Origin of the sequence: Prauserella muralis (assembly GCF_003202285.1) — a bacterium.
Lineage (GTDB): Bacteria > Actinomycetota > Actinomycetes > Mycobacteriales > Pseudonocardiaceae > Prauserella_B > Prauserella_B muralis.
This window is the reverse complement of sequence record NZ_MASW01000007.1, coordinates 1-56,566: the sequence shown is the minus strand read 5'-3', so window position 1 is coordinate 56,566 and position 56,566 is coordinate 1. Positions and strand designations below refer to the sequence as shown.

The window sequence follows — 56,566 nt, the reverse complement described above, 5'->3', positions numbered from 1 at the left end:
CCCGCGCCGAGATCGCTGAGCTGCACCGCAGGCTGCGGACCACGACCGTGTACGTCACCCACGACCAGGTCGAGGCCATGACCATGGCCACGCGCATTGCCCTGCTGAACGAGGGCAGGCTCGAACAGCTCGGCACACCGTCCGAGGTGTACGACGCGCCCGCGTCGGTGTTCGCCGCGACATTCCTCGGCTCGCCCGCGATGAACGTCGTCGACGCGACGGTGCGCTCGGTGGACGGCGTGCTCCGCGCCGAGGCCGAAGGACTCCTCCTGTCACTCGGCATCGAGGCGGACATCCCGGACCGGCCGGTCCGGCTCGGCGTCCGGCCCGAGCATCTCACCCTCACCCCGGCCGGAAAGCAGGGAATTCGGGCCGTCGTCACGGCCGTCGAGAACCTCGGCAGCGAGGAGGTCGCCCAATGCCGGGCCGGGCACACCGCCGTCTCCGTGCGCGGACCGCGTCCTCTCGGGGTCACGTCCGGAGAGGCCGTCACCCTGGCCGCCCGGCCCGACCGGCTGCACCTGTTCGACCAGAACAGCGGCCGCAGGCTCGCCTGGCAGGCCGCATCCGTTCCCGAACCCGTCTGATCGTCCCCGCACAGAAATAGGAATCCCCCATGAAAAGGACCCTGCTCGCGGCCTGCGCCGCGACGCTGCTGCTGGCCACCTCGGCCTGCGGACTGGGCAGCGAGAGCACCGGCTCGGAAGGGCCGGTGAGCCGCGTTCCCGAGCTGAAGCCGGACCAGAAGGTGTCGATCGTCTTCGAGAGCTACAACTTCGGCCAGGCCGGCGCGTGGACCGACACGTTCAACGAGCTGATCGCCGCGTTCGAGAAACAACACCCGAACATCTCGGTGACGGCACAGAAGCCGCAGGGCAACAGCGCGAACCCGGCCACCGACACCATCTCGAGCCTGCAGAGCCAGCTCACCGCGGGCAGCCCGCCCGACGTCGTGCAGCTGGGCTTCTCGGATCTCGACTTCACCGTCAACCAGCTCAAGGCTCTGCCGCTGGACGACCTGGTCGGCAAGGACGCCGTGCAGGCCAACTTCGACGGTGAGCAGTACCCCTACGCTGAGTCGGCGCGCACCCTCGGCGACTGGAACGGCAAGACCTACGGCGTGCCGTTCGTCTTCTCCACGCCGATGCTCTACTACAACAAGCAGCTGTTCACCCAGGCCGGTCTCGACCCCGAGAACCCGCCGGCCACCTGGGCCGAGGTCCGCGACGCGGCGAAGACCATCCAGCAAAGGACCGGCAAGGGTGGCGCCTATGTGGACTGCCTGACCAAGGCCGCCAAGGACTGGTGCTTCCAGGCGCTCGTGCGCTCCAACGGCGGCAGGGTCCTCTCCGAGGACCGCTCGACACTGACGTTCGCCGAGGAGCCCTCGGTCGAGGTCGTGCGCGTTATGCAGGACATGGTGAAAGCCGGCGCCATGCCCAACCGCACCCAGATGCAGGCCGTCGAGTCCTTCGCCCGCGGCGACCTCGGCATGATCCTGGAGTCCAGCGCCATCCAGGGCACCTTCCTCAAGGGCGCCGGCGACAGGTGGGAGCTCGGCGCCGCGGCGATGCCGAGCTTCGACGGCAAGCAGGCCGTCCCGACCAACTCCGGCGCCGCGCTGTTCGTGTTCTCGAAGGACGCCGCCAAGCAGCGGGCCGCGTGGGAGCTGATCAGGTTCCTCACCAGCGAGCGGGCCTACACCACGATCGCCACCAAGATCGGCTACCTGCCACTGCGCACCGGGCTGGTGGACGATCCGGACGGCCTGAAGCAGTGGGCCGGCGAGAACCCGTACCTCGAGCCAAACCTGAAGCAGCTGGAGCACCTGGAGCCGTGGGTGTCGATGCCCGGCGCGAACTACCTGCAGATCCGCGACGGCATGATGCAGGCCGTGGAGAACGCCGTGTACCAGGGCGCCGATCCCGCCGAGTCGCTGCGCTCCGTGCAGGAGGAGGCCACGGGGCTGATGCAGGGCGGAGGAAAGTGAGCGTGGGCACCGGGCCGGATCTCACCCTGGTGCAGCTGACCGACAGCCACCTGCTGCCCGAGGGAGCGCTGATGCACGACGTCGTCGACACGGCGGCGAACCTCGTCGCGGCGCTGGAGATGATCGAGCGGTCGGGCCTGCCGGTGGCGGCGCTGCTGCTCACCGGCGACCTCGCCGACAACGGCGCTGCCTCCGCCTATCGCAGGCTGCGCGAGGTCGTGGAACCCGCTGCCCAGCGGCTCGGTGCCGAGGTGATCTACGCGTTGGGCAACCACGACGAGCGCGGGGCCTTCCGTACCGAGGTGCTCGGCGCGGAGCCGTCCACAGCGGACTATGACACGGTGACCATGGTGGGCGGCCTGCGCATCGTGTCGCTGGACAGCAGCGAGCCGGGCCAGCACGACGGGCACCTTTCCGCCGACCAGCTCGACTGGCTGGGCGACGTGCTGGCCACACCCGCGCCACGGGGCACCGTGCTGGTGTGCCACCACCCGCCGCTGCCGTCGCCGGTGCCGACGGTGCACCTGCTGCGGCTACGGGAGGCCGAGCGGCTGGCCAGGGTTGTCGAGGGCAGCGACGTCCGGTTCGTGGTCACCGGGCACGCCCACCACGCAGGCTGCGGAGCGCTCGGCGCGATCCCGGTGTGGGTGGGGCCCGCCCTGGCCTACGGCGTCGCGGCGGTGCCGCCGAAGGGCAGGCTGCGAGCGCGCGCGGACGCGGCGTTCAGCCGCATCGACGTCTTCGGGGACCAGGTCGTGGCCACCGCGGTGCCGCTGTCGCGGGCCGAGGGCGTGTACGACGTGGCGGCCGCCGAGAGGGTGCGGCTGGTGCGGGAGGTCGTCGGCACATGGTGAGCGGCACCTTCGTGGAGGTCGCGGCTCCCGCGCGGAACCGGGAGGCGGGCACGGCGGGCACGGCGCCCGCCTCCCGGGAGTCCGGGTGGAGCCGGATACGCCGGCTCGCGCCGCCGTACCTCTACCTCGTGCCCGCCGTCGTGCTGCTCGTCGTGTGGACCTACCAGCCGCTGGCCCAGACGTTCGTCCTGTCGACGTACTCGTGGAACCTGGTGCCGAGCACGCCGATGGTCGACGTGGGGCTCGGCAACTACGAGCGGCTGCTCGGTACGCCGGAGCTGGGTCGCGCGGTCTGGCGCACGGTGGTCGTGATCCTCGGGATGCTGCCGTTCACGGTCGTGATCCCGGTGGCGGTCGCGCTGCTCACCCGGCGGGTGCGCGGCCGGGCCCAGGGAGTGTACCGGGCACTGGTGTTCGCGCCGATGCTCGTCGCCCCGGTGGCCGGTGCCGCCGTGTGGCAGTGGCTGCTGGACCCGTCCGCCGGTGCCGTCAACCGCGTGCTCGGCACCGACGTGAACTGGCTCAACACGGCGAGCACCGCACAGTGGTCGATCATCGTGATCACCGGCTGGCACGTCGTCGGGTTCGCCGTGCTCGTGGTGACGGCGGGGCTGGCGGGCATCAATCCCGACTACGCGGCGGCGGCACAGGTCGACGGAGCCTCGCGAAGCCAGGTGACCCGCTGGGTCACCCTGCCGCTGCTCTCGCCGACGCTGGCGTTCCTGGCGCTCATGACCGTGCTGCTGTCGGCGCAGTGGACGTTCCCGCTGATCGACACCCTGACCCAGGGCGGGCCGGTCTCCTCGACCACCAACCTCTACTACCTGCTCTGGGAGTACGGATTCCGCAGCCACGACGCGGGCCTGGCCGCCGCGGCGGGAGTGCTGTTCTTCCTTGGCTTCATCGTGGTGGCCGCGTTGCTGACGCGGCTCGCGGCAAGGCTGAGTCATCATGACGACTGAGGTGGTGGGGGAGTCGTCGCGGGCCCGGCGGCTCGGCGGGCACGTCGTGCTCGGCCTGTTGAGCCTGGTGTGCGTGTTCCCCATCTACTGGCTCTACGCGACCTCGCTGCGCGCACCGCAGGACGTGTCGTCGCTGTCGGTGCTGCCGTGGCCGCTGTCCACGGCGAGCTACACGGAGGCGTTCGCGAAGAACGACGTGCTGGGCATGCTGGTCAACACCGGCGTGGTCGCGGTGTTCAGCGCGCTGGGGCAGCTGCTGGTGGCGCTGCTCGCCGCCTACGCCTTCGCGGCATGGCGGTTCCCGTTCCAGCGGCTGCTGTACCTGATGTTCGTCGGCACGTGGCTCGTGCCGTTCCAGGCGACGATGCTGCCGAACTACGTGCTGCTGTCGCGGCTGGGCCTGCTGGAGACGCTCGCGGGCGTGATCGTGCCGACGCTGTGCTCGGCCCTGGGCGTGCTGTTGCTGCGGGAGCACCTCAACAGCTTCCCGAAGGAGCTGCTCGACGCCGCGCGCATGGACGGCCGGACGTCGTGGAGTGCCTTGTGGACCGTCGTCGTCCCGACCCTGCGGCCCGCACTGGCCGCGCTGGGCATCCTGCTGGCGATCAGCGCGTGGAACGAGTACTTCTGGCCCGCGATGGTGCTGCAGCGCAGCAACGCCGTCGTGCAGCTGGGCCTGCGCAGCTTCATGGGCACCGAGGGCAACGACTGGGGCCCGCTGATGGCCACGGCCGGCCTGGCGTGCCTGCCGGTGTTCGCGCTCTACCTCGTCCTGCAGCGGCACATCGTGAACGCGTTCGTGCGGTCGGGACTCAAGTGAGCGTGGCCGGCAGGCAGCCGAGGAAGGCTTCCACAAGCGGGTTCCGCGCGTCGGACCAGGCGACGTAGAGGTCGAGAATGGGGACCGGGTCGTACAGGGCCACCGAGGTGGTGCGGGGGCTGCCGGGCGTGCCGCCGAAGACGCCCCGCGCCGCCGAGGCGAACCCGACGACCGGTTTGATGGCCGCGAGGATGGCCGTGGCGCCGGGATCGTCGACCTCCTCGGCGATGGTGAGCCGGATGCCGCTGCTCTGGGCGGCGGAGAGGATGGTGTCGTACATCGCGGCCGACTGCGCTCGGTTGAACAGCACGCAGGACTCGGCGGCGAGCTCCCCGAACGGTACGCGCCTGCGGCCCGCCCAGCGGTGTTTCTCGCCGACGATGGCGACCAGCGGAACGCGCAGCAGGTGCCTGCTGCGCAGGGACGTGGAGCTGGGCTTGCCGTACACCATCGCCACGTCCAGCTTGCCTTCGGCCAGCGCGGCCAGCTGCGGCCCGGTCCGCAGCTCGAACATCTCGACATCGATGGCGGGATGGCGGCTGTCCAGCGTGGTGAGCACACCGGGCAGGATCCGCTGTCCCGCGGGGAAGTTGTACCCGATTCGCAGGGTGCCCACCTTGCCCGCGGCGGCGGCACGGGCCGCCGCCCCAGCCTGGTCCACCTTGGCGACGATGTCGCGGGCGAGGCCGAGGAACGCCTCACCCGCGGGAGTGAGCCGCACCTCGTGTGAGTTGCGCGCGACCAGTTCGACCCCGACGGAGCGTTCCAGCCTGCGCAGGTGCTGGCTCAGCGACGGCTGGGCAAGGTGCAGGCTCGCCGCGGCGCGGCCGAAGTGCAGCTCGTCGGCGATCGCGAGAAACGAGATCAGATGGCGCAGTTCCACGTCCGAACGGTAGCGGCGGTGTGCGAGCACCCGGTGAACACCGGGCGTCGAAGTGGCGTCGTGAGCGCCCACGAGCGGCCGCGCGTCCGGCTCCGGCGTGGCCGTCCTGGTGTGGCACCATGGCCCGCGATCCGCTGGCCCGGATCATGGACGTCCCGTGAGACTGCCCGAACCAGGGCGTGCAGCTCGCCACGGGAGAGTACGGCCCGCTCGTCCGCAGGCTCGATGACGGCGGCGACGACCTTTCCCACCGGTCGCCGGGATACGTCAGTCCTGCGTGTCCCGTTCGGTCTGATCGGCAACGTTGCCGCCGCCCTCCGGGATCCACCGCCCGGAGTCCCGCCATTTCACGGCTGCGTCGAAGCCGTGGGTCGCCGCGAACTCGTGGAACCAGCGCCCCTCCGGCGAATGGCGGGTGATGCCGTCGAACAGGGTGGCGAGGATCTGCGTGCCCTGCAGGCCCATGTTGTCGTAGGCCTGGTTGACCATGAGCTTCTGCATCACGAGCTGGTTGACGGGAACCCCGGCGATCCGGTCCGCGAGCCTCTCGACGGTGTCGTCGAGCTCCGCCTCCGGCACGGAGCCCACCACCAGGCCCCAGTCCGCGGCGGTACGCCCGTCGATCGTGTCGCCGGTGAGCAGCATGCGTTTCGCCTTCTCGGCGCCCAGCCGGTACACCCACATCGCCGTGGTGGGACAGCCCCACACCCGTGCCGGCATGTAGCCGATGCGGGCGTCCTCGGCCATCACGACCAGGTCGCAGGACAGCGCGATGTCACTGCCGCCGGCCACGGCGTAGCCACGCACCTTGGCGATGGTGGGTTTCAATGACCGCCAGAGGCTGAAGAAGTCGTCGGTGTTGCTCTTCATCATCTGGTAGTCCTTGATCGGATCCCACACCGGTGGCTGGACGCCCACCCCTTCCTCGGCGTAGCGATGCAGGTCGTAGCCCGCACTGAAGGCGCGGCCCGCTCCCTGCACGACGATCACGTGCACGGCCGGGTCCTCGTTGGCGCGATCCACGGCGGCCTTGATCTCGCGGGCCATCTCGTGAGTGATCGCATTCCGCCGCTCGGGCCGGTTCAGCGTCAGGTACACCTTCCGGCCGACCACCTCGAACTCGACCGTCGGCTCGCGCTCCTGCTCCAGGGCACTCCTCGATGTCCCGGCTGTGTGGCGGTTCTCCGGGGTTCGCGACCGCGGAGCACCTCCCGGCCCGCGGCTTCCGGCATTGGACAGTCCGTCCGGCGGTTGCGCCGGACTGCCGGGCGGTCTCGACCAGCTCGGCGCCGTGGGCGAGGAAGTCCAGCACCCGCTTGTAGAACGCCTCGCCCGCGGTGGTCAGGGTGAGCCCCCGGGCGCGGTGGCGCAGCGGGCATGCCGAACTTCTGTGAGGGCCTGACGGCCATGCTGACGCGCAGGAGCCTGGCGACCGGCGAGGTGTTCGGCGCCGAGGAGATCATCGGCCTCGGGCAGGCGCTGGCCACCTACACCACGGCAGGGGCCTGGCAGGACCACGCCGAGGACTGGAAGGGCAGGCTCACCCCGGGCAGGGTGGCCGACCTCGTGGTGTTCGAGGGCAACCTGCTCCGGACTCCCGCCGAGAGATCGTGAACCTGCCGATCGTCATGACCGTGGTCGGCGGCGAGGTCGTCTACGACGCGGCGACACACCAGCGGGTCCGGACCGCCTCCACGGCGTCCGCGGCGAGCGGTCTCGCGAGATACCTCAGCACCGGCTGCTGCCACGGCTGAGCGCTCCCGCGTCACCGGTCGCCCACATCATGCCGCCGAGCCGAAGGGCCCCTTGGGTGCACACCAGGTACCCACGGGGCCCTTCGGCTCGCCGCCGGACGATCGCGGTCGTGCGCTCAGGAGGGGGACCACGGGGCGAGGGCCGCGGAACGCAGCGCACGGTGAAGCGCATCCTGCCGATATCCGCGCACGCGCACGCTGAGCTCGGCGTCGGGCGCCAGGCTCTCGCCGCCGTGGATGCCGCCCGGATAGACGTGCAGCTCGACGGGAACGCCGGCTTCGCAGAGCCTGCGCGCGAAATCGACCGCCTCGTCCCGGAACAGATCCAGGTCTCCGACGTCGACGTAGGCAGGGGGAAGGCCCGCCAGGTCCCCGGCACGCGCGGGCGCGGCGTACGGCGGGACCCGATCGGTGCCGTAGTCCGGGCCGAGCCACGCCTGCCAGCTCTGGATGTTCGCCTCGCGGCTCCACGCGCCGAAGCCGGTGTTGGCCAGCGCGGACGGCGTCGAGCAACGATCATCGAGCATCGGCGACACGAGTAGCTGGCAGGCGAGGGCCGGGCCGCCGCGGTCACGTGCCAGCAAGGCGGTCGCCGCCGCCAGGCAACCGCCCGCGCTGGTGCCGTAGAGCGCGACACGGTCCGGGTCGATGCCGTGCTCGCGATGCCGGTCCACGACTCCGGCGAGCCCGGCGTAGCAGTCGTCGAGGGCGGCGGGGTAGGGGTGCTCGGGGGCGAGGCGGTACTCGACCGAGGCGACGACGCAGCCGGTCGCGCGTGCCAGTGCGACGGCCTTGCCGTGATCGCCGTCGACACTGCCGGCCACCAGGCCCCCACCGTGGATGTAGAAGACGCATGGTGCCGGCGTGCTCGCAGCTCGGGGCCGGTACATCCGCACCAGCACCGGGTCACCCTGGACGTCGCCGCCGTGAGCGATCGAGACATCGTGCACCTCGACGTCGCCGGCGGCGACCGGTGTCTCGCGCGACGCGGCCAGTTCGGCCTGCCTGCGGCGCCGCTCGGCGATGTCGGTGATGCCGCTCAGGCCCCCGGGTCCGACCAGCCGCAGGTACCGGTCGAGGCGCGCGCGGACCTGCGGATCGATGCGCTCGATGATGCCCACGGCAGCAACCTACGAACCGCCGTGCTGGCCGGGCAACGCCGCCGGCGGAAAGGCGGCCTTGCTCATCGGGAAAGGCCCGGCTTCGCGGAGCCGCCGATGCGGTCGGGCAGCCGCGCCGCCAGGTGGTCGATCAGGGCGCTGGTCCGCCGGGGTACGTGCACGTCGTCGGACAGCAGCGCGTAGATGTCGGCGGGCGGCGTCGGCACCTCGGGCAGCACGCGCACCAGGGCGCCGCTGTCGAGGTGGGACCGGACCTGCCACTCCGAGCGCATGATCACGCCGTGACCCTGCAGCGCCCAGTCGGTCACGACGTCCCCGTCGTTGCTCGAAAGGCGGCCACGCACGCGAATCTGCCGCGGGTTGCCCTCGTCGCCGAACCGCCACAGGTCGAAGTCGCCCTCGTTCTCGCGCAGCACGATGCAGTCGTGGTCGGCCAGGTCCTCGACCTGCCCGGGCACGCCCTTGCGATCCAGATAGGACGGTGCGGCGCACGGCACCCGGCGGTTCCGGGCCAGCCGGCGCATCCGCAGCGAGGAGTCCGGTGGCGTGCCGACGTGGACGGCCAGGTCGAACTCGCGCCGATGCGGCCGCAGCGGGAGGGCCGAGGTGTGGAGCCGGACGTCCAGCTGGGGATGCAGGGCGGTGAACTCGCCGATCAGCGGGGCGACGTGGGCGCGTCCGAGACCGAGCGTCGCCTGCACCACGACGGAGCCTCGCAGGTCGCCGGAGCGGTGGGTGACCAGATCCTCGAGTTCGCGGACCTGATCGAGGATCTTCTCCAGGCGCGCGGCGTAGAGCCGGCCCTCGGACGTCAGCACCAGCCTGCGCGTGCCCCGGTGCACCAGGCGGACCTCCAGGCGGCGCTCCAGGGCCCGGAGCCGTTTGCTGACGACCGGCAGCGAACAGTCCAGCTCGCGCGCCGCGGCCGTGAGCGTCTCGCTGGAGGCGACCACGTGGAAGAAGCGGAGGTCGTCCACGGTGGTGCTCATCGTGTCGCGCCGTGGCGGTGTCGCGGGCCGTCGCTTTCCATGAGCGAAAGGATAGGTTGCCCTTGACGCTCTTGTCGCGGTGCCCGGCGCCGACGAGGGTGAGGGCGCGCGCTCAGCCATACCCGGCCGGGCGCGCGCGTGCCCAGCCGGCGAGGTCGTCAGGAGCGTCTTGTGTCCCAGCGTTATCGCATCGCGGTCATTCCGGGTGATGGCATCGGCCGGGAGGTCGTGCCGGAAGGGTTGCGATGCCTGCACGCCGCCGCCGAAGTCCACGGATTCGAGCTGGAGATCGCCGAGTTCTCCTTCGCCAGTGCCGACTACTGGCAGCGCCACGGCGCGATGCTGCCGCCGGACTGGCGGGAGGTGCTCGGCGGCTTCGACGCGATCTTCTTCGGCGCGGTCGGCCGGCCGGAGGTGGTGCCCGACCACGTGTCGCTGTGGGGCAGCCTGCTGCAGTTCCGCCGCGGGTTCGACCAGTACGTCAACCTGCGGCCGGTCCGGCTGCTGCGCGGCGTGCGCAGCCCGCTGCGCGACCACGAGCCCGGGGACATCGACTTCCTGATCGTGCGGGAGAACACCGAGGGCGAGTACTCCAGCATCGGCGGCCGGATCTTCGAGGGCACCGACCGTGAGACGGTGCTGCAGGAGACCGTGATGACCCGAACCGGTGTCGACCGGGTGCTGCGTTACGCCTTCGAGCTCGCCGCGGGCCGCCCGCGCCGGCAGCTGACGTGGGCGACCAAGAGCAACGGCATCTCCATCTCGATGCCGTACTGGGACGAGCGCGCGGCGGCGATGGCGCGCCGGTACCCGGACGTCGCCGCCGACTCCGACCACATCGACATCCTCACTGCGAAGTTCGTCCTGCAGCCCCAGCGTTACGACGTCGTCGTGGCCAGCAACCTCTTCGGCGACATCCTGTCCGACCTCGGACCGGCGTGCGCCGGGACGATCGGGATCGCCCCCAGCGCCAACATCAACCCGGACCGCACCTGGCCGAGCCTGTTCGAGCCGGTACACGGCTCGGCGCCCGACATCGCCGGACGCGGGATCGCCAACCCGGTCGGGCAGATCTGGAGCGGCGCCATGATGCTCGACCACCTCGGGGAGCCGGCCGCGGCGGCGAGGGTCGTGGCCGCGATCGAGAGCGTGCTCGACGAGCGGCCGGACGTGCTCACTCCCGACCTCGGTGGCTCGGGAACGACCGGGAGCCTCGGCGGGGCGATCGCCGCCGAGATCGCGGGCGGGCCGTCCGGGCAGCGCGGCGCGCGGCCGAGAACCGCGACGGCATCATGACGCCGCCCGTCTCCGACCCGGTCGGCCTGGAGGTGCGGTGGGACCGGCTGGCGGCCGCCACCGACGAGGCCGCGTCGACGATGCTGCGCACCGCCTTCTCGACCATCATCCGCGAGTCCAACGACTACACGGTCGTACTCATGGACCGGCAGGGCCGCACCATGGCGGAGTCACGGGCAGGCATCCCCGGCTTCGCGGCGTTGATGAGCTCGCTGACCGCCCTGGTCCTCGACCGGTTCCCGGCCCGGGACTGGCAGGACGGCGACTGCGTCATCACCAACGACCCGTGGATCGCGACGGGCCACCTGCCCGACATCGCGATGATCACACCCGTCTTTCACCGGGGCGTGCTCGTCGGCTATGCCGGAACCGCGGCACACTCGCCGGACATCGGGGGCACCCCGTCGATGGGGGCCACCGACCTGATCTCGGAGGGCATGCTGATCCCGCCGCTGCGGCTGTTCCGCGCGGGCCGCGTCGAGCAGGGGATCAAGGAGCTCCTGCTGGCCAACGTCCGCCTTCCCGGCGAGTTGTGGGGCGACCTGGAGGCGCAGACCGCCGCGCACGCGGTGTGCAGGCGGCGTGCGCGGGAGTTCCTGGACGACTTCGGCGAACCGGACTTCGAGCGGTTCGCCGCCGAGGTGCACGCGGTGGCGGACGCCGCGATGCGGGCGGCCGTCGCCGAGCTGCCGGACGGCGTGTACCGGGCCGGTGTCGACGCCGACGGCGTCGAGGGGCACCCGACCCACATCGCGTGCGCGGTCACGGTGAGCGGTGAGCGGATCGCGATCGACTACACCGGGAGTTCGGCTCAGGTGCCGTTCTCCACCAACTCCACCCTCAACTACACCCGTGCCTACTCGATGTATCCGCTGAAGATCCTGCTCGATCCGGCCACGCGGACGAACTGGGGTTCCTACCAGGCGATCCACGTGAGCGCTCCGGAGGGCACGATCGTCAACCCCAGGTTTCCCGCGCCCGTCGTCGCGCGCCACCTGACCGGGCACCTGCTCTCCTGCGCGATCTACCAGGCGCTCGCGCCGGTGCTGCCCGACCGGGTCATCGCCGACAGCGGGGGAGCACCCGCGCTCCGCGTCCGGTTCGCCGGCATCGACGACGAGGGCCGCCCCTTCGCCCAGATGCTGTTCGCCAACGCGGGCATGGGCGCCTCCCGCGAGAAGGACGGCCTTTCGACGACCGCCTTCCCCACCAACTCGGGCAGCGGCAGCATCGAGGCCCTCGAGGTGACGTCTCCGCTGCGGTTCGTGCGCAAGGAGCTGCGGGCGGGTTCCGGTGGCCGCGGGCGGCGCCGCGGCGGCCTCGGCCAGGACGTCGAGGTGCACAACCCGACCAGCCGTGCCGTGCAGATGGTGCTGCTGGGCGATCGCGAGCGGCACCCCGCGCTCGGCCTTGACGGAGGGCAGCCGGGGGCGACGGCGCAGGCGGTGCTGGAATCGGGGCAGCGTGTGCCGCTGAAGTCGATCTCCCAGCTGGCACCCGGCGCGTCCGTCCTCATCTCGTTTCCCGGCGGGGGAGGGTTCGGCCCGCCGCAGGACCGGGAGCCGCAGCTGGTCCTGGCCGACGAGCTCGGCGGCTACGTCGCACCCTCGAACACGGAGCGTCACCCATGAGCCGCACCGTCCGGATCGGCGTCGACGTCGGGGGCACCTTCACCGACCTGCTGCTGCACGACCCCGTGCGCGGCCTCACGTGGCCAGGAAAGCTGCCCACCACGCCCCATGCCCCCCACGAGGCCATCACCGCGGGCATCGCACGGCTGCTGGAGGAGACGGCCACGCCCGCGCAGGACGTCGCCGGTGTCGTCCACGGCACGACGCTGGTGACCAACACGCTGCTCGAGCGCACCGGAGCCGTCGTGGGCCTGCTCACCACGCACGGTTTCCGCGACATCCTCGAGATGGCCAGGGAGATCCGGTTCGACACCACCGACCTGCACGCCCGCCCTGCCGCCCCGCTGGTGCCCCGCCGCCTGTGCCGCGGCGTGCGGGGCCGGATCGGCGCCGACGGCACCGAGCTGGAGCCGCTGGACGAGGCGGACGTGCTGGCACAGGCAGGCGATCTCCTGGAGCACGGCGTCGAGGCGGTGGCGGTGGCCATGCTGCACGCCTACCGCAACGACAGGCACGAACGGCGGGTGCGGCGCCTGCTCGCGCGGGCTCACCCCGGGCTGCCGGTCACCCTCTCCAGCGCGGTCGCTCCCGTCCTCGGCGAGTACGAGCGAGCGAGCACGGCGTGCCTCAACGCCTACGTCCAGCCGCTCGTGGCGCGCTATCTCGACGCGCTGCGGGACGACCTGCTCGCCATGGGCATCGACGCGCCGTTGCGCGTCATGCTCTCCGGGGGCGGGGTCACGACACTGGACGAGGCGAAGGAGTTTCCCTTCCGCCTGCTCGAGTCCGGTCCGGCGGCGGGGGCGATCGCCGCGGCCGCCGTGGCGCGGCGGCTCGGCGAGCCGGACGTCATCTCGTTCGACATGGGCGGCACGACGGCCAAGATCGCGATGGTGAGCGGCGGCGAGCCGCGCCGCACGCACGACTTCGAAGCCGGCCGCGTCGACAAGTTCAAGCCGGGCTCGGGACTGCCGATCAGGCTCACGGTCGTCGACATGATCGAGATCGGGTCGGGAGGCGGGTCGATCGCCGCCCCCGACTCGCTGGGGTTGCTCAAGGTCGGCCCGCGCAGCGCCGGGTCCGTCCCGGGGCCGGTCGCCTACGGCCGGGGCGGCGAGCAGCCGACCGTCACCGACGCGGATCTCGTGCTCGGCCACCTCGACCCGGCCACCTTCCTCGGGGGCGAGATGCGGCTACGCACGACCGAGGCAGGCAAGGCCCTGGACCGGGGCGTCGCCGAGCCGCTCGGTCTCGACCGCATCGGCGCCGCCGCGGGCATCGTCGAGGTCGCCACGGCCGGCATGGCCGCCGCCGCCCGGATGCACCTTTCCGAGCACGGCAGCGATCCCTCCGACTTCACGCTCGTGGCGTTCGGCGGTGCGGGGCCCGTGCACGCCTACGGCCTGGCGAAACAACTGAAGATCGCGCGCATCGTCGTCCCGATGCGCGCCGGGGTCATGTCCGCCTACGGCTTCCTCGTCGCTCCGGCCACAGTGGACCAGGCTCGGAGCCTGCCCTCGGCGCTGACCGGGATCGACTGGGATCGCGTCGCCGCGGTGTACGACGAGATGACCGCGCACGCCACCGCCGTCCTGGGCGCGGACGGCACGGAGGAGCTGCGGGTGCGGCGCTCGGCCGACATGCGGTACGTGGGCCAGGGCTTCGAGATCGAGGTCGAGCTGCCGGGCTCCGGCCTCGGCCAGGTGGACGCCGGCCGCCTCCAGCGCGCCTTCGGCGAGGCCTACCGCGCGACGTTCGGTCGTTGTCTCGACGGTCCGGCGGAGGTGGTGAACTGGCGGCTCTCGGCCCGGCTGCCCGGACACGGCGTCACCCTGGGCTGTGAACCCGCCACCGGCGACCCGCGACGCGGCGTCCGCGACGTCTGGATCCCGGGCCACGGCCGGCTCGAGGCGACCGTGTGGGACAGGTACCGGTTGCGGCCCGGGACGGAGATCGCGGGGCCCGCGGTGTTCGAGGAGCGTGAGTCGTCGTGCTGCTTCGGGCCGGAGTGCCGCATCCGCGTCGACCCCGAGCTGACCCTGCTCGTCGACGTCGAGGGGGCGGGCTCGTGACGGCTGATGACGACGGTGCGGGTCTCAGGATGGCTGGGTGGAGGACGCCGGTGTCGTGGGCGCGGCGAGCAGGTCGCCGAGCCCGCCCCGCGCGTCCTCGATGACGAGCGCCTCGGCCGCCGCGGAGTCGCCCACCCTCAGCGCCCGCACGAGCGCACGATGGCTCCCGTAGCGGTCGAGGCCGAACCTGTCGTTCTTGCTGATGTGCTCGAGCAGCCTGGCCCGCCGCTCCGGCCAGGAGAACACCCTTGTCTGGCCGAGCAGGCGCACCAGAACCGGGTTGTGGGCGCACGACTCGACGACCTCGTTGAAGCGCTGCATGGCATCGAGCAGCCGGCCCAGGTGCCGCGACAGATCCTGCCCGGCCTTCTGGCGCTGCTTGATGAGGATCAGCAGGTCGTCGGCCTCGTCGAGGACCGCGTCGAGCTGGTCCAGCTGGGCCGGGGACGCATGCCGCGCGGCGAAGCGGGCGACCATCCCGCGCAGCGCGACCTCCACCTCGGCGAGGTCCTGTATCGCGACGTCGCCGAACGCGGCGACCTGCACCGTCCGTGGCCCCGTCCGTTCGAGCAGGCCGTCCTGTTCGAGGCGGCGGATGGCCTCGCGCACCGGCGTCGGGCTGACCGACAACCGCTCGGCGAGCCCGCGTTCGGTGACCTTCTGACCCGGGCGCAGCTCGCCGGTGGTGATCGCGTCACGGATGGCGCGGTACGCGCGGTCGGCCAGCGTGTCGGCCGTGAGGCCCTTCAACGTTTCACTCGCCATGGCATCACCTTAGCTGCCATGGCAAAAACTCTCCGAAACTATTGACCATCTTGCTATAGCAAAAGTACGGTAGCGGTCGCCACAACGGTCGTGGTGAAGGGAAGGTGCCGGATGGCGACGACGGTGAGCACGCAGCCCGCCCGGACAGGGCGGATCACGTTCCTCGTGGCCCTGGCGGTCTTCGCCCAGGAGTCGACGTGGAATCTCTACGACTCGCAGGTCCCGCCGTTGCTCCGCGAGCACATCGCCAGCGCCGCACTCGTCGGCCTGCTGATGGGGATGGACAACCTGCTCGGCATCTTCATCCAGCCATGGATGGGCAACCGGTCCGACAACACCCGCACCTCGTGGGGACGGCGCATTCCCTACCTGGTCGTCGGGATGCCGCTGGCGGCGCTGCTGTTCCTCGCCATCCCGCATGCCGCGGCCACGCTGCCGCTGCTGATCCTGGTGATGTTCAGCTACGCGCTGGTGGCCAACTCGTTCAAGCCGATCGCCGAAGCCCTGCTCCCGGATTTCGTTCCGCCCGAGCGGCGAAGCCGCGCCAACGCGGCCGTCAAGATCGCCGCGAGTCTCACGGTGATGGTCGCGGCACTCATCAGCATCCTGATGATCGACGACTTTCCGCGGTTGTCGTTCGCCGTTCCCGCGATCCTGATGGTGGTCTCCGTGGCCGTGGTCGCCGCGAAGCTGCGGGACAACACCTCGCCCGCCTACCAGGCCGCGGTCGCCGAGGAGCGCGAAGTGGAGCGCGAGCGGCACGGTGCGGCCTCGTCCGGCGTGCCCATCAGGACTCGCGTGCGCGACATCGTGCGCGACATCGCCAAGGACCGGGACCGCAGCAGGTTGCTGCTCATCGTGTCGATCCTCCTCTTCGGGGGCGCGTGGGCCGCGTCGCGGGCACTCATGACGCCGTACGGCATGGAGGCGCTGAACATGTCCCGCGGCGAGGCGGGCGGGCTGACCCTGCCCAGCGGCGTCGCCTTCCTGCTCGCCGCCTATCCCGTGGCGAGGCTCGCCGAACGCTTCGGGCGGCTGCGCGTGATGATGATCGGGATGGCGGTCTTCGCGGGCGGCATGGTCCTCGGCACCGCGGTGCAGACGCCCACCGGCGCGGTCGTCGGCCTCTGCGTCGCGGCGGCGGGCGCGTCGTCGTTCCTGGTCAACGCCGTGGTCGTGCTGTGGAACCTGGCCCCGTCGGACCGGGTGGTCGGTGCCTACACCGGGCTCTACACCGTCGGCTGGGTGAGTGGCGGCTTCCTCGGACCTGCGCTGGTCGGCGGCATGGTCGACCTCACGGGCTGGCATCTGCTGCTGCTCAACGTCGCGGTCGTCGCGCTCGTCGCCGTGCTGGCGGTCGCGCGGGTCAGCGTCCTGCAGCGGCGGGCGGCCGCCGGGGGTGTCCTGTGAGGACGCTCGCCCGCATCAGGCCCGACCGCTTCGCACCGTCCACCGAAGGAAACCCGTGCCTCGCGTTCTGATCACGACGGACTACCTTCACCCAGGCGACGACGTCGACCGGTTCCTGCGAGGCGCCGGCCTGGAGACCGTGCACCTGCCCCTGGTCGGCAGGCGCGATCCCGAGCAGCTCGTGGCGGCGCTCGCCGGGATCGACGCCGCCCTGGTGGCCAACGAACCGTTCACGGCCGACGTCCTCGCCCGCGCACCGCACCTGCGCGTCATCGTGCGGACGGGCGTGGGCTACGACTCCATCGACGTCGCCGCCGCGGCCCGGCTCGGGATCACCGTGAGCAACCTGCCCGGCATCAACGCCAACGCCGTGGCCGAGTACACCCTCGGTCTGCTGCTCGCGGGGGCCCGGCGACTGGTGCAGTCCGCGCGGGGTGTGGCGCAGGGATCCTGGCCCCGCGAGGACGGGCACGAACTGCGCGGTGCCACGCTCGGGCTCATCGGCTACGGGGCCTCGGCGCGGGCGGTGGTCCCACTGGCCCGCGCGTTCGGCATGACCGTGATCTGTACCACCGGCGTGCCGCCGCGGCTGCGCCGCGACCCCGCGGTGCGCTTCGTGGAACTGCCCGAGCTGCTGGCCACCTCCGACTACGTCTCGATCCACACGGCACTCACGGACCGGACCCGGGGCCTGCTGGACGCGGCGGCGTTCACCCGGATGAAGCCGACCGCGCTGCTGGTCAACACCGCACGCGGACCCATCGTGGACGAGGCGGCGCTCGTCGCGGCCGTACGGGAGGGGCGGATCGCGGGCGCCGCGCTGGACGTCGTACGCGAGGAGCCGCTTCCGCCCGGCAGCCCGCTCCGCGACGTGGACGGCATCGTCGTCTACTCCCACCTGGCCGGACAGACCGCCGAGGCGCGGGCCGCGGCGGGCCGCCACGGAGCCGAGGAACTGGTGGCCGCGCTGGAGGGCCGGGCCCGGTTCGCGGTCAACGCCGAGCTGATCCCCGAGGGAAAGAAATGAGGAACATGGACAACGAACCGGTGACGTCCGTGCGAGTGCTGACGCCGAGCGGCATGCTCGGCGCGGGCTGGGACCACGCGACGGTCGAACGCGGCATCGCGCTGGGGGCCGACGTCATCAGCATCGACGGAGGATCCACGGACTCCGGTCCCTACTACCTCGGCTCCGCGACGCCCAAGACCACGGCCAAGGCCGTCGCCCGCGACCTGCGCAGCCTGTTGACGGCCGCCGCCGAGGCGGGGATACCGGTGATCGTGGGCTCGTGCGGCACGAGCGGGACCGACAGCGGCGTCGACTGGGTCGCCGGGATCGCCGCCGAGGTCATGGCGGAGGAAGGTCTCGACCTTCCGGTCGCGAGGATCTACAGCGAGCAGAACGCGGCCGAGTTGAAGGAGCACCTCAACGCGGGCCGGATCCACCCCCTGCCACCGCTGGGGGAGCTGCGGGCCGAGACCCTCGAAAGCTGCACCCACATCGTCGGCGCGATGGGCCACGAACCGATCGTCGAGGCCCTCCGGGCAGGCGCACAGGTGGTGTTCGCGGGCCGCGCTACCGACACGGCCGTGGCGGCGGCCTACCCCCTGATGCAGGGGATGCCCGCCGGGCCCACCTGGCACGCCGCCAAGATCGTCGAGTGCGGCGGTCAGTGCACCACCGACCCGCGCGCCGGGGGCGTCCTGGCCACCATCGACGCCGGTGGCTTCACCATCGAGCCGCTCGACCCCACGGTGTCGTGCACGCCCATCTCGGTGGCCGCGCACATGCTCTACGAGACCGCGAACCCGTTCGAGATGCGCGAGCCCGACGGCACCCTCGACGTCCGGGACGCGCGCTACACCGCGGTCGACGACCGGATCGTGCGGGTCGAGGGCTCGCGGTTCCATGTCGCCGACCAGTACACGGTCAAGCTGGAGGGTGCGCGGATCACCGGCTACGAGACCCTGTCGTTCTCGGCGATCCGGGACCCGCTGATCCTCGCCGACATCGACGCCTGGGCGGAGCTGATGCGCACGATCATTACGCAGCGGGTGGAGCAGACGCTGGGTCTCCTGCCGGACGAGTACGCCTTCGACCTGCGCCTCTACGGTCACAACGCGGTGCTGGACGAGCTGGAGCCCGAGAGTGGGCCGCCGCGTGAGGTGGGGGTGATGCTGCTCGTCAACGCGCCGGACCAGGCGACGGCCACCGCCGTGGCCAAGGTCGCCAACCCGCTGCTGCTGCACCTGCCGACGCCGGGCATGGACTACCTGCCCAGCCTGGCCTTCGCGTCCTCGCCTGCCGAGGTCGAGCGCGGCGCAGCGTACGAGTTCGTGCTCAACCACGTGGTCGACTGCGACAGCCCGACGAGCCTGTTCCGGATGGAGATGGGGGAAGACCGATGACTGACAGCACGACCGGCCCCACGCTGGCGGATCTCGCCCACGAGGTCCGGTCCAAGAACGCAGGCCCGTTCTGGGTCACCATGGAGGTCTTCCTGCGCGACGCCGAAGGCTACCGGATGGTCGCCGACGAGTCGTTCCTCAACGAGCGGACCGTCGCGCGGCTGTACCGGGTCGAGGAGAGCACGGTCCAGATCTTTCGGATCCCGTCGCTGAACGTCGTGAAGATCTCCTTCCCCCGCAGGCTGAGTCAGGGATCGCTGCGGGACCGGGACATGCATGCGGGTCAGCACCACGTCCCGCTCGCGCGCCTCCGGGTCGCCCCGCAGCGAGGCGGTGCCGATCGTGGCGATCGCTGACGACCTCGGCTCCTGGGCGGCGGCGCTGCGCTTCACCGACCTCGGCGACCACGCCGTGCACACCGTCCGCCAGCGCCTGGTCGACACCCTCGGCTGCGGGCTCGGAGCCTTGACCGCCGAGCCGAGCCGGGCAGCGCGGCGGCTCGCCCGTGCCCTCCCGCCGGGGCCGTCCACGGTGCTGGGCACGGACGACTCCACCACCGCCGACGTCGCCGCATTCGTCAACGGAACCATGGTGCGGCACCTGGACTTCAACGACGGCTACCTCGGCCTGGAGCCCGGGCACCCCAGTGACAACATCCCGGCCTGCCTGGCGGTGGCCGAGGCCGAGGGGCGCTCGGGGCGCGACCTCGTCACGGCGATCGCGCTCGCCTACGAGGTGCAGGTGCGGTTGCAGGACGCCGCGAACCTCTACCGCCGCGGGTGGGACCACGCGAACTACGTGCTCGTCTCGGCGGCCCTCGCCGCGGGCACGCTCATGGGCCTCGACGCGCGGCAGCTGGCCCAGGCGGTGAACATCGCCCTGAACGGCCACATCGCGCTGCGCCAGGTCAGGGCAGGACAGCTGTCCGCGTGGAAGAGCTCCTCGGCGCCGAACGCCGCCCGCAACGGCGTGTTCGCCGCCTGGCTGGCTCGGGAGGGCTTCACCGGCCCCGCGCCGATCTTCGAGGGCGAGATGGGGTTCATGCGGCAGGTGAGCGGCTCCTTCACCCTGGAGCCGCCGACGTTCCCGCGGACCGCCGGCAGCACCTACGCCGTGTGCAGGACGCTGACCAAACTCCTGCCCACCAACGGCGAGATGCAGACGGCGGTGTGGGCGGCACTCGCCGTGCGCGAGCGGATCCCGGATCTCCGCGCCGTCGAACGCATCGTCGTCGACACCACCGACATCGGCTGGACGATCCTGGGCAAGGACCCGGAGAAGTGGCGTCCGTCCACTCGCGAGACCGCCGACCACAGCCTCCCGTACACCGTGGCGCGCGTACTCGTCGACGGGACGCTGACGCCGTCCTCCTACGACCCGGACGCGCTCGCCGACCCTGTGGTCGGCGCGTTGCTGGACCGGGTCGAGGTGCGCGAGGACCCGGCCCTCACCGCGATGTTGCCGGAGCGCATCCCCAACCGGGTCACCGTCAGGCTCGCCTCGGGTGAGGAGTTCGTCCGGGAGGTCCGCGACGCGCCGGGCGGCCGCCGGACGCCGATGACCGACGAGCAGTTCGAGGAGAAGTTCACGACACTGGTGCGGCCGCTGGCCTCGGAGCGACGGTGCCGGCGGATGCTCGACGCGATCTGGACCATCGACCGCGCGGCGACGGTCTCCGCGCTCACCGGCGTCCTCGCCGTCGACGGCGAGGACGCCACCAGGGAGGGCCTGTGATCCGGGTGGAGGACCTGCCCGCGGCGCATCCCGGCCGTCGCCTGCTCACCAAGCGCACGCCCTTCTTCGCCGCACCGGGGGAGCCGCGCTGCAGTTACTGCGCCTACGTCCCGCAGCGCTGGACCCCCGGCAGCGAGACGTCCGTGATGGTCGCCGTGCACGGCACCGGGCGCAACGTCGGCGAGCTGCGCGAAGGGTTCATTCCCTTCGCCGAGCAACACAACGTCATCGTCGTGACTCCGCTGTTCCCGGCCGGCATCGACGATCCGGACGACGTGCACGACTACAAGCTGATCGAGGCCCACGGCATCCGGTTCGACCTGGTGGTGCTCGACATCCTCGAGCAGGTCCGGCTCCGGTGGAACGCCCGGGTCGACACCGTGCTGCTGTGCGGGCACTCCGGCGGCGGGCAGTTCGCCCACCGCTTCCTCTATCTGCATCCGGACCGGGTCGGCGCCGTCGCGGTCAGCGCACCGGGCAGTGTGACGCTGCTGGATCAGTCCTTCACCTGGCCGGCGGGCACCGGCGGCACCGCCCAGCGGTTCGGCATCACCGTGGACCCCGGCGCGGTGGCCACGGTGCCGGTGCTGCTCGTCGTCGGTGGCGACGACGACGGCCGGGCCGACCTGGCCGCCATGGGGTACTCCGGCCACAGCCGGCCGGAACAGCTCGACCGCCTTGGCGACAGCCTGGCACGACACGGCACCGTGGTTCGCAAGGTCGTGGTCCCCGGCGTCGGCCACAGCGCCCCGGGGACCCGCCCGCCGGTCACCGAGTTCTTCGCGGACCACCTGGCCGGCCAGCGCTGACCAGCGGCGGGAGAGCGTCCGGCGCGTGAGGCCAGGGGCACGGCTCAGGACGACTCACCGGCGAAGACCTCCTCGCAGTACGCGACGAACTCCGCCGAGCGCCGCGTGAGCCGGGTGTGCCGCGGCCAGGCCAGCAGCACCGACACCGCGTAGCCGGAGAGCTCGGAGATCGACTTGGACACCACGGGCAGTCCCTCGTAGGTGCGGTCGTTGGCCGGGCGCTGGATCAGCATGGCGTAGCCGAGGCCACGGCCGACCAGCGCGCGAGCCGTCTCGAAACTGCTCGTGCGGTGGCGCACCATCGGTTTGACGCCCGCGTCCGTGCACAGCCGCAGCGTGTGGTGCGAGCTCGGCGGTGCGTCGAGCAGCACCATCGGCTCGTCGGCCAGATCGTGCAGCGCGACCTCGGGTTCGCCGGCCAGCCTGTGGTCGGCGGGCAGCAGCACGTGTGGCCGCCGGTGATACAGCGGGACCTGGGCGATCTCCGGGAGGATCTCCATGTCGTAGAGCACGGCGAGGTCGAGCTCGCCCGCGAGGAGCAGGCGTTGCAACGCGTCCTGCGTGCCCTCCGTGAAGTCGATCGTCACGCGCGGATATCGCGCCCCGAAGCCATGCAGCAGGCGGGGCAGCACCGTGGGCGCGAGCGTGAGATAGCAGCCCAGCGCCAGCCTGCCCGCCAGGTCCGCCGAGTCGCCTGCGCTCGTCTCCTCCAGGTCCTCCGCCTGCCGCAGCAGGGCCCTGGCCTGCTGCAGCACCTGGGTTCCGCTCGGGGTGAGCGTGATGCCGTGCGCCTTGCGCCTGACGCACAGCTGGACCTTCAGCGCGCGTTCCAGCTCGCCCAGCGCAAGGGACACTGCGGACTGCGACACGTGAAGGCGATTCGCGGCCGCGCTGATCGTGCCTTCCTCGGCCGCGGCGACGAAGTACCACAGCTGCCGCAGCGAGAAGCCAGGGAGATTGCTCAGCTTTTCCACGGTTGCTTCCCGGAATTCTGTTCTTTACCTGAGGTAGGGGCGCGACTCACTGTAAACCCGCGACCGGCTCCCCGACGATGAGGAGACACATGATGAGCCCGCTCGATGCCCACCAGGGCACCACCAGACGAACCTCGGAACGCACGGTGCGGCCGATCCGGGTCGCCATGGCCAGCTTCATCGGCACCGCGGTCGAGTGGTACGACTACTTCATCTACGGCATGGCCGCGGCGCTGGTGTTCGGCCCGCAGTTCTTTCCCGGCTTCTCGCCCTTGGCGGGCACCCTGGCCTCGTTCGCCACCTTCTCGGTCGGGTTCCTGGCGAGGCCGATCGGTGGCGTGGTGATGGGCCATTTCGGAGACCGGGTCGGCCGCAAGTCGATGCTCGTCACGTCGCTGATGCTGATGGGACTCGCGACGGTCGGCATCGGGCTGCTGCCGACCTACGCCACGATCGGGGTCTGGGCGCCGATCCTGCTCGTGCTGCTGCGCCTGCTGCAGGGTGTCGGCGTCGGCGGCGAATGGGGTGGCGCCGTCCTCATGGCGGTGGAGCACGCGCCGCCGCGGCGGCGCACGTTCTACGGCAGCTTCCCGCAGATGGGTGTTCCTGGCGGGTTCGTACTCGCCAGCCTGGTCTACCTCGTCATGACGGCGTCGCTGTCGCCCGAGACGATGGCAGGCTGGGGCTGGCGCGTGCCGTTCCTGGCCAGTGCCGTCCTGCTGGCGGTGGGACTCGTGATCCGGCTGTCCATTGCGGAAAGCCCCGCGTTCCAGGAGGTGAAGGCGGCCGGCCGGCAGGAGCGGCTGCCGGTCCTGGTCGTGCTGCGCAAGAACCTCAAGCAGGTGCTGGTGGCGGCGGGTGCGTTCGCGGGAAACAACGCTCTCGGCTACATCTTCATGGCGTACCTGCTGTCGTACACGACCACGGTGCTCGAGCTGGACCGCGGCACGATCCTGGCGTTCATCGTGGCCGGATCCGCCGTGTGGCTGGTGGTGACCCCGATCGCGTGCCTGCTGTGTGACCGCTACGGGGCGCGGCCGGTGCTGCTGTTCGGCTCGGCGGGCCAGATCGTCTGGGCGGCCGCGCTCTTCCCGCTCGTCAACACGGCCAGCCCGGCCCTGATCCTCGTGGCGATCATCGGACTCGCGGTGTTCCTGGCCATCGTCTACGGCCCCCTGGCGGTGCTGTTCGCGGAGCTGTTCTCCGCCGAGGTGCGCTACAGCGGCGCCTCGCTGGGCTACCAGCTCGGCTCCATCCTCGGCGGCGGGCTCGCCCCGACCGTGGCGACCGCGTTGTACGTCACCTGGAACTCGACGACGCCGATCAGCGCGTACCTGACCGTGATGGCCGTGGTGTGCCTGGCCTGCCTGGCCCACCTCACCCGGCGCACGCGAGTGAAGCGCGGCTGAGCCTGCCGGGCCGACGAGCAGCTGACGCGGTCCTCCTGCCGCGGCAGGTGGCTCCCCAATGCCACATTTGTAGCGTTCAGCGCCACCAATGCGGCATTCGTAGCGTTCAACGCTACGAATGCCGCATTGGGGAGCTCGGTGCGGCCGGGTGGTCACGCCAGCGCTGTCCAGATGCTCTTGACCTCGGTGTAGGCGAGGATGGCTTCCCATCCCATCTCCCTGCCGATGCCCGAGGCCTTCGTGCCGCCCCACGCCGCGGCGGCGTCGAGCATCGGCGGCATGTTGAGGTAGACGGTACCCGCGCGGACTGACGCGGCGAGGCGGTTCGCGGTGGTGATGTCCCGGGACCAGATCACCGCGGCGAGGCCGAAGTCCGAGTCGTTGGCCCGTTCGGCGATGTCCTCGGACGACTCGTAGGGCAGCACGGGCAGCACCGGGCCGAAGATCTCTTCGCGGGCGATGCGCATGTTCTGCCGGACGCCGGTGAACACTGTCGGCTCGTAGAAGTAGCCGTCGGAGAGGTCACCGTCGGCACGGGCGCCGCCCGTGACGAGCTCGGCGCCTTCGGTGACACCCGATCTCACCAGCGAGTCGACCCGTTCGAGGTGCTCCTGCGACACGAGAGGACCCAGCTGGGTGTCCGGGTCGGTGCCGGGGCCGAGCTTGAGCGAACGGGCGGCACGGGCGAGCTTGTCGACGAACTCGTCGGCTCTCCGGTGGTCGACGTAGAGGCGGGAGCACGCGGCGCAAACCTGCCCGGAGTTCACGGTGCCGCCGATGAGGTTGCCCGCCACGGCGGCGTCGATGTCGGCGTCGGCGGTCACGATGCTGGGGGTCTTCCCGCCGAGTTCGAGGGAGAGTCGTTTGAGTGCACGCCCGGCGCCGGCGCCGATCTCACGGCCGGCCTCGGTGGAGCCGGTGAAGGAGACCTTGGCCACCCTGGGGTGGGTGACCAGCGCCTGCCCGATCTCCGGCCCGCCGAGGACGAGGTTGAGCACGCCCGGCGGAAAGCCTGCTTCGGCGGCGAGCTCGACCAGCCGCACCGTGCTCAGCGGCGTCTGTTCCGCGGGCTTGATCACGACCGTGTTGCCGGTGACGAGGGCGGGCGCGAGCTTCCACGTCAGGATGGTCAGCGGAAAGTTCCAGGGGGTGATGAGAGCACAGACGCCGAGTGGTTCCCGCCGCGTCCGGTAGTCGACGTCCGGTATGGACAGTGGTGCGGTGATGCCGGTGATCTTGGTGGCCCATCCGGCGTAGTAGCGCAGGTGCTCGACGACGTTGGGTATGGCGATTCCGGCCGAGACCGAGAGGGGCTGTCCCTGGTCGGTGGTCTCGAGCAGGGCGAGCTCGTCGGCGTGAGCCTCGACCAGGTCCGCGAGGCGATTCAGGAGCCGCGCACGCGTGCTGGGCGGCATGGCGGCCCATTCCGGTGCGGTGAAGGCCGCCGCCGCGGCGGCGACGGCCTCGTCGACGTCCTCGTGGCTGGCGTGGGCGACCTCGGTGATGGTCTTGCCGGTGGCAGGGTCGAGCGTCGGGAACCAGCCCGCACGCCCGGTACGCCACTCGCCGTTGATGAACAGCTGATTTCGCATGGAGGATCCTCTCGTGCTCAGCCGATGCCGGGCTGATCGAGCCAGCGGTGCCCGCCCCGGACGAAGACCAGAGGCTCGCGGTGGAAGTTGTTGTAGCGCAGGACTTCGCCGACGAGCAGTACGTGGTCTCCGCTGGTGAACTGGTGCGCGAGGCGGGTCTCGAACCGCGCGGCGCATCCGTCGAGGAGTGGCGCCCCGCCCCACCCTTCGGTGACGTTCAGGCCCGCGAACTTGTCATCGGCGGGGGTGGCGAAGCGCCGGGAGAGGTCCTCCTGATGCCAGGCGAGCACGTTCACCGTGAAGTGTCCGGCGTGCCGGAACACGGGCAGGCTCGGCGAGTCCGCCCGCAGTGCCCACAGCACGAGAGGGGGCTCGAGCGAGACGGAAGCGAACGAGTTCGCGGTGACACCAACTCGGGTGCCCCCGTGCGCGGCGGTCATGACCGTGATGCCGGTGGGGAAGCAGCCGAGCGAGCGCCGGTAGCGGCGCGGGTCGTCCGCGGGAGCCAGGGCGTGTTCCTCGAGAGTCGTCATGCCGTGCCTCCCACCGCGGCCAGGCCGGCGCGTCCACGCAGCCGCAGCTCGTGACGTTCCCGTGCCTCGGTGAGGAAGCGGCTGGTCAGTGCCGGATCGTAGAAGAAGTTCTCGAGGTCGGACGGATCGTTGAACGCGTTGCAGAAACGGTTGGCCACCTCCGGCACGTCGACGGCGGTGGCGAGCAGCTCGGTGGCGTGCTGGGGCGGCACGGAGCCGGGGCTGTTGAAGGCGAGCATCGTGTTGGTGAACCTCGTCGGGTGCCGGGCCTGCTCCCAGAACCGGTCGAAGGCAGCCCGCATCCACGGCTCGTCGAAGGGCTGTGAGCCACGGTCGAGAATCAGCTGGTGCATCACCGCCGCGTGCGCACTGGCGTTGTTCGCACCCTGACCGCAGCACGGGTCGTTGAGCACCAGGACATCGGCCATGCCGACCACCGTCCGGCCCGACGGCAGCGTGGCGATCGGTTCCCGCACCAGTGGCGGCACCGCACCGCACAACCACCCGTTCGGATCCGAGATGCGCGCACCGGCGTAGCGGTCCACCTCCCAGGGAAAGAAGTCCGCGAACGTGCGCTTCGTCAGCTCCAGCATCTCCTCGGCCGTGGTGGCCTGGGACCATCGGTCCATGGGGCCACCGGGCAGCGCCTCCATCACCCAGGTGACGGCCGGTCCGGCCGCGGTGAGCATCGGAATTCCGAAGGCCTCGCCGACGCCGGGCCGGATGTTGTAGGACACGCCGTCCGGGCACGGGTGTTCGGTCCCGACGAGCGCGATCATGCCGATCGAGCGTTGAGGGCGCTCGTAGGTCATCCGGGCCGGGTCGGTCGCGAAGATCTTGGCGATGTCGCCCTTCCCGGCAGCGACGATCGTGAGGTCGTTCGCCGCGGCGATCTCGTCGAGACCGGCCAGGCCGACCTCGCCGTAGACGACCTTGCCCCCGCGTCCGGCGAAGGCTTCCAGCCAGGTGCTGAACTTCAGGCGCTGGTCGACCGACTGCCCGTACTGCGCGAACCGGCCCGCGAACGCGACCGCGACGTTGCCCTCGGGGTCGGTGATCTTGGCGAACGTCTGCTCGATCAACGGCTGCTCGCCGTCCCAGAAGCAGATGCCGAGGCTGCGTTCCCGATCGAGGGCCCGCCCGAACAGCCCCGCACTCGACGGAAGCCGGCTGGTGGCGATCTGCTCGGGAGTACGGTCGGAGTACACCGTCACCTCGTAGCCGTCCCTGAGCAGTCCGAACGCGAGCTGCAGCCCGCCCTGCCCGGCACCGATGATGGCGATCGAACGCACGTCTACCTCCCTGTAGGTGTGGATCCGCGGTGCGGACCGTGACTGTCCACAAGGATGTGACGGCTGCCATGCCGAGAGATCCGGGAAACCACGTGGGTGGACCACGTGGTTTCCCGGCACCGGTCAGTCGCCGGGGTCGCGGGTGGTCGCCCACACCGCGATCTCGGCGCGCGACCGGAAACCGAGCTTGGCGAGAATGTGCTCGACGTGTCCTTCGACCGTGCGGTGGGACAACACCAGCTGGGCGGCGATGTCCCGGTTGCTCATGCCCTTGCCCACCAGCGCCGCCACCTGGCGTTCGCGCCGGGTCAGGGATCGCGGTTCCGGCGTGTTCGGTGCCGCGCCCCCATCGTCACCGTAGGTCCGGGCAACGGTGCCGAGATACGTGCGCAGCTGGGCGCGACCGAGGGCGGCTCCCTCCTGGTGCGCCTTCCGATACCCGGCAGGTCCCAGCGCAGCCTGCGCCCGGGCCGCGGCCTGGTCGCGCAGGCGGGCGAGCTGCGGACCGAAGGCCCGCAGGTCGGTGCCGATCTTGCGCCACGTCGTCTCGGCGCCGCCCAGCAGGGTGGCGCCCTCGTGATGGCGGCCTGCCGCGACCAACGCGACGGCAAGTACCTCCAGCGCGAGCACCACCCCGAGCTGGTTCTCCAGCGGCATGCTCAGTTCGAGGCTCTGACATCCTGCCGTGACCGCATGCGCGAGCCGGCCCTCCACCACCGCGACGTGGGCGCGTGCCCACAACGTATAGGAACGGGCCCATCCGTCGCCGATCGAGGTGCTGCACTCGAGCGCCTCGTCGCACAGCCGGTTCGCTTCCGCAGGGTGTCCGAGCAACGCCTGGGTGAGGGCAAGCTGGAACAGCGACATCAGCAGGCCCTCGGCCGAGCCATGGGTGCGATGCCCGGCCGCCGCCACCGTGAACTGTTCGACGGCGGCGGCGAGGTCGCCGGTGAACAGGGCCAGCGATCCCTGCCAGGTCGCGCGGTAGCTGTGGGTGTTCGGCCCCGCGACCGCATCAAGTGCTGCGCACTCGTCCAGCCGGTCACGTGCCGCGTCCTGGTCGCCCTGCAACATGGCGACCCAGGCGCAGGACCACAGCGCCTCGACACGTTCCGGGCACGCCGCGGTGTGCGCGGCCAGCGCCTGCTCCAGGCGCCGCCGGCCTTCTTGCAGGTGACCGCCCATCACCCACAGGATGCGCAGCCGGGCGGCGAGCGCCAGAGCGTTCCGCCGAGCATGGGCGTCACCATCGCGGACGAACGAGTCGAACGCCGCGCCGAAGTTGGGCAACTCCGTCGTCAGGTGCGCGAGCTGGCGGGCCTGGTCCGGGCCCCAGAAGGCGGCTCCGGCCCGCTCCGCCACCTGGAGGTAGTGCCGGCGATGGCGCTGCTGCAGCACCTGCTCCTCGCCGCGGGCGCGCAGCTGTTCCCGGCCGTACTCCCTGATCGACTCCAGCATCCGGTATCGCAGCCCGCACGGCGTCGTCTCGGTGCTGAGGATGGACTTCGCGACGAGCCCGTCGAGGGTGTCGAGCACATCGGCGGACCGGCGCTCCGCGCAGACGGCCTCGACGGCCCGCAGCTCGGCGGTCTCGGTGAACACCGACATGCGCGCCCACAGGCGCTGCTCGGCAGGTGAGCACAGCTCGTGGCTCCACTCGACCATCGCCCGCAGCGTGCGGTGGTGCGGAAGGCCGGTCGGGTCACCGCCGCCGAGTATCCGGAAGCGGTCGCTGACCCGGTCGAGCAGCTCGGGAAGCGACAGCGACCGCAACCGCGCGGCCGCGAGCTCGATGGCGAGCGGCAGCCCGTCCAGCCGCCGGACGAGTTGCGCCACAACGCCGACGGTCTCGTCGGTGAGCCGGTAGTGGGAACTGATCGCGCTGGCCCGTTCGTCGAGCAACCGGATCGCGGGATAGCGGGTCGCCTCCTGGGTCCGCAGCGGGGCATCGGATGCCGGAGTCTCCAGCGGGCGGACCTCGATCACCCGCTCACCGACGATGCCGAGCGGCTGTCGGCTCGCGGTCAGGATCCGCGCTCCTGGTGCCATGGGCAGCACCCGGGCGACGAAGGCCTGGCAACCGCTGAGCACGTGTTCGCAGTTGTCCAGCACGACCAGGATCTCCAGGTCCACGAGTGCCGCGACGAGATGGTCCACGACGTTGGTCGTCGAGAACTTCATGGCCAGCGCGCCGGCCACCGCTTGCGCGACCTGCGCGGGGCCGGTCAGGTGGGCCAGAGACACGAACCACGCACCGTCGGGCATCTCGGCGTCGAGCGCGCGTGCCGTCTCGATGGCCAGCCTGGTCTTGCCCACACCTCCGGGACCGAGCAGCGACACCAGGCGGCATCGCGCAAGCCCGTCCCGGACAGCCGACAGCTCGTCGTCACGGCCGACGAAACTCGTCACGTGGACGGGCAGCCGTCTCGTGGCCCCGCTCATCGTTTCTCCCGCGTCGTCGAGGGTGAAAGCAGCGTACGGTCTGGTGCTGGACAGGCCGCGGGAGGCGGTTCAGGCGTCCCAGGTGACCGGCAACGCCGTCAGGCCACGGAAGACCCAGCCATCCCAGGACTCCGCGCGGCGCGGGTCGGTGCGCACGCTGGGCAGCTCGGCATACAGCAGGGGAACGGCGATCTCGCCGATCGCGATGCGCGCGGCCCAGTGGCCTGCGCACAGATGCGTTCCGCTGCCGAATCCCAGGTGCGGCAGGCGTGGGCGGGTGATGTCGAAGCGGTCGGCGTGCTCGAACGCCGCGTCGTCGCGATTGGCCGCGCCGACGACCACCCCAACGGGAGCGCCTGCGGGCAGGAGGACGTCCTGAAGCACCACATCCCGCGTCGTCTCCCGCGGATACATCCCGATCGGGGACAGCCAGCGCACGGTCTCGTCGAACACGGTCGGCCACAGGGCCGGATCGGCGAGCGCACGTGCCCGCTGGTCCGGGTGACGGCTGAGCGCCCACACCACGTTGGTCACCATGTGCTGGGGCTCGTTCATGCCACCGGCGATCGTGAGCTTGACGTTGGCCGCGACCTGCGAGGCGGGAAGTCCGGCGCCCGCGAGAGCGGAGGTGATGGAACCGTCCGGATGCTCGCGCAGGTGCGGGACGAGCTCGTCGAGCAGGGTGTCGACCTCGTCGCGGGCGGCATCGCAGCGGCGCCAGATCTCCGCGTCGTCCAGCAGGTTGCCGGTTCCGGCGATGAACGCATGCGACCAGCGCCGCATGTCCTCGACGCCGGTGCCCCGAAGGCCCAGCAGGTCGACCAGGTTCTGGGAGGCGACGGGCGCGGCGTAGTCGCGGTTGAGGTCCGCGTCGCCGGGGCCTCGCTGCCGCAGCACCTCGAGCTGGGCCCGGGCGTTGCGTTCGAAGACCGGTGCCCAGCGCTCACGGAGGCTCTTCGGCCGCAGCGTCGGATTGATCGCCCTGCGCTCGTGCGCGTGCTCGGGGTCGTCCTTGCGGAGCATGGGCTGCGCGCCGAGCGCGCGCGCCATCGTGGCGCCGCCGCCCGACACGGCGGCGCTGAACGTCTCCTGGTCCTCCTCGATCGCGCGGCAGCCCGCGAAGGAGGTGACCAGGTACCGGTTCAGCGCGGGCACCCAGGCCACGGGGCACTCGTCCAGCAACCGCCGGTAAGTGGGGTAGGGGTCGATCGCCAACGCGGCCGGATCGACCCAGTCGGCGGCGGGTGCTGAGGTGGTGGACGTCGTCGTCATCACAACTCCTCGGGCTGGACGTCGGCTACGGGGCAGGCACGAGTTCCTGGGCGAAGCGCTTCAGGCTGAACGCCGGATCGTGCGGGTTCTCGGGGGCCGGAACGGGCCCTGCGGCGAGCAGGCGGCGGGCGGCCATGTGGTCGGCGGGCCGGTTCACCGACTCGACGGCGACGAGCCTGCCGCCGCGCAGGCAACACACCGAGAACCGGCCGGTGGCGGGGTCACCGAGGACGACGCTGTCGTCGCCGGGCAGCCGCACCCCGGCGATCTGCAGCCTGAGCTCGCCCTGGTGACTCCAGAACCAGGGCAGCTCGGCGTACTCGCGCCGCGCGCCGAGGATGACGGAGGCGACATGCCGGGCCTGGCCCGACGCATTCTGCACCGACTCCAGCCGCAGGCGGGCACCGGCATGGGAGTTCGGGTGGTTCGCGCAGTCTCCGACGGCGTAGATCGCCGGGTCGGCGGTGCGCAGGTGTTCGTCGACGACGATCCCGTCGGCCACGTCGAGGCCGGCTCGCAGCGCCAGTTCGACACGCGGCTCCACCCCGATACCCACCAGGACGAGGTCCGCCTCGTATTCCGCGCCGGTCGTGCCGATCGCGCCCCGGACCCGCCCGTTGTCGCCGACGAACCGCGCGACGGCCTCACCGCAGCGCAGGTCGGTGCCGGCGTCTCGATGAGCGTCGGCGAGGTAGGACGCGGTCTCCGCGGACACCGCCCTGGCCAACGGCCGCTCGGCCGCTTCGAGCACCGTCACCCGCGCCGCGTGCCTGCGCGCCGCCGCGGCGAACTCCAGGCCGATGAATCCGGCACCGACGACGAGGACCGAGCCGGCCTCGAGCAACGCCGTGCGCAGGGTGTCGGCGTCGGAGAGGGTGCGCAGGGCATGGATGCCGGTGAGGTCGGCGCCGGGCACGGTGAGCGCCCGGTTGACCGCCCCGGTGGCGAGCACGAGCGCGTCGTAGGGCACGTCGCCGCCGTCGGAGAGCGCCACCGTGCGGGCCCGCCGGTCCAGCGCCGTGACGGTGACGCCGGTGAGCAGCGTGATCCGGTGCTCGGCGAAGTGCCGTTCGGCGCGCAACGGCAGTGCCGCGACCCCCTCCGCCGGTGCCAGGTGCTCTTTGGACAGTGGCGGCCGCTGGTAGGGCAGGACCGGTTCGTCGCCCACGATGGTGAGGCAACCGCGGTGCCCGTGGGTGCGCAGCGCGTCGGCCACCTGGACACCGGCGTGCCCAGCGCCGACCACCACGACCCGCGCGCCGATGTGACCGGCGCGGGCGTGGCCGTCAGAGCTGGGCGCCGGGCACATCGACCTCCACCTCCTCGAGGCCTTCGCCGAGCGTCAGCTGGCAGCCGAGGCGGCTGCGACGGTCGTCGCGGGGTGCGGCGGTACAGTCGAGCATCTCCTCCTCGTCCTCGCTGATCGGCGGCAGCGCGCCGAGATGGGACTCGCGGACGTAGACGTGGCAGGTGGCGCACATCGCCTGGCCGCCGCACTCGCCGACGATGCCGGCGACGCCGTTCTGCACGGCGGCGCGCATGACGTTGCTGCCTGCGTCGGCCTCGACGACGGTGCTGGTGTCGCCGTGGTGGTGGAAAACGACCTTGGGCATCGATGCTCCTTGCTTCGAGGGTCAGTCCCAGTGAACGGGCAGGCTCAGCACGCCGCGGAAGACCCAGCCACCGATCGTGGCGGGCCGGGACGGCGCGAGCCGCAGACCGGGGAACTGGGCGAACAGGCGGGGCAGCGCGATCGACACGACGGATGCCCGCGCGATCCAGGCCCCGGCGCAGAAGTGGTTTCCGCCGCCGAACGCGAGATGGGGCTTGCGGGGGCGATCGACGTCGTAGGCATCCGGGTCGGCGAACACCCCCGGATCCCGGTTGGCGGCTCCGACCACCACACCGAGGCGGGCTCCCCGGGGGATGGCCATGCCGCAGAGCTCGGTGTCGCGGGTCGCCTCACGGGGATACATGCTGATGGGCGCGACCCACCGGATGGACTCCTCGAAGGCGTCCGACCAGCGGCCGGCGGACCGCACGCTCGCCAGCTGGCCGGGGTGGGCCAGCAGGGCCCAGACCGTCGTCGCGAGCGCGTCCCTCGGCTCGTTGAGACCTCCGCCGATCGTCATCTTGAGGTTGGCCCGCACCGAGTCCAGTGGCATCCCGGACGTTGCCAGGACCGACAGCAGGCTGCCGTCGGGCTCGGCCCGCAGAGCGGGCAGCATCTCGTCGACGGCCTCGTCGACCTCACGGGACGACCGTTCCGCGGCCGCCCACACCTGCGGGTCGTCGGCGTAGTTGCCGGTGCCGTCGATCAGGGTCTGGGACCAGCGCTGCAGGTCTTGCTGGGTGGCGTTGGAGAAGCCGAGGACCACCCGCAGGTTCTCCGCCGCATAGGGCGCCGCGAACTCGGCGACCAGGTCCGCTCCGGGCCCGGCCGCACGCAGCCGTGCGGCATAGGTCGCGTAGTTGCGGTCGAACACCGCTTCCCATCGTTGCTTGATCGCCTTCGGGCGCAGCACTCCGCCGTAGGCCTTGCGCTCGACGTCGTGCTCCGGGTCGTCCTTGCGGAGCATGCTGTGCCCCATGGAGCGCTTCATCAGCGACTGCGCCTCGTCGGCGGAGAACCGCTGCTGATCCAGTTCGATGGCATGGCAGGCCTCGTAGCCGATGACCAGGTAGCGGTTCACGGCCGGTACCCAGTGGATCGGCGCCTGCGCCCGCAGCCGTTGGTAGATCGGGTACGGGTCTTCGTAGAGGTCCGGGATCGTCACCCAGTCGGCTGCCGGGATCGGCCGCGCCTCTGTCGTGTCCACGGTCATCGTTGACGTCGCCTCCTAGCCAGCGGATGGCTCGAGTGTCAGCGGGCGCACCTCCACAGGTAAAGGTCAAAAAACCTTCCAACAACCCCAGAAAAGCTCAGGATGTCCGGCCCGAACATGGATCTGATCCGGCGCCCTTGTGTCAGATTCGAAATCGTATACGATGCTCGCGTGGTCATCGACGAGGCAGTGTTCCGCTACGACCCCACGGGGGCGGACCGACCCGGCAAGGTGCTGGCACTGCACCTCAACTACCCGTCGCGCATCGCCCAGCGAGGGCGCGCGCCGGCGGCTCCGTCCTTCTTTCTCAAGCCCTCGACGTCGGTGTCGGCCTCGGGGACGCCCATCCACCGTCCAACCGGGACCGAACTGCTGGCCTTCGAGGGCGAGATCGCGCTGGTCGTCGGCGAGCGGGTGCGCGACGTACCGATCGAGCGGGCCTGGGACGCCGTCCGGGCGGTCACCGCGGCCAACGACTTCGGGGTGTACGACCTGAGGCACGTCGACAAGGGGTCGAACCTGCGCAGCAAGGGCGGCGACGGCTTCACGCCGCTCGGCCCGGCCGCGCTCGATGCCCGCGCCGTCGATCCGGCGGCGCTGCGGGTGCGGACGTGGGTCGACGGTGAGCTGGTACAGGAGGACACCACCGCGGAGCTGGTCTTCCCCTTCGCACAGCTCGTCGCCGACGTCTCGCAGCTGATCACGCTCGAGCCGGGGGACGTCGTGCTCACCGGCACCCCCGCGGGGTCCTCGGTGGTCGTCCCCGGCCAGACCGTCGAGGTCGAGGTGGACGCGCCGACCGTGCCCGGAACCCCGTCCACGGGCCGCCTGGTCACCCCGGTCGCCGAGGGCACCGTGGCCCCCGGCCGGTACGGAGCCGGTCCGAAGGTCGACGACGAGCAGCGGGAACAGGCCTGGGGCTCGCGCGAGGCGGCGGGGCTTCCGGCCGCGTTCGAGCTCACCGACGAACTCAAGGACAAGATCAACACGGTGGGCACGGCGACCCTGAGCGCCCAGCTGCGTAAACAGGGCCTCGACGCCGTGTCCATCGACGGCGTGCGCCCCCTCACTCCGGGCACGCGCCTCGTCGGCAGGGCGCGGACCATGCGGTTCGTTCCCTTCCGCGAGGACCTCAGCGCCCGGCACGGCGGCGGGTACAACGCCCAGAAGCGCGGCTTCGACGCGCTGAATCCCGGTGACGTGCTCGTCGTCGAGGCCCGCGGCGAACTCGGCACGGGCACGATCGGCGACATCCTCGCACTGCGTGCCGTGAGCCGGGGTGCGGCCGGTTTCGTCAGCGACGGCGGCGTGCGCGACTCGCGTGCCGTGGCCGGGACGGGCCTGCCGGTCTTCGCCGCCACCGTGCATCCCGCCGTCCTCGGCCGCCGCCACGTGCCGTGGGATCTGGATCTGACGATCGCCTGCGGCGGTGCGGCCGTCCAGCCCGGCGACGTCATCGTCGGTGACGACGACGGCGTCGTGGTCATTCCCCCGGGGCTGGTCGAGGACGTCGTCGAAGGGGCCCTCCAGCAAGAGGACGAGGAGCGCTTCATCGCCGAGCAGGTCAGCGCCGGGGCCGCTGTCGAGGGGCTGTACGCGCTGACCGGCGAATGGCGCGCGGCCTACGAAGCACAACGGCAGGAGCGCCGATGACCGCCACCACGAACAAGGCCCAGCTCGCCTACGACTTCATCAAGCAGCGGATCGTCTCGGGCCGCTACACGCCCGGCTACCGGCTTGTGCTCGCGACGATCGCGACCGAGCTCGGAATGAGCGTCGTGCCGGTCCGCGAGGCGATCCGGCGGCTCGAGGCCGAACGGCTGGTCACCTTCCAGCGCAACGTCGGCGCACAGGTCGCCATGCTCGACGAGCGCGAGTACCTGCACACGATGCAGACGCTCGCGCTGCTCGAGGGCTATGCGACCGCGCTGTCCGCGCCGCTCGTCACGCCCGGCCGGCTACGCAGGGCGCGGGAGGTGAACGAGCGGATGCGCGACAGCCTCACCCAGTTCCGCCCGCACGAGTTCACCCGGCAAAACTTCGAGTTCCATTCCCTGCTGTTCGAAAGCTGTCCGAACCCGCACGTCCTCGATCTGGTGCACCGCGGCTGGGACCGCCTGGCGAACCTGCGTGACTCGACGTTCAGCTTCGTGCCCGGCCGTGCGCACGAGTCGGTCGACGAGCACGAGCGGCTGCTGCGGCTCATCGAACGGGGCGCCGACGCCGACACCATCGAGCGGGCCGCGCGTGAGCACCGCACCCACACGCTCGACGCGTTCCTCGCCCACCAGGGCGCGCAGCTGCTCGACGACTGACCCACCGAGAGGGAGAGGCACCCACCGATGTCCCTTCGCACGGAACCACGGCGACTGCGCGGATCGATCGCGCCACTGATGACGCCGTTCACGACCGATGGCGAGGTAGACCACGAGTCACTGGCGAACGCCGTGAGATGGCAGATCGCCAGCGGATCCCACGGGCTGTCGATCGGCGGCTCGACCGGCGAACCGTCCGCACAGTCCATCGCGGAGCGGCTCGGCGCGCTCAAGACCGTGCTGGCCGCCTCCGAACACACGGTCCCGGTCATTCCGGGCACCGGCACGACCAAACTGGACGAGACCATCGAGCTGACCCGCCAGGCCGCCGAACTCGGTGCCGACGCCGCCCTCGTCATCACGCCCTACTACGCCCGGCCGACCCAGGAGGCGCTGTACCGCTGGTACGCCACCGTGGCCGCCGAGGTGCCGGACCTGCCGATCCTCGCCTACAACGTGCCCAGCCGCACCTCGGTCGACATCGCGCCGGAGACGGTGGAGCGGCTCTACGCCGACGTCCCCAACTTCGTCGGCATCAAGGAGACCACCCGCGACTTCGAGCACTTCAGCCGCGTGCTGCAACGCTGCGGGCGCGACCTGGTCGTCTGGAGCGGTATCGAGCTGCTCTGCCTGCCGCTGCTGGCGCTGGGCGGCGCCGGGTTCCTCTCCGCCACCGCGAACATCGCGCCCGCGGCGCACGCACGGATGTTCGACCTCTGGTCCGCCGGCGACCACGCCGGCGCACTGGAGATCCACTATGGACTGCACCCGCTGGTGGACCTGATCTTCACCGAGACCAACCCCGCCGCGGGCAAGTGGGTGCTCGAGCAGCTCGGCGTCTTCCGCTCGGGTCATGTGCGCCCGCCGCTCATCCCGCTGACCGAGGCCGGGCAGTCCACGGCCAGGACCCTTCTCGCACAGGCCGGGCAGTACGTCTCGCCCGTCGCCGACGAGTTCACCATCGGAGCCAGGTGATCATGACCATCGCACCCGCATCCCGCGCCGAGCGCACCCCGGAGAACCTGCCGGACCGGATCCGGCACGTCATCGGCGGCGAATCCGTGGACTCCCTGTCCGGGCGCACCTTCGAGGTGCTCGACCCCGTCTCCAACGAGCCCTACCTGCGAGCCGCCGCCGGGCAGGCCGATGACGTCGACCGCGCCGTCGCCGCGGCGCGGGTGGCCTTCGACGAGGGGCCCTGGCCGACGCTGTTGCCCCGCGCCCGCGCCCGGATCCTGAACCGGATCGCCGACATCGTGTCGTCCCGGGACGCGCGCCTCGCCGAACTGGAGACCTTCGACACCGGCCTGCCCATCACGCAGGCGCTCGGCCAGGCGCAGCGCGCGGCGGAGAACTTCCGCTTCTTCGCCGACCTGATCGTCGCCCAGTCCGACGACACCTACAAGGTGCCCGGCAGGCAGGTCAACTACGTCAACCGCAAGCCCAAGGGCGTCGCGGGGCTCATCACGCCGTGGAACACCCCGTTCATGCTGGAGTCGTGGAAGCTCGCCCCCGCGCTCGCCTCGGGCTGCACCGTCGTGCTGAAACCGGCCGAGTTCACCCCGCTCTCGGCGAGCCTCTGGGCGGACATCTTCCGCGAGGCCGGCCTGCCCGACGGGGTGTTCAACCTGGTGCACGGGCTGGGGGAGGAGGCGGGCGACGCCCTGGTGAAACACCCGGACGTACGGCTCATCTCGTTCACCGGCGAGTCCAGGACCGGCGAGATCATCTTCGCGAACGCCGCGCCGACGCTCAAGGGCCTGTCGATGGAGCTGGGCGGCAAGTCGCCCGCCGTCGTGTTCGCCGACGCGGACCTCGACGCCGCGCTCGACTCCACCCTCTTCGGCGTCTTCTCGCTCAACGGCGAACGCTGCACCGCGGGCAGCCGCATTCTGGTCGAGCGCCCGGTCTACGACCGGTTCGTCGAGCGCTACGCCGCCCGCGCCACGAGGGTCGTGGTGGGTGATCCACGCGACCCACGGACGGAGGTCGGTGCGCTCGTCCACCCCGAGCACTACGAGAAGGTGATGGGCTACATCGAGCTGGGCAAGTCGGAGGGCAGGCTCGTGGCAGGCGGAGGCCGCCCCGACGGGCTCGAGACGGGCAACTACGTCGCGCCGACCGTCTTCGCGGACGTCAAGCCGGAAGCCCGCATCTTTCAGGAGGAGATCTTCGGGCCGGTCGTCGCGCTCACGCCGTTCGACACCGAGGAGGAGGCACTCGCGCTCGCGAACGGTGTCAGGTACGGGCTCGCGGCCTACCTCTGGACCCGAGACCTGGAGCGTGCGCACACCTTCGCCCAGTCCCTCGACTGCGGCATGGTCTGGCTGAACTCGCACAACGTCCGGGACCTGCGCACCCCCTTCGGCGGTGTGAAGGCCTCCGGGCTCGGCCAGGAGGGCGGCTACCGGTCGCTCGACTTCTACACCGATCAGCAGGCGGTGCACATCAGTCTCGGTGAGGTGCACACGCCGCGGTTCGGCACCGGCGCCGACGAGAAGGAGACCCAGAAGCCATGACCGGCACCGCCTCTCCCACGCCCCCGGACATCGTGCGCGCGGCGTACGGCGAACTCGTCGTCACCGACCTGGCCGCGTCCCGCGAGTTCTATGTGGACGTGCTCGGCCTGACCGTGACCGAAGAGGACGACGAGACCGTCTACCTGCGCTCGCTCGAGGAGTTCATCCATCACAACCTCGTGCTCCGAAAGGGACCCGTCGCCGCGCTCGCCGCGCTCGCCTTCCGCGTGCGCAGCCGGCAGGACGTCGACCGGGCCGAGGCCTACTACCGGGCCCTGGGCTGCCGCACGGAGCGCCGCGCCGAGGGCTGGACCGCCGGCGTCCGCGACGCCGTGCGCGTCACGGACCCGCTCGGCTTTCCCTGCGAGTTCTTCCACGAGATCGAGCACGTCGAACGCCTCATCTGGCGCTACGACCTGCACACGCCGGGCGCGCTCGTGCGGCTGGACCACTTCAACCAGGTCACGCCGGACGTGCCGAAGGGCCTCGCCTACCTGGAGGCGCTCGGGTTCCGCACCACCGAGGACATCAGGGACGACGAGGGCGTGACCTACGCAGCCTGGTTGCGCCGCAAGCCGACCGTGCACGACACGGCCCTGACCGGCGGTGACGGGCCGCGGCTGCACCACATCGCGTTCGCCACCCACGAGAAGCACAACATCATCGCGATCTGCGACAAACTCGGTGCCCTGCGCAGATCCGACGCGATCGAGCGCGGCCCGGGCCGCCACGGTGTCTCCAATGCGTTCTACCTGTACCTGCGCGACCCCGATGGTCACCGTGTCGAGATCTACACCCAGGACTACTACACCGGCGACCCCGACAATCCGCTGGTCACCTGGGACGTGCACGACAACCAGCGCCGCGACTGGTGGGGCAACGCCGTGGTGCCCAGCTGGTACACCGACGCCTCGCCCGTGCTGGATCTCGACGGCAACGTCGCGCCGGTCACCGCCCGCACCGAGAGCCGGGAAATGGACGTCACCATCGGCGCCGACGGATTCTCCTACACCCGGATCGACGGCACCGAACGCGGGTTCAAGGTCGGGGGCCAGCTGTGACAGCGCTGCCCGCTCGACATCGCACGCTCGACCGGCTCAGCGTGCGATGTCGAGCGCGGCGCGGATGATGCTGTCGGCGTCGAGGCCGTGGTGGCGGTAGACGTCCTCCAGCGATCCGGACTGGCCGAAGCGGGTGACGCCCAGCGCGGTGGTCGCGACACGGTTGACGGTGGCGAGGAACGACAGGGTGTGCGGGTGTCCATCGAGGACGGTGACGAGCGGCGTCGCCCGCTCCGCGGGAAGGACCTGATCGAGGATCCAGGAATCGGCCTGCTCGTGGCCCTGCCGGGCACGGACGGCGCGGTAGAGCAGGTCGGGGCTCGTCACGCAGACGACGTCGGCGGGGATGCCGATCTGGCCCAGCCGGTCGGCGGCGGCGAGCGCCTCGGGCACCACGGCGCCCATCGCGGCGAGGGTCACCGTGGCGCCGTCCTCGCGGCGCAGGGGATAGGCACCGGCGACCACCAGGCGCCTGCGCCGCTCCCGCGCGGCGGGATCGGCGGGCACGCCTGCGAGTGCCTGGTCGACCGGGCGCGTCGACAGCCGCAGGTAGGCCGAGCTGCCTCCCGGCTTGCCCAGCTGGGCGAGGGCGGCGAGCAGCGTCCACTCGGCGTCCTGGGCGAAGGCGGGTTCGTAGGTGAGGCAGCCCGGCTGTTCCAGCCCGATCGACGGAGTCTTGATCGACTGGTGTGCGCCCCCCTCGGGGGCGAGCGTCACGCCCGAGGGAGTGCCGATGAGGATGGACTGGCCGCCGGCGTAGATGCCGTAGGACCAGGGCTCCAGTGCGCGCTCGACGAACGGGTCGTAGAGCACTCCGATGGGCAGCAGGGGCTGGCCCCAGCGGCTCCAGGTGGCGCCGAGCTCGCCGAGCAGGCTGACGAGGTTGACCTCGGCGATACCGAGTTCGATGTGCTGTCCGGTGGGTTCCTCCCGCCAGTGCAGGATGGTCTCGGCGTCGTCGGCGAACCAGTCCCGGCGCTCCCGCGCGGACCAGACACCGACCTTGTTGACCCACCCGCCGAGGTTGGTCGTGGAGCTGACGTCGGGGCTGACGGTGACGACGCGACGGGCTGCCTCCGGTGCTTCGCGGGTGAGGTCGAGCAGGGCGCGGCCGAGCGCGGCCTGGGTGGTGGCGGTACCGGAGGGAGTGCGGCCGAAGTCGGCGGGCACCGCCGGTGGGGGAAGCGCCGGAGCGGCGGGACGGCGCAGGCGTCGCGCGGTGGCGCGGCACAGTTCGTGTTCCGGGCTGCCGTCCGGGAAGGCGCGCCACGGGTCGTCCGGGTCGGTGCCGAGCCGAGCGGCCAGTTCCCGCAGCTGGGCGTCGGTGAGCAGCGCGGAGTGGTTCTGCGGGTGCCCCTTGGTCGCGAGGCCGTGGCCCTTGATCGTGTAGGCGAAGACGACGGTCGGGCGAGTGTCGTCGATGCCTGCCAGTGCGTGGTCGAGGGCGGTCAGGTCGTGGCCGCCGAGGTTGGCGATCGCGTCCACCAGGGTGGCGTCGTCGAGGTCGGCGACGAGACCGGCGATCGCCCCGGCCGTGGGCCCGTCGCCGGGCAGGCGGCGGCGGAGCTCGGCGGCGTCGCAGCGCAGCAGGCGCTGGTACTCGGGGTTGGTCATGGCGTCGATGCGCTGCCGCAGTTCGGCCCCGCCCTCGTGGTGGAACACGTCCTCGAGCAGCCTGCCGTACTTGAGCTGGATGACCTGCCAGCCCGCGGCGGCGAACATGCCGCGCAGCTTGTCCGCGGCGATGTTGGGCACGACGCGATCCAGCGACTGGCGGTTGAGGTCGACGATCCACACGATCTCGCCGAGTTCGGCGACGCCGGGGTCGAGGACGGCCTCCCACACCGCACCCTCGTCCAGTTCGGCGTCGCCGACCAGCGAGTACTGGCGGCCCGTCCCCGCGCCACCGAAGGCGGTGTCGATGTAGCGGCGGGAGACGGCACCCCAGATCGGGGCGGTGGCGCCGATGCCCACCGAGCCGGTGGAGTAGTCGGCGGGATCGGGGTCCTTCGTGCGGCTCGGGTAGCTCTGCAGCCCGCCGAACTCGCGCAGCCGCGGCAGGTACGACGCGCCCAGCTCACCGAGCAGGTAGTTGATCGCGTGCAGCACCGGCGAGGCGTGCGGCTTCACCGACACGCGATCCTCCGGCCGCAAGTGCCGGAACCACAGCGCCGTCATGATCGAGACCATCGACGCCGACGACGCCTGGTGCCCGCCGACCTTCAGGCCGGTCGGGTTCGGCCGCACCCGGTTCGCGTGGTGGATGATCGCGCTCGACAGCCACAGCACCCGGTCCTCGACCGCGCGCAGCAGCTCGGTGGCGGGTGGGCTGACGACGGGCTCGCTCATCGGATCATCCTCGATCGGTGGGCAGGTTGCCCACAGTGAAACAACCGGCTGGACTGATGCTCAACAGGCCGGTCCGAAATTGAGCAATCTGCTCAAGCTCGGGCCGTCGCCGCGGCGGAAGGGTGAGCACAATGACGCATGGCGGCACCGTGGACCCGACGGATGCCCGGATCCTGCTGGAACTGACGGAACACCCCCGCGCGACCACCCTGGCCCTGGCCGACCGCGTCGGGATCTCCCGCAACACGGCCCAGGCGCGGCTCGCGCGGATGGAACGGGACACTCTCGCCTCCTTCGAGCGGCGGGTTCCTCCGGCCGTCCTTGGCTACCCGCTGACCGCGTTCATCACCGCCGCGGTGACGCAGCGCCGGCTCGACGAGGTCGCCGCCGCCCTCGCCACGGTGCCCGAGGTGCTGGAGGTGCACGGCATCTCCGGCCCGGTCGACCTGATGATCCACGTGGTGGCCCGCGACGCCGACGACCTGTACCGCGTCGCGGGCCGCATCCTCGCCATCCCCGGTGTCGAACGCACCAACACCGCGCTGGTCATGCGCCAGCTCGTCGACTACCGCATCACTCCGCTGCTGCGTCAGGAGGCCGAGCCCGGCGAGGCCGACGCTACCAGCGAGTAACATATCGTCGACATATCGAAAACCGGATACGTGCCGGCAACACCATGCTGTCTTGACTGGGGGCCATGACCCACAGCGAACCAGCACGAGCGGCCGCTCTTCGCGCCCGGTCGCTGGCGTCCGCGCCCTCCACCGCCGTCCCCGCGCTCGGCATCACCGTCTATGGCTGCGAGCAGGACGAGGCCGCCCTGTTCCGGGAGCTGGCGCCTCGCTTCGGCGTCCTGCCGACCATCACCGAGCAGCCCGTGTCCGAAGCCACCGTCGAACTGGCACGCGGGAACCGATGCATCAGCGTTGGTCACAAGACCCGGATCACGAACGCGACGCTGCGCGCCCTGGAAAGAGCGGGCGTCAGGTACGTCTCCACGCGCAGCATCGGATACAACCATGTCGACGTGCGCTACGCCGAGAGCGTCGGCATCTCCGTCGAGAACGTCGCCTACTCGCCGGACAGCGTGGCCGACTACACGCTGATGCTGATGCTGATGGCGGTGCGGAACGCGAAATCCGTCATCCGCCGCGCCGACGTTCATGACTACCGGCTGCCGGAGGTGCGCGGGCGAGAGTTGCGCGACCTGACCGTCGGGGTCGTCGGCACGGGCCGCATCGGCGCCGCCGTCCTGGACCGGCTGCGGGGGTTCGGCTGCCGGGTACTGGCCCACGACAGCAGGCCCGGTGTCGCGGCCGACTACGTCGCGCTCGACGAACTGGTGCGGCAGAGCGACATCGTCACGCTCCACACGCCGCTCACCGCGGACACGCACCACCTGCTCGATCGCAGGCGCATCGAGCAGCTGAAGCACGGCGCCGTCGTCGTCAACACCGGACGCGGTGCCCTGCTCGACACCGAGGCGCTTGTCTCGGCCCTGGAAAGCGGCAGATTGGCCGGTGCGGCGCTGGACGTCCTCGAGGGTGAGGAAGGAATCTTCTACGCCGACTGCCGAAACCAGGCACCCCACAGCACGACGCTGCTGCGGCTGCAGGAGCTGCCGAACGTGCTCGTCAGCCCGCACACCGCCTACTACACGGAGCACGCCCTGCGCGACACCGTCGAGAACTCCATCGCCAACTGCCTGAAATTCGAAAGCGGGAGCCAGCGTGGATAGGTTGAGAATCGGAATCCTGTTCGGGGGCGCTTCCGAGGAGCACCCCGTCTCGGTCAAGTCCGCACGGGAAATCGCCCGGCACCTCGACACCGAACGGTATGAGCCGTTCTACGTCGGGATCACGAAGGACGGTGCCTGGAAGCTGTGTGACGGCCCCGGCGAGAACTGGGAGGACGGCCGGTGCCGCCCGGCCGTGCTGTCGCCGGACCGGGGCGTCCGCGGATTGCTCGTTCTCGAGCACGGACGATACGAAACGGTCGGCCTGGACCTGATCCTGCCCGTGCTGCATGGCAAGCAGGGCGAGGACGGCGCGATGCAGGGCTTGCTGGAGCTCTCGGGCATTCCCTACGCGGGCTGCGACGTCCAGAGTTCCGCCCTGTGCATGGACAAGTCACTCGCCTACACCGTCGCCAGGAGCGCGGGAATCGCCACACCGGAGTTCTGGTCCGTCGCGGCGAACGAGACCATCGATCCCGGCCGGCTCACCTACCCCGTCTTCGTCAAGCCGGCCCGCTCGGGGTCCTCGTTCGGTGTCAGCAAGGTCACCGCCAGGAACGAGCTGCCGAGCGCGGTGGAGGTGGCACGGCAGTACGACGAGAAGGTGCTGATCGAGCAGGCCGTGGCCGGCAGCGAGGTCGGCTGCGCCATCCTCGGAAACGAGCTGGAACTCATCGTGGGTGAGGTGGACCGCATCGCGCTCTCGCACGGGTTCTTCAGGATCCATCAGGAGAGCGAGCCCGAAAGCGGCTCCGAGAACGCGACGCCCATCGTGCCCGCCGACATCCCGGCCGAGTCCCGCGCGCTCGTCCAGGAGACGGCGAAACGTGTCTATCGCGCACTGGGCTGCCGGGGACTGTCCCGGGTGGACATGTTCCTGAAGGAGGACGGCAGCGTCGTGCTCAACGAGGTGAACACCCTGCCTGGCATGACCTCCTACAGCCGCTATCCGAGGATGATGGCGGCCGCCGGGCTCTCCCTGGGCGAGGTGCTCGACCGGCTTGTGGCGCTGACCCTGACCGGGAAACTCCGATGAACGACGACTTCGTCTTCGTCGACGAGTTCGTCCCGGGAATACGCTGGGACGCCAAGTACGCCACCTGGGACAACTTCACCGGAAGGCCGGTGGACGGATACCTGGCGAACCGCATCGTCGGCACGACGGCGTTGTGTGCGGCACTGAAGGGGGCGCGAGACGAGGCCGAACACCGTGGCTTCGGTCTGCTGCTGTGGGACGGGTACCGTCCGCAGCGGGCCGTGGACTGCTTCCTGCGCTGGTCCCAACAGCCGGAGGACGGCCGGACCAAGCAGCGGCACTACCCGAACATCGACCGCACCGAGATGTTCGAGCAGGGATACGTCGCCGCCCGGTCCGGCCACAGCCGGGGCAGCACCGTCGACCTGACGCTGTACCACCTGGACACCCGGGAGCTCGCTCCCATGGGTGGCGACCATGACCTGATGGACCCGATCTCCCACCATGGCGCGACGGGAATCACGCACGTCGAAGCGAGAAACCGGCAGCACCTCCGCTCCATCATGGAGTCCTGCGGCTTCCGGCGATACGACACCGAGTGGTGGCACTACACCCTGGAAGACGAACCCTTTCCGGACACCTACTTTGACTTTCCCATCACCTGAGCGCCCCCACGCGGCACCAGCGCGCAGGCAGGGCAGGCCGGCTCGGCCGCCGGGCGTGACGGCACCGCGTGTCGTCGTCGCGGGCGGCCATTCGGCCGGCCACATCGAGCCCGCGATGAACTGTGCCGACGCGCTGCGCAGGCTGGAGCCCTCGGCCGAGATCACCGCACTCGGCACCGTCTGCGGCCTGGACACCGTGCTCATCCCGGCGCGCGGCTACCCGCTCGAACTCGTCCCGCCGGTGCCACTGCCGCGCCACCCCACCCGGGCCCTGCTGCGGACGCCGGGCAGGTTGCGGGACTCGGTGCTGGCGGCGGGGGCGGTGCTCGACCGCGTGCGGGCCGAGGTCGTGGTCGGCTTCGGCGGCTACGTGGCCGTGCCCGCCTATCTCGCCGCGCGCAGGCGGGGCCTGCCGATCGTCGTGCATGAGGCCAACGCCCGCCCCGGGGTGGCCAACCGCCTGGGAGCCCGGATGACGACGCACGTGTTCACCGCCGCGCCGGGCGTCCGGCCGGCCCACGCCACCGCCATCGGCATCCCGCTGCGGCCGGCGATCACCGGGCTCGACCGGTCGGCGCTGCGCGGCACCGCCCGCGAGCGGTTCGGTCTGCGACCGGACGGGCCGGTGCTGCTGGTCACCGGCGGTTCGCAGGGCGCACGGGCGATCAACGCCGCGGTCTCCGGCGCGGCCCCGGCGTTGCGGGCGGCCGGGGTGCAGGTGTTGCACATCACCGGGCCGCGGCGCGTCGTCGGCGTGCCCGACGGCGACCCGGCCGACTCGCCCTACGTCGTCGTCCCCTACGTCGAGGAGATGCACTACGCCTACGCCGCCGCCGACCTGGTGCTCTGCCGCTCGGGGGCGATGACGTGCGCCGAACTGGCCGCTGCCGGCCTGCCCGCCGTCTACGTGCCGCTGCCGCTGCGCGGCGGCGAGCAGCGGCTGAACGCCGAACCGGTCGTCGCGGCAGGCGGGGCACTGCTCGTCGACGACGCCGACCTCGACCCGGCCTGGATCGAGGCCGCCCTGGTCCCGCTGCTGTCCGACCCGGAGCGGATCGCCGCGATGTCGGCGCGCGCGGCGGCGGCCGGCGCACGCGATGCCGATGTCGTCCTTGCCCGGCACGTGCTCGCCGTGGTCGCCGAGCGACGCGGGCACGCCGGCTGACCGTCAGCGGTCCGCGGGTGGCGGCGCGGCGGGAAGGCGCACCGTGACGCTGAGCCCGCCTGCGGGCCGGGGCGTGAGGGTCAGGGTGCCGTCATGTGCGTGGACGATGCTCTTCACGATCGCCAGACCGAGGCCGACACCGGTGTGGTCGGCGCGGATGCGTGCGGTGCCGCGCTGGAACGGCTCGGCGAGCGTGGACACCGCCTGCGAGGTGAGCGTGTCGCCGGTGTTCTCGACGGTGAGCGCCACACTCTGGGGGTGGCGGCTCGTCGTCAGCCACACGGTGCCGTGCTCCCGCCGATTGTGGACGATCGCGTTGTGCAGGAGGTTCGTGGTCATCTGCAGCAGCAGGGCAGGGGAGCCGAGGGCAGGGGTGACCTCGCCGGAGGTCTCGATGGTGATGCCGCGCTTCTCGGCGAGGGGGAGCAGGGTTTCGGCGGCCTCCTCCGCGACCAGGGACAGATCGACGTGCTCGCGGGTGAAGGACCGCTGGTCGGCGCGGCTGAGCAGCAGCAGTGCTTCGGTGAGCTCGATCGCCCGGGTGTTGACGAAGTGCAGGCGCTCGACAAGCTCGCCGGTGTCGCGGTGACGATCGCTGCGGGCCACCTCGAGCAGGGTCTGCGTGATCGCCAGCGGGGTGCGCAGTTCGTGGGAGGCGTTGGCCGCGAACCTCTGCTGTTCGGCGACGTGTGCTTCCAGCCGCGCGAGCATGGCGTCGAAGGCGTCGGCGAGTTCCCGAAACTCGTCGTCGCTGCCTTCCAGCTGGATCCGGTGGGAGAGCGAGCCGTTCGCGGCCAGGCGGGTCGCCTGGGTGATGCGGGTCAGCGGCGCGAGCATCCGCCCGGCGAGCAGCCACCCGCCCACGAGGCCGAACACGAGCAGGAACGCCAGCGCCGCGGCGGCCTTCGGGACGAACGCACGTTCCAGGTCGGAACGGTTGGGGACGAACACTCCAGGGACCCGGCCCGGGCGGTCCGCCGCGGTCGGCAGGTGGATCACCTCGGGCACGTAGCGCAGCAGGAACAGCCACACGGCCGCGAGCAGCAACGCACCGGCGACCATGAGGAACCCGGCGTAGCTGAGGGTGAGCTTGAGGCGAACGCTCAGCCCAGGGGCTCTATTCACGACTCTTACCCTCGCCCCCGGAGTCCACTCCCGTGTCGATGCGGTAGCCGACGCCGGGCACCGTGGCGATCAGCCACGGCTCGCCGAGCCGCTTGCGCAGGGCGGAGACGGTGATGCGCACGGCGTTGGTGAACGGGTCGGCGTTCGCGTCCCAGGCTCGTTCCAGCAGTTCTTCGGCGCTGATGACACCGCCCTCGGCGGCGACGAGAACCTCGAGCACGGCGAACTGCTTCCGGGTGAGCCCGATGTAGCGGCCGTCGCGGTAGACCTCACGGCGGAACGGGTCCAGCCGCAGGCCCGCGATCTCCCGCACGGGTGGCCTGCTGTGCGCGCGCCTGCGGTCGAGGGCCCGGAGCCGGAGCACGAGCTCCTGGAGTTCGAACGGCTTGGTGAGGTAGTCGTCGGCCCCCAGACCGAACCCGGACGCCTTGTCGTCGAGCCGGTCGGCGGCCGTGAGCATCAGGATCGGCATACCGCTGCCGGAATCGACGATGCCCTTGGCGATCTCGTCGCCGGAGGGCCCGGGAATGTCGCGGTCGAGGACCGCGATGTCGTAGGTGTTGACGCTCAACAGCTCCAGCGCGGTGTCGCCGTCACCCGCGATGTCGGCCGCGATCGCCTCCAGGCGCAGCCCGTCGCGGATCGCCTCGGCCAGGTAGGGCTCGTCCTCGACGATCAACACACGCATGCGCCGATGCTACGAGCCAGCGCATATCGCCTGCATATCGAAAACCGGATACGTGCCGGCAACACCACGCTGCCTTGACTGGCGGCATGCCCGACAGCGAACGAGTACGAACCACGGTCCGCGACGCGCCGGTGCAGGCGCCCCCCTCACGTGCCGTCCGGCGCGGCCTCGGCACCGCACACGGCGCCGTCCCCGCTTCCACGACGGTCTTCGACGACGAGCTCCCGGCCGTGGCGAACCTCGATCCCGACCTGCTCGACGCCTTGCGCCGAGCCGCGATCGATGCCGCCGACGACGGGGTCGAGTTCTCCGTCAACGGCGGATGGCGATCCCCGGAGTACCAGAACCAGCTGCTGCGGGAGGCGATCGCGAAGTACGGCTCGGCCGAGGAGGCCGCACGGTGGGTGGCCACCGCCGACACCTCCGCCCACGTGGCAGGTACAGCGGTCGACGTCGGATTCGCCGCCAGGGCGTGGCTGTCCGAACACGGCGCGGGGTACGGGCTCTGCCAGATCTACCGCAACGAGCCCTGGCACTACGAACTCCGTCCCGAGGCGCCCGAGTGCGGTTGCCCTCCCCAGTACGCCGACCCCTCGCACGATCCGAGGACGCGGCGGTGAGCCGGCTGGTTTCGGGTCCTACCGGATCGCGGCGTGCCAGTCGGCGCCGGCGTCCCGCGTCAGTGAGCCGATGTCCAGCTGGTCCTGGCCCGGCACGCCGATCCTGGTGAACCGCATGGGCTCCGTTCCAGGCGGGACCGTCGCGTCGAACCCCAGCTTCGCTCCGACGCCGCCGTCGGTGGAGGGATCGAGTTTGGAGCCCTGCGTGCCGGGCACGACGACGAGGTCCCGGTCGGCCTGGAACCGCGTCGCCACGGCCCATTCGACCTCGACCGCGTTGTCGACGTCCACGTCGGTGTCCACGGCCGTGACGTGCTTCACGTCGTAGTGCACCGCCAGGGCGGCCAGGATGACATTCTTCGCCTCTCCGGGCGCGGGGCGGTCCACCTGGACGTACAGGTGGTACCGGCAGGTGCCGCCGAGCGAGAGGTGCACGGCCGTGACGCAGGGGAAGTTCCTGCGCAGCTCGGACAGGAACGAGGCCTCGCGGGGCAGGCAGCCCAGCAGCAGGTGTTCGCGGCCGCCGCCCACGATCGTGTGATACAGCGGATCCCGCCGGTGCGTCACCGTGCTGAGCTGGATGACGTGCCGCTCGGCACGCGCGCCGTAGTACTGCGGGAACTCGCCGAACGGACCCTCCGGCTCCCGGACCCCGGCGAGCAGCGTGCCTTCGAGCACGATCTCGGCGTTGGCGGGCACGTGGATGTCGCTGTCGAGACAGCGCACGACGGGCAGTGGCTCGCCGCGCAGCGCGCCGGCGATCTCCAGTTCGTCCTGGCCCAGCGGCACGATCGCCTGGGAAGCCATGAGCGTCAGCGGGTCGGCGCCGACCACGATCGCCACGTCGAGATCGGCACCGGCGCGTTCCCGATCACGGAAGAACGCGAGCGTGTGGCGGGGCAGCAGCAGGGCGCCGAGGCGGTCGGGGCCGCTCACCTGCAGCCGGTGAATCGACACGTTCTGCCGTCCGCTGCCGTGCTCACGCGTGATCAGCAGTCCCGCCGTGATGTAGGCACCGTGGTCGTGTTCGTTGTGGGTGGGCAGCGGCAGCAGCTCGGTGAGCGCGAAGTCCCGGTGGACCACCTCCTGGCAGGGCGCCGTGCCGACCGGCTTCGACGGCAGCGGTTCCCGGCAGGCCTGCTGGAAGTGCGCCACCAGCTCCTGCTCGGCGACCCCCGCGGCCTCGGCCATCCAGGTGCGCTGGGACAGCAGGCCGGACACGATCGGAACGGGGTGCCCGCTCGGCCGGGGAAAGAGCGTGGCCTGCCGCCCGTCGAGCCGGTTCGCCACTCCGGCGACACCGAACCGCAGGTCGATGCCCTGGTCGGTCAGGGCGAGCCGCCCGGTGGCTGCCAGGTGGTCCAGCCAGGTGCGCAGGTCCGCGCCGGGTGGGAGTTCCGTCGCCGTCATCGGGTTCCTTTCCACAGTTCCCAGGCCCCTTCGTGCCGGATGTCGAGCTCGCGCAACCCCTCCGGATCTGCCGCGCCACATTGCCCGAGCGCCGTGCGCAGCTCGCCGGCGAGCAACGCGGCGACGTGCGCGCCGCCTCTGCTGCCTGCGGCGGCCAGACCGAGCAGGAAGGCGCGTCCGCAGAAGGCCGCATCGGCGCCCAGCGCCATGACCCGCGCGATGTCCAGCCCGGAGCGAACACCGCTGTCGAACAACACCGTGGCGTCGGTGCCGACGGCCCTGGCGATCGCGGGCAGCACGTCGACGGCGGGCGGTGCCGCATCGGACTGCCGCCCGCCGTGATTGGACACGAGGACGCCGTCCGCTCCGGCCTCGACCGCACGTTCCGCGTCGGCGGGATGCAGCAGACCCTTCACGACGAGGGCGCGTGGCCACGCCTGGCGCAGGTCGGCGATCTCGGCCCAGGTGAACCCGCCTCGCATCTCGCCCTGTACGAACCCGGCGACCTCGTCCAGAGTCGCCGAGGGTCCGACGTAGCGGCCGACGTTGGCGAACACCGGCATCCGGCAGCGCAGCGCCGCGAGCGACCAGGCAGGGGAGGTCGCGACCTGCAGCGCCATCGGCAGGCTGGGCCGGAAGGGCACGACCAGGCCGTGCCGCAGGTCACGCGGCCGCTTGGACCGCACCGGTGCGTCGACCGCCACCACGAGCGCCTCGGCACCGGCATCGGCCGCGCGACGCACGAGGTCGAAGGTCACCCGGTGGCGCTCGGCGGGGAACCCGTACAGCTGAAACCAGGTACGGCCCGGACAGCGCCGCGCGACCTCCTCGACGGAGGCGGAGGCGAGCGTGCCCGTGATGTAGGGGAGCCCGGCCCCGGCGGCGGTGCCGGCGAGCAGCCTGGTCGCGTCCGGCCAGGCGAGGCCGTCCAAGCCGGCGGGGGAGATCCCGAACGGGTGCGCGTACTTGCGGCCGAAGAGGGTGACGGAGCTGTCGACCGGCGGCAGGTCGCCGTAGCGGGGCACGAGCTCCACGCCGTCCAGCGCGGCGCGGTTGCGGCGCACCCCGAGATCGTCGCCGGTGCCGCCCGCGACGAAGTCGTAGGCGAACCGGGGTAGCCGCCTGCGCGCCGCCCGTTCCACGTCGGCCATCGTCGGCAGCCGCCGGTGCAGTGCGGCCTGCGCACCCACCCCGCTGCCAGGGCCCCAGGCCGCGCCGCGCCGCCGTCGCAGCCGCACCGTGAGCGCGTGTGGAGTGCCGTCGCTCATGCCGTTCCTTCGCGTAGCTGGTCGATGGTCGCCCACACCGAGATCTGCGCCGGGTCGGTGACGATCTCGATCACGGCCGGCCGGCAGGCCGCCAGTGCGGTGCGCAGAACGGCGGGGAACTCCGCGTCGGCACGGACCCGCGCGCCGAAGGCCCCGAAAGCGTGCGCCAGCTCCACGAGATCGGGGTTGCCGAGGCCGGAGCCGATCACCCGGCCCGGATACCGGCGCTCCTGGTGCATCCGGATCGAGCCGTACATGTTGTTGTTGAACACCAGGGACACGATCGGTGCGCCGAGCCGTACGGCGGTTTCCAGTTCCTGGACCGTCATCAGGAACCCGCCGTCGCCCGACACCGACACCACGGTCCGGTCCGGCAGGGCGAGCTTGGCCCCGATCGCGGCGGGAAGCGCGTAGCCCATCGCGCCGGAGGCCGCGCCGACGTACGTGCGGGCCCGCGGAAACCGGAAGAACGTGTGCAGCCAGCCCGCGAAGTTGCCCGCGTCGTTGGTGATCACCGCGTCGGCGGGCAGCTCAGCCCGGAGCGCGCGGATGATCTGCCGGTTGTCCACGCGGTCGGCGTGTTCTGCGGGTTCCACGGTGGTCACTCGCCGATAGGTGGCGTGCCGTTGCTCGGCCCAGCCGGGGTCGCGCCACTCCCCGGGCTTGCCGACGGCGCGTAGTGTGCAGCCCGCGTCGGCGTGCACGCCCAGCTCCACCGGATAGGTCTTGCCGAGCTGACCCGGCTCGATGTCGACCTGGACGATGCGCTGCGCCTCGGCCGGCGCGGTGTAGCCCTGGGTGGTGATCTCGTTGAGCCGTGCACCGAGCGCCACGACGAGGTCGGCCTCGCGCACCGTCTCGACGAGGGCAGGATGGGTGCCCATCTGCAGGTGTCCCGCATAGCGCGGATGCTCGTTGGGGAAGACGTCGTGCCGCCGCCAGGCAGCGAGCACGGGCACCTCCCAGGCCTCGGCGAACGTCACGAGCTCGTCCTCGGCCCTGCTGTGCTTGACGCCCGCTCCCGCGATGACGACAGGGCGCTGGGAGCCCAGCAGCAGTCGCCGCAGTGCCGTCACGTCCTCGGGTGAGGGCGCGGGGCGGGTCAGCGTGCGGGGCGCGGCGGGCGGCGCGGAGGTGCTGTGGTCGAGGACGTCCTCCGGTAGGGACAAGACGACCGGGCCGGGCCTTCCTGTGCGGGCCAGCGTCAGCGCCCGGTCGACGGCGGCGGGTACGCGGCGTGGATCGCTCTCCTCCACGGCGTGCTTGGCGACCGGGCCGAGGAAGGCCGCCACGTCGGTCTCCTGGAAGCCCTCGCGGCCGCGGTGGCGCGAGTCGAGCTGGCCGACGAGCACCAGCAGCGGTGTCGAGTTCTCGCGCGCGGTGTGCACGCCGATGGACAGGTTCGCCGCGCCGACCGCGCGCCCCCCGAGCACGACGCCGACGCGGTCGGAGGCGGTGGCGTGCGCCTCGGCCATGAACGCGGCGCCACCCTCGTGCCGTGCGGCGACGAACTCCGGGTCCTCGGCGGTGTACAGCGCGTCGAGCAGCGTGGTGAAGCTCTCCGACGGGACGCCGAACACCCGGCGCACGCCGTGCTGGGCGAGGCTCGCGACCAGCTGCGTCGCCACGGTGGCGCTCATCGGACCACCGGTGCCGACTTCTCCGCCGCTGCCGGGGCTGACGCGGTTCCGGAGCCCTTGCGCTTGGCCAGCTGACTGAGCGTCATCACCACGAGCGGCACGGCCACCGCGACGTAGGCCTCGTCGATGCCGAACGGGCTGCCCGCCAGGTACCAGCCGATGGTGGCGACCAGCGCGATGACGATCGTCCACAGTGCACCTGCGCGGGTGCCGAACCTGGGCGCGTAGAACATCAGCAGCACGAGCACGGCCAGCGCCGCACGCAGCGCCTTGGCCAGGAACGTCACGGCGAGCACGTCGGTGGCGTAGAGTGCGAGCACGATCGGCAGCAGCCCGGCCACACCCGCGGCGACCCGGATGAACACCACGTTCTTGCGCTCGTCCGCCTGCGGGTTGAAGAACGGCTGGTAGAAGTCCTTGAACAGCAGGGTCGACGCGCCGATCGACAGCGCCGCGATGGTGCCGAACATCGCGCCGGCGAGCCCGGCCACGACGACACCGGCGAGCAGCGGGTTCAGGTCCACGACCAGCGCGGGCATCGCCTGGATGCTCTCGATGCGCGGGAACAGCACCGCCGCGCACACGCCGATGAACGCCGCCAGGAACCCGTAGGCGATGAGGAACAGCGACGAGTAGAAGCCCGCGCGCTGGGCCTTGGTGCTGTCGCCGACCGTGGTGATGGCCTGCACGATGTACTGGGTGGCGAACGTCGCCCCCACACCGGCGAGCATCCACGCGAAGATCTGGGAGAGCCCGACGCCGTCCAGGGAGAACATGCCGGGCGGCAGCTTCGCGGTCAGTTCACCGAGGCCGCCGACGCGGTTCATGGCGACGACCACGAGCACCACGATGCCGACCAGCATGACGACGGCGTGCAGCAGGTTCGTGTAGACGACCGAGCGCATGCCTCCCACGCTGACGTAGGCGGTCGCGAGGACGCCCACGAGCGCGATGGCGAGGGACTTGTCGATCTCGAGCAGCCTGGCCAGGATGGCGCCGCCGCTGGCGTAGACGGAGACGGCGACGATGAGCAGGGCGCAGATCATCACCAACGACGTCGCGATGCGAACGCGGCTTCCGTAGTGGCTCGCGAGTGCGCCGGAGATCGTGATCTCGCCCAGCGCCCGGTACTTGCGGGCGAGCAGCAGGGAGAACAGGATGAACCCCACGCCGAGCGAGACGACGTTCCACGCCGCCGAGATGCCGGACTCGTAGGCCGCCTGTGCCGTGCCGACACTGGCGGTGGTCCCGATGAACTCCGACCCCATGAGGAAGCCGATCACGACGGCGGGAAACACCTTGCCGCCGCTGGCGAACGAACTCGACGTCCGCGACGATCGTCGGACGACGAAGCTGATCGCCGCGAGTATGGCGATGTAGAGCCCCACGACGAGCAGGACCAGCCAGGCTGACTGCATTGCTGCCTCCGGTGTCGCGTCGTTGCAACACTCCTGGTGAGTGTTCCGGCAAGCTCGGGTGCGGCTGCCCCGCAGGGCCTCGGCTGCGGATGTCCCGCAGGGGTCGAGCGCAACCCGGTTAAACCCTCACGACTGGCGTGGCCCGCGGCAATGCGCAATACGTGATGGCATCGATAGCGGTTGCCTATGTGGACCTTCGCCGGGAGGTTTTCCGGCGCTTGTGGTCGCGGGCACGGGAGTCGGGAAACTCGCCGCGTTCGACCTGGGCGGCGACACCGCGCCAGAAGTCCAGCGCGGCCCGCTCCATTCCCAGCCCCAGTTCGAGGGTGACCATCCGGTTGGACACCGCGTCGATGTCGCTGTACCGGCGCCGCATGTCCTCGTACACCGCGATGCGCTGCTCGTGCTGGTGGATCTGGTCCACCGCGAGCTTGGCGACGTCGGCGGGTTCGACGAGCTCGTTGAAGAACAGCTTGATCTCCGCGATGTCGCGCAGCTCGAAGTGCGCGTTGACGGGTTCCTTCAGCCACGCGCGCAACGCGGTCTGCCCGGCCTCGGTGATCGTGTACAGCTTGCGCCTGCGTCCGTGCTGCTCCTCGTGCAGGTCGAGCAGGCCAGCCTCCTCCAGCCGTTTCGGCTCGGAGTACAGCTGTGCGTGCGGGAAGCTCCAGAAGAAGCCGACGGATCGGCCGACGGCTCGCTTCAGGTCGTAGGGCGTCGAGGGGCCGCGGAGCGCGATCATGCCGAGAACGACGTAGGACGTCGTGGACAGCCGCACGCTTGACATGCCCTGAAGGTTATCGTACGTTCCGGATAGTCTGAAACAGACGATATTGATCGCACCATTTACCTCGAGCGGCTTCTCCGCGTCTCCGCACTGTCGCAACGAAAGAGCAGGGCAGTCATGGATCTGGGCACAGCGCTGCGCTGGACGGCCGAGCGTTATCCGGCACGTCGCGCCGTGGGTGGAAGTCATCCGCTCACCTACGCCGAATGGGATGAGCACACCGACCGGCTCGGCCGGGCGCTCGGCGAGCTGGGAGTGCGATCCGGCGACCGCGTGGTGCTCGTGCTCGCGGGCGGCCTGCCGCTGGCCAGCCTGCACCTGGCCGCCCAGAAGATCGGCGCCGTCTCGGTTCCGCTGTCGTTCCGGTTCGGACCGGACGAGCTGGCGTACTGTCTCGGCGACGCCGGCCCGGTGCTCGCGATTCATGACGAGGCTCACGAGACGCTCGTGTCCGCCGCCGTGGGCAACGTGCCCGGCGTGCGCAGGGCCGTGTCGGGGCCGGCGGAAACGCCGGGCACGGTCGAGAACCTGGCCGCACAGGGCGGCCCCGGGCCTTCCCCGGTCGCGGTATCCGGCGACGCGACGAGCGTCATGCTGTACACGTCGGGAACCACCGGAAAGCCCAAGGGGGTCCCGCGCAGCCACTCCGCGGAGCACTACGCGGCGCTCGCGCACATCATCCAGACCGGACAGTCCTGCTTCGACACGACGCTCGGCGTGATGCCACTCTTCCACACGATGGGCATGCGCACCCTGCTGGCGACCGTGCTCACGGCAGGGACCTGGGTGCCGCAGACTCGATTCGACGCCGACAAGGCACTGGAGCTGATCGTGCGCGAGCGCGTGAACAGCCTCTATCTCGTGCCCACCAGCTACTGGTCCCTGCTGCACACAGGACGTCTCGGGGAAGCGCGATCGGTGGACAAGCTGGCCTACGCCGGTGCGGCGATGACCACCGCGCTGGCCGAGCGGCTCACCGAGACGCTG

The 56,566-nt window shown here is 71.1% G+C and carries 51 protein-coding genes (1 of these 51 cut by a window edge); 29 read left to right on the top strand and 22 right to left on the bottom strand.

The genetic code is table 11. The features are described 5' to 3' along the window. The 5 genes in view from BAY60_RS29795 to BAY60_RS29775 are tightly spaced (at most 29 nt apart) and all read left to right on the top strand, a layout consistent with a single transcriptional unit that may run on beyond the window. Window positions 1–587 carry the 3' portion of an ABC transporter ATP-binding protein gene (locus BAY60_RS29795; RefSeq protein WP_112284743.1) on the top strand. Its footprint begins 514 nt before the window's first position, so the window shows 587 of its 1,101 coding nt (coding positions 515–1,101); the start codon falls outside the window, past its left edge; it ends in the stop codon at window positions 585–587. A 29-nt stretch (window positions 588–616) separates the two neighbouring features. Next, on the top strand, window positions 617–1,990 hold the full coding sequence (locus BAY60_RS29790; protein WP_112284742.1) for an ABC transporter substrate-binding protein: 1,374 nt from the start codon (window positions 617–619) through the stop codon (window positions 1,988–1,990). Window positions 1,991–1,992: 2 nt separating this feature from the next. Next, window positions 1,993–2,844: a metallophosphoesterase gene (locus tag BAY60_RS29785; RefSeq protein ID WP_211330515.1), complete on the top strand. Its 852-nt coding sequence runs from the start codon at window positions 1,993–1,995 to the stop codon at window positions 2,842–2,844. Beyond that, window positions 2,838–3,806, top strand: a complete 969-nt coding sequence (locus tag BAY60_RS29780) for a carbohydrate ABC transporter permease (protein ID WP_112284740.1) — start codon at window positions 2,838–2,840, stop codon at window positions 3,804–3,806. Before BAY60_RS29785 ends, BAY60_RS29780 begins: the two co-directional genes overlap by 7 nt. Further along, the gene (locus BAY60_RS29775) at window positions 3,796–4,626 is read left to right on the top strand and encodes a carbohydrate ABC transporter permease (RefSeq protein WP_112284739.1); all 831 of its coding nucleotides are present in this window, start codon (window positions 3,796–3,798) and stop codon (window positions 4,624–4,626) included. The genes BAY60_RS29780 and BAY60_RS29775 overlap by 11 nt, the downstream gene beginning before the upstream one ends. On the opposite strand, the gene BAY60_RS29770 is transcribed toward BAY60_RS29775, so the two are convergent. Further along, window positions 4,619–5,509 carry a LysR family transcriptional regulator gene (locus BAY60_RS29770; protein ID WP_112285559.1) on the bottom strand — a complete coding sequence of 297 codons (891 nt, stop codon included), beginning with the start codon at window positions 5,507–5,509 and terminating at the stop codon, window positions 4,619–4,621. The genes BAY60_RS29775 and BAY60_RS29770 overlap by 8 nt on opposite strands. 267 nt (window positions 5,510–5,776) lie before the next feature. After that, window positions 5,777–6,658, bottom strand: coding sequence for a crotonase/enoyl-CoA hydratase family protein (locus BAY60_RS29765; RefSeq protein WP_112284738.1), 882 nt, complete (start codon window positions 6,656–6,658; stop codon window positions 5,777–5,779). Between the two features lie 228 nt (window positions 6,659–6,886). Between BAY60_RS29765 and BAY60_RS37650 the strand changes: the two genes are divergently transcribed. Both BAY60_RS37650 and BAY60_RS37645 read left to right on the top strand, forming a co-directional pair. Further along, a complete protein-coding gene (locus BAY60_RS37650; RefSeq protein WP_211330514.1) occupies window positions 6,887–7,123 on the top strand; it encodes an amidohydrolase family protein in 237 nt (78 codons plus the stop codon). After that, complete coding sequence (locus BAY60_RS37645; protein WP_211330513.1) at window positions 7,120–7,263, top strand: hypothetical protein; 144 nt, start codon at window positions 7,120–7,122, stop codon at window positions 7,261–7,263. The genes BAY60_RS37650 and BAY60_RS37645 overlap by 4 nt, the downstream gene beginning before the upstream one ends. A 116-nt stretch (window positions 7,264–7,379) precedes the next feature. Here BAY60_RS37645 and BAY60_RS29750 read toward each other — a convergent pair whose 3' ends face one another. Then, complete coding sequence (locus BAY60_RS29750) at window positions 7,380–8,384, bottom strand: alpha/beta hydrolase (RefSeq protein WP_112284737.1); 1,005 nt, start codon at window positions 8,382–8,384, stop codon at window positions 7,380–7,382. Window positions 8,385–8,446: 62 nt separating this feature from the next. Further along, on the bottom strand, window positions 8,447–9,373 hold the full coding sequence (locus BAY60_RS29745) for a LysR family transcriptional regulator (RefSeq protein WP_112284736.1): 927 nt from the start codon (window positions 9,371–9,373) through the stop codon (window positions 8,447–8,449). Window positions 9,374–9,544: 171 nt separating this feature from the next. Here BAY60_RS29745 and BAY60_RS29740 point away from each other — a divergent pair, with 171 nt between their 5' ends. Genes BAY60_RS29740 through BAY60_RS29730 form a run of 3 tightly spaced genes read left to right on the top strand, consistent with a single transcriptional unit; the run spans window position 9,545 to window position 14,372 of the window. After that, window positions 9,545–10,669 carry a tartrate dehydrogenase gene (locus BAY60_RS29740; RefSeq protein ID WP_112284735.1) on the top strand — a complete coding sequence of 375 codons (1,125 nt, stop codon included), beginning with the start codon at window positions 9,545–9,547 and terminating at the stop codon, window positions 10,667–10,669. Next, entirely contained in the window at window positions 10,666–12,300 is a 1,635-nt protein-coding gene (locus tag BAY60_RS29735; RefSeq protein ID WP_112284734.1) for a hydantoinase B/oxoprolinase family protein, read from the top strand. Before BAY60_RS29740 ends, BAY60_RS29735 begins: the two co-directional genes overlap by 4 nt. Continuing rightward, entirely contained in the window at window positions 12,297–14,372 is a 2,076-nt protein-coding gene (locus BAY60_RS29730) for a hydantoinase/oxoprolinase family protein (protein ID WP_112284733.1), read from the top strand. The genes BAY60_RS29735 and BAY60_RS29730 overlap by 4 nt, the downstream gene beginning before the upstream one ends. A gap of 24 nt (window positions 14,373–14,396) precedes the next feature. Here the strand turns inward: BAY60_RS29730 and BAY60_RS29725 are convergent, their stop codons facing one another. Beyond that, a complete protein-coding gene (locus BAY60_RS29725; RefSeq protein WP_112284732.1) occupies window positions 14,397–15,137 on the bottom strand; it encodes a GntR family transcriptional regulator in 741 nt (246 codons plus the stop codon). A gap of 111 nt (window positions 15,138–15,248) precedes the next feature. Between BAY60_RS29725 and BAY60_RS29720 the strand changes: the two genes are divergently transcribed. Genes BAY60_RS29720 through BAY60_RS29695 form a run of 6 tightly spaced genes read left to right on the top strand, consistent with a single transcriptional unit; the run spans window position 15,249 to window position 21,499 of the window. After that, a complete protein-coding gene (locus BAY60_RS29720) occupies window positions 15,249–16,547 on the top strand; it encodes an MFS transporter (protein WP_112284731.1) in 1,299 nt (432 codons plus the stop codon). Between the two features lie 55 nt (window positions 16,548–16,602). Next, window positions 16,603–17,574, top strand: coding sequence for a phosphoglycerate dehydrogenase (locus BAY60_RS29715; RefSeq protein ID WP_112284730.1), 972 nt, complete (start codon window positions 16,603–16,605; stop codon window positions 17,572–17,574). A gap of 5 nt (window positions 17,575–17,579) precedes the next feature. Then, window positions 17,580–18,956, top strand: a complete 1,377-nt coding sequence (locus tag BAY60_RS29710) for an acyclic terpene utilization AtuA family protein (RefSeq protein ID WP_245992875.1) — start codon at window positions 17,580–17,582, stop codon at window positions 18,954–18,956. Then, complete coding sequence (locus tag BAY60_RS29705) at window positions 18,953–19,312, top strand: DUF4387 domain-containing protein (RefSeq protein WP_112284729.1); 360 nt, start codon at window positions 18,953–18,955, stop codon at window positions 19,310–19,312. Before BAY60_RS29710 ends, BAY60_RS29705 begins: the two co-directional genes overlap by 4 nt. After that, window positions 19,299–20,690, top strand: a complete 1,392-nt coding sequence (locus BAY60_RS29700; RefSeq protein ID WP_170160610.1) for an MmgE/PrpD family protein — start codon at window positions 19,299–19,301, stop codon at window positions 20,688–20,690. The genes BAY60_RS29705 and BAY60_RS29700 overlap by 14 nt, the downstream gene beginning before the upstream one ends. Next, window positions 20,687–21,499 (top strand): alpha/beta hydrolase family protein, encoded by an 813-nt coding sequence (locus BAY60_RS29695; protein WP_112284727.1) that lies wholly within the window; start codon window positions 20,687–20,689, stop codon window positions 21,497–21,499. The genes BAY60_RS29700 and BAY60_RS29695 overlap by 4 nt, the downstream gene beginning before the upstream one ends. Before the next feature lie 44 nt (window positions 21,500–21,543). Here the strand turns inward: BAY60_RS29695 and BAY60_RS29690 are convergent, their stop codons facing one another. Then, the gene (locus tag BAY60_RS29690) at window positions 21,544–22,473 is read right to left on the bottom strand and encodes a LysR substrate-binding domain-containing protein (protein WP_112284726.1); all 930 of its coding nucleotides are present in this window, start codon (window positions 22,471–22,473) and stop codon (window positions 21,544–21,546) included. Between the two features lie 92 nt (window positions 22,474–22,565). Here BAY60_RS29690 and BAY60_RS29685 point away from each other — a divergent pair, with 92 nt between their 5' ends. Further along, the gene (locus tag BAY60_RS29685; RefSeq protein WP_112284725.1) at window positions 22,566–23,882 is read left to right on the top strand and encodes an MFS transporter; all 1,317 of its coding nucleotides are present in this window, start codon (window positions 22,566–22,568) and stop codon (window positions 23,880–23,882) included. 152 nt (window positions 23,883–24,034) lie between these two features. Here the strand turns inward: BAY60_RS29685 and BAY60_RS29680 are convergent, their stop codons facing one another. The 8 genes from BAY60_RS29680 to BAY60_RS29645 all read right to left on the bottom strand — a co-directional run bounded on the left by BAY60_RS29680 (window position 24,035) and on the right by BAY60_RS29645 (window position 33,838). Then, window positions 24,035–25,474 (bottom strand): aldehyde dehydrogenase family protein, encoded by a 1,440-nt coding sequence (locus BAY60_RS29680; RefSeq protein ID WP_112284724.1) that lies wholly within the window; start codon window positions 25,472–25,474, stop codon window positions 24,035–24,037. Between the two features lie 17 nt (window positions 25,475–25,491). Then, window positions 25,492–26,007, bottom strand: a complete 516-nt coding sequence (locus tag BAY60_RS29675; RefSeq protein WP_112284723.1) for a flavin reductase family protein — start codon at window positions 26,005–26,007, stop codon at window positions 25,492–25,494. Then, window positions 26,004–27,299: a styrene monooxygenase/indole monooxygenase family protein gene (locus BAY60_RS29670; RefSeq protein WP_112284722.1), complete on the bottom strand. Its 1,296-nt coding sequence runs from the start codon at window positions 27,297–27,299 to the stop codon at window positions 26,004–26,006. Before BAY60_RS29670 ends, BAY60_RS29675 begins: the two co-directional genes overlap by 4 nt. 123 nt (window positions 27,300–27,422) lie before the next feature. Further along, window positions 27,423–29,741, bottom strand: coding sequence for an ATP-binding protein (locus tag BAY60_RS29665; RefSeq protein ID WP_112284721.1), 2,319 nt, complete (start codon window positions 29,739–29,741; stop codon window positions 27,423–27,425). Window positions 29,742–29,810: 69 nt separating this feature from the next. After that, window positions 29,811–31,013, bottom strand: a complete 1,203-nt coding sequence (locus BAY60_RS29660) for a cytochrome P450 (protein WP_112284720.1) — start codon at window positions 31,011–31,013, stop codon at window positions 29,811–29,813. Window positions 31,014–31,038: 25 nt separating this feature from the next. Beyond that, window positions 31,039–32,322, bottom strand: coding sequence for an NAD(P)/FAD-dependent oxidoreductase (locus tag BAY60_RS29655; protein ID WP_112284719.1), 1,284 nt, complete (start codon window positions 32,320–32,322; stop codon window positions 31,039–31,041). Beyond that, window positions 32,300–32,626 carry a 2Fe-2S iron-sulfur cluster-binding protein gene (locus BAY60_RS29650; RefSeq protein ID WP_112284718.1) on the bottom strand — a complete coding sequence of 109 codons (327 nt, stop codon included), beginning with the start codon at window positions 32,624–32,626 and terminating at the stop codon, window positions 32,300–32,302. The genes BAY60_RS29655 and BAY60_RS29650 overlap by 23 nt, the downstream gene beginning before the upstream one ends. A gap of 21 nt (window positions 32,627–32,647) precedes the next feature. Beyond that, window positions 32,648–33,838: a cytochrome P450 gene (locus tag BAY60_RS29645; RefSeq protein ID WP_112284717.1), complete on the bottom strand. Its 1,191-nt coding sequence runs from the start codon at window positions 33,836–33,838 to the stop codon at window positions 32,648–32,650. A gap of 117 nt (window positions 33,839–33,955) precedes the next feature. On the opposite strand from BAY60_RS29645, the gene BAY60_RS29640 reads away from it, so the two are divergent. From BAY60_RS29640 to hpaD, 5 genes are read left to right on the top strand one after another with little or no spacing between them, the layout of a single operon-like run. Continuing rightward, the gene (locus BAY60_RS29640; RefSeq protein WP_112284716.1) at window positions 33,956–35,491 is read left to right on the top strand and encodes a fumarylacetoacetate hydrolase family protein; all 1,536 of its coding nucleotides are present in this window, start codon (window positions 33,956–33,958) and stop codon (window positions 35,489–35,491) included. Next, window positions 35,488–36,153: a GntR family transcriptional regulator gene (locus tag BAY60_RS29635; protein ID WP_112284715.1), complete on the top strand. Its 666-nt coding sequence runs from the start codon at window positions 35,488–35,490 to the stop codon at window positions 36,151–36,153. Before BAY60_RS29640 ends, BAY60_RS29635 begins: the two co-directional genes overlap by 4 nt. A 27-nt stretch (window positions 36,154–36,180) precedes the next feature. Beyond that, window positions 36,181–37,128 carry a 4-hydroxy-tetrahydrodipicolinate synthase gene (gene dapA / locus BAY60_RS29630; RefSeq protein ID WP_112284714.1) on the top strand — a complete coding sequence of 316 codons (948 nt, stop codon included), beginning with the start codon at window positions 36,181–36,183 and terminating at the stop codon, window positions 37,126–37,128. A gap of 2 nt (window positions 37,129–37,130) precedes the next feature. Then, complete coding sequence (gene hpaE / locus BAY60_RS29625) at window positions 37,131–38,672, top strand: 5-carboxymethyl-2-hydroxymuconate semialdehyde dehydrogenase (protein ID WP_112284713.1); 1,542 nt, start codon at window positions 37,131–37,133, stop codon at window positions 38,670–38,672. Continuing rightward, entirely contained in the window at window positions 38,669–39,733 is a 1,065-nt protein-coding gene (hpaD, locus tag BAY60_RS29620) for a 3,4-dihydroxyphenylacetate 2,3-dioxygenase (protein ID WP_112284712.1), read from the top strand. Before hpaE ends, hpaD begins: the two co-directional genes overlap by 4 nt. A gap of 36 nt (window positions 39,734–39,769) precedes the next feature. On the opposite strand, the gene BAY60_RS29615 is transcribed toward hpaD, so the two are convergent. Next, window positions 39,770–42,082, bottom strand: a complete 2,313-nt coding sequence (locus BAY60_RS29615) for a transketolase-like TK C-terminal-containing protein (protein ID WP_112284711.1) — start codon at window positions 42,080–42,082, stop codon at window positions 39,770–39,772. Window positions 42,083–42,213: 131 nt separating this feature from the next. On the opposite strand from BAY60_RS29615, the gene BAY60_RS29610 reads away from it, so the two are divergent. From BAY60_RS29610 to BAY60_RS29590, 5 genes are all read left to right on the top strand, one after another. Continuing rightward, window positions 42,214–42,714, top strand: a complete 501-nt coding sequence (locus tag BAY60_RS29610) for an Lrp/AsnC family transcriptional regulator (protein WP_112284710.1) — start codon at window positions 42,214–42,216, stop codon at window positions 42,712–42,714. 65 nt (window positions 42,715–42,779) lie between these two features. Next, the gene (vanH, locus tag BAY60_RS29605; protein ID WP_112284709.1) at window positions 42,780–43,820 is read left to right on the top strand and encodes a D-lactate dehydrogenase VanH; all 1,041 of its coding nucleotides are present in this window, start codon (window positions 42,780–42,782) and stop codon (window positions 43,818–43,820) included. Next, window positions 43,813–44,853: a D-alanine--(R)-lactate ligase VanA-Sc gene (gene vanA-Sc, locus BAY60_RS29600; protein ID WP_112284708.1), complete on the top strand. Its 1,041-nt coding sequence runs from the start codon at window positions 43,813–43,815 to the stop codon at window positions 44,851–44,853. Before vanH ends, vanA-Sc begins: the two co-directional genes overlap by 8 nt. Further along, complete coding sequence (vanX, locus tag BAY60_RS29595) at window positions 44,850–45,458, top strand: D-Ala-D-Ala dipeptidase VanX (RefSeq protein ID WP_112284707.1); 609 nt, start codon at window positions 44,850–44,852, stop codon at window positions 45,456–45,458. The genes vanA-Sc and vanX overlap by 4 nt, the downstream gene beginning before the upstream one ends. A 55-nt stretch (window positions 45,459–45,513) precedes the next feature. Beyond that, entirely contained in the window at window positions 45,514–46,623 is a 1,110-nt protein-coding gene (locus BAY60_RS29590) for a UDP-N-acetylglucosamine--N-acetylmuramyl-(pentapeptide) pyrophosphoryl-undecaprenol N-acetylglucosamine transferase (protein WP_112284706.1), read from the top strand. A gap of 3 nt (window positions 46,624–46,626) precedes the next feature. Here BAY60_RS29590 and BAY60_RS29585 read toward each other — a convergent pair whose 3' ends face one another. Together BAY60_RS29585 and BAY60_RS29580 are read right to left on the bottom strand one after the other, a co-directional pair. Next, on the bottom strand, window positions 46,627–47,748 hold the full coding sequence (locus BAY60_RS29585; protein ID WP_112284705.1) for a sensor histidine kinase: 1,122 nt from the start codon (window positions 47,746–47,748) through the stop codon (window positions 46,627–46,629). Beyond that, window positions 47,741–48,436 (bottom strand): response regulator transcription factor, encoded by a 696-nt coding sequence (locus BAY60_RS29580; RefSeq protein ID WP_112284704.1) that lies wholly within the window; start codon window positions 48,434–48,436, stop codon window positions 47,741–47,743. The genes BAY60_RS29585 and BAY60_RS29580 overlap by 8 nt, the downstream gene beginning before the upstream one ends. 86 nt (window positions 48,437–48,522) lie before the next feature. On the opposite strand from BAY60_RS29580, the gene BAY60_RS29575 reads away from it, so the two are divergent. Then, the gene (locus BAY60_RS29575) at window positions 48,523–49,056 is read left to right on the top strand and encodes a M15 family metallopeptidase (protein WP_112284703.1); all 534 of its coding nucleotides are present in this window, start codon (window positions 48,523–48,525) and stop codon (window positions 49,054–49,056) included. Between the two features lie 18 nt (window positions 49,057–49,074). Here the strand turns inward: BAY60_RS29575 and BAY60_RS29570 are convergent, their stop codons facing one another. From BAY60_RS29570 to BAY60_RS29550, 5 genes are all read right to left on the bottom strand, one after another. Continuing rightward, on the bottom strand, window positions 49,075–50,466 hold the full coding sequence (locus BAY60_RS29570; protein ID WP_112284702.1) for a UbiD family decarboxylase: 1,392 nt from the start codon (window positions 50,464–50,466) through the stop codon (window positions 49,075–49,077). Then, window positions 50,463–51,734 (bottom strand): alpha-hydroxy acid oxidase, encoded by a 1,272-nt coding sequence (locus BAY60_RS29565; protein ID WP_112284701.1) that lies wholly within the window; start codon window positions 51,732–51,734, stop codon window positions 50,463–50,465. Before BAY60_RS29565 ends, BAY60_RS29570 begins: the two co-directional genes overlap by 4 nt. Beyond that, window positions 51,731–53,374 (bottom strand): thiamine pyrophosphate-dependent enzyme, encoded by a 1,644-nt coding sequence (locus BAY60_RS29560; protein ID WP_112284700.1) that lies wholly within the window; start codon window positions 53,372–53,374, stop codon window positions 51,731–51,733. Before BAY60_RS29560 ends, BAY60_RS29565 begins: the two co-directional genes overlap by 4 nt. Then, complete coding sequence (locus BAY60_RS29555) at window positions 53,371–54,792, bottom strand: sodium:solute symporter family protein (protein WP_112284699.1); 1,422 nt, start codon at window positions 54,790–54,792, stop codon at window positions 53,371–53,373. The genes BAY60_RS29560 and BAY60_RS29555 overlap by 4 nt, the downstream gene beginning before the upstream one ends. Before the next feature lie 184 nt (window positions 54,793–54,976). Further along, window positions 54,977–55,579, bottom strand: a complete 603-nt coding sequence (locus BAY60_RS29550; protein WP_112284698.1) for a PadR family transcriptional regulator — start codon at window positions 55,577–55,579, stop codon at window positions 54,977–54,979. A 117-nt stretch (window positions 55,580–55,696) separates the two neighbouring features. Between BAY60_RS29550 and BAY60_RS29545 the strand changes: the two genes are divergently transcribed. Further along, window positions 55,697–56,566: class I adenylate-forming enzyme family protein (locus BAY60_RS29545; protein WP_146771105.1), on the top strand; the 870-nt coding region annotated here is incomplete at its 3' end.

What these genes read in the sequence shown, in the direction of transcription:
- BAY60_RS29790 (WP_112284742.1), top strand. Translation starts at nt 617, where the DNA reads ATGAAAAGGACCCTGCTCGCGGCCTGCGCCGCGACGCTGCTGCTGGCC.
- BAY60_RS29780 (WP_112284740.1), top strand. Translation starts at nt 2,838, where the DNA reads ATGGTGAGCGGCACCTTCGTGGAGGTCGCGGCTCCCGCGCGGAACCGG.
- BAY60_RS29775 (WP_112284739.1), top strand. Translation starts at nt 3,796, where the DNA reads ATGACGACTGAGGTGGTGGGGGAGTCGTCGCGGGCCCGGCGGCTCGGC.
- BAY60_RS37650 (WP_211330514.1), top strand. Translation starts at nt 6,887, where the DNA reads ATGCCGAACTTCTGTGAGGGCCTGACGGCCATGCTGACGCGCAGGAGC.
- BAY60_RS29745 (WP_112284736.1), bottom strand. Translation starts at nt 9,373, where the DNA reads ATGAGCACCACCGTGGACGACCTCCGCTTCTTCCACGTGGTCGCCTCC.
- BAY60_RS29735 (WP_112284734.1), top strand. Translation starts at nt 10,666, where the DNA reads ATGACGCCGCCCGTCTCCGACCCGGTCGGCCTGGAGGTGCGGTGGGAC.
- BAY60_RS29730 (WP_112284733.1), top strand. Translation starts at nt 12,297, where the DNA reads ATGAGCCGCACCGTCCGGATCGGCGTCGACGTCGGGGGCACCTTCACC.
- BAY60_RS29725 (WP_112284732.1), bottom strand. Translation starts at nt 15,137, where the DNA reads ATGGCGAGTGAAACGTTGAAGGGCCTCACGGCCGACACGCTGGCCGAC.
- BAY60_RS29720 (WP_112284731.1), top strand. Translation starts at nt 15,249, where the DNA reads ATGGCGACGACGGTGAGCACGCAGCCCGCCCGGACAGGGCGGATCACG.
- BAY60_RS29710 (WP_245992875.1), top strand. Translation starts at nt 17,580, where the DNA reads ATGGACAACGAACCGGTGACGTCCGTGCGAGTGCTGACGCCGAGCGGC.
- BAY60_RS29705 (WP_112284729.1), top strand. Translation starts at nt 18,953, where the DNA reads ATGACTGACAGCACGACCGGCCCCACGCTGGCGGATCTCGCCCACGAG.
- BAY60_RS29685 (WP_112284725.1), top strand. Translation starts at nt 22,566, where the DNA reads ATGAGCCCGCTCGATGCCCACCAGGGCACCACCAGACGAACCTCGGAA.
- BAY60_RS29680 (WP_112284724.1), bottom strand. Translation starts at nt 25,474, where the DNA reads ATGCGAAATCAGCTGTTCATCAACGGCGAGTGGCGTACCGGGCGTGCG.
- BAY60_RS29675 (WP_112284723.1), bottom strand. Translation starts at nt 26,007, where the DNA reads ATGACGACTCTCGAGGAACACGCCCTGGCTCCCGCGGACGACCCGCGC.
- BAY60_RS29665 (WP_112284721.1), bottom strand. Translation starts at nt 29,741, where the DNA reads ATGAGCGGGGCCACGAGACGGCTGCCCGTCCACGTGACGAGTTTCGTC.
- BAY60_RS29660 (WP_112284720.1), bottom strand. Translation starts at nt 31,013, where the DNA reads ATGACGACGACGTCCACCACCTCAGCACCCGCCGCCGACTGGGTCGAT.
- BAY60_RS29655 (WP_112284719.1), bottom strand. Translation starts at nt 32,322, where the DNA reads ATGTGCCCGGCGCCCAGCTCTGACGGCCACGCCCGCGCCGGTCACATC.
- BAY60_RS29650 (WP_112284718.1), bottom strand. Translation starts at nt 32,626, where the DNA reads ATGCCCAAGGTCGTTTTCCACCACCACGGCGACACCAGCACCGTCGTC.
- BAY60_RS29645 (WP_112284717.1), bottom strand. Translation starts at nt 33,838, where the DNA reads ATGACCGTGGACACGACAGAGGCGCGGCCGATCCCGGCAGCCGACTGG.
- BAY60_RS29640 (WP_112284716.1), top strand. Translation starts at nt 33,956, where the DNA reads ATGGATCTGATCCGGCGCCCTTGTGTCAGATTCGAAATCGTATACGAT.
- BAY60_RS29635 (WP_112284715.1), top strand. Translation starts at nt 35,488, where the DNA reads ATGACCGCCACCACGAACAAGGCCCAGCTCGCCTACGACTTCATCAAG.
- dapA (WP_112284714.1), top strand. Translation starts at nt 36,181, where the DNA reads ATGTCCCTTCGCACGGAACCACGGCGACTGCGCGGATCGATCGCGCCA.
- hpaE (WP_112284713.1), top strand. Translation starts at nt 37,131, where the DNA reads ATGACCATCGCACCCGCATCCCGCGCCGAGCGCACCCCGGAGAACCTG.
- hpaD (WP_112284712.1), top strand. Translation starts at nt 38,669, where the DNA reads ATGACCGGCACCGCCTCTCCCACGCCCCCGGACATCGTGCGCGCGGCG.
- BAY60_RS29615 (WP_112284711.1), bottom strand. Translation starts at nt 42,082, where the DNA reads ATGAGCGAGCCCGTCGTCAGCCCACCCGCCACCGAGCTGCTGCGCGCG.
- BAY60_RS29610 (WP_112284710.1), top strand. Translation starts at nt 42,214, where the DNA reads ATGACGCATGGCGGCACCGTGGACCCGACGGATGCCCGGATCCTGCTG.
- vanH (WP_112284709.1), top strand. Translation starts at nt 42,780, where the DNA reads ATGACCCACAGCGAACCAGCACGAGCGGCCGCTCTTCGCGCCCGGTCG.
- vanX (WP_112284707.1), top strand. Translation starts at nt 44,850, where the DNA reads ATGAACGACGACTTCGTCTTCGTCGACGAGTTCGTCCCGGGAATACGC.
- BAY60_RS29580 (WP_112284704.1), bottom strand. Translation starts at nt 48,436, where the DNA reads ATGCGTGTGTTGATCGTCGAGGACGAGCCCTACCTGGCCGAGGCGATC.
- BAY60_RS29575 (WP_112284703.1), top strand. Translation starts at nt 48,523, where the DNA reads ATGCCCGACAGCGAACGAGTACGAACCACGGTCCGCGACGCGCCGGTG.
- BAY60_RS29570 (WP_112284702.1), bottom strand. Translation starts at nt 50,466, where the DNA reads ATGACGGCGACGGAACTCCCACCCGGCGCGGACCTGCGCACCTGGCTG.
- BAY60_RS29565 (WP_112284701.1), bottom strand. Translation starts at nt 51,734, where the DNA reads ATGAGCGACGGCACTCCACACGCGCTCACGGTGCGGCTGCGACGGCGG.
- BAY60_RS29560 (WP_112284700.1), bottom strand. Translation starts at nt 53,374, where the DNA reads ATGAGCGCCACCGTGGCGACGCAGCTGGTCGCGAGCCTCGCCCAGCAC.
- BAY60_RS29555 (WP_112284699.1), bottom strand. Translation starts at nt 54,792, where the DNA reads ATGCAGTCAGCCTGGCTGGTCCTGCTCGTCGTGGGGCTCTACATCGCC.
- BAY60_RS29550 (WP_112284698.1), bottom strand. Translation starts at nt 55,579, where the DNA reads ATGTCAAGCGTGCGGCTGTCCACGACGTCCTACGTCGTTCTCGGCATG.